The following is a 52,317-nucleotide window of genomic DNA, read 5'->3' as shown; positions in this document are numbered from 1 at the left end:
GCGGGGGAGATGGCCGGCAGGCCAGAGGGGGGTGCGAAGGAATTCGGCCTTTGTCGGAAGGCCGCCTCATGACCACCTTCCTGTTCGACGGCCACGACACCGCCCCCATCACCATCCTGCTCGCGCATGGCGCGGGCGCGTCGATGGATTCGCCGTCGATGACCGCCACCGCCAAAGCGCTGGCTGCAGTCGGCTTCCAGGTTGCGCGCTTCGAGTTCCACTACATGGCCGCGCGCCGCTATGGGCATCGCAAACCGCCGCCGCGGGCCGAGACTGTGAATCCGGAATATATCAAGGCGATCGCCGACCTCAGGGCCAAGGGCGTGGCCGGTCCGCTGATCATCGGCGGCAAGTCGATGGGCGGGCGCGTCGCCTCGATGGTCGCGGACGAGATGTTTGCAAAGGGTGAGATCTCGGGCCTGCTGTGTCTCGGCTATCCCTTCCACCCGCCTGGTAAGCCAACGCAGCTGCGAACAAAACACCTCGCCGATCTGAAGGCACCAACGCTGATCTTCCAGGGCACGCGCGACGAGTTCGGCACACAGGATGAGGTTGCGACTTACGACCTTTCCGACCGCATCGAGGTCAACTGGTTGGAGGATGGCGACCACGACCTGAAGCCGCGCAAGAGCATCTCGGGTTTCTCCGCCGCCGATCACCTGAAGACGCTGGCCGAGGCGGTGAAGGCGTGGTCGGGCCGGATCGTTTCCTGAAGCGATGAAGGTCGCCTCGTTCAACATCAACAACATCAACAGCCGGCTGGACAACTTGCTGGCGTGGCTGGCGGCGGCAAAGCCCGACGTCGTCTGCCTGCAGGAGTTGAAGGCGCGCGACACGCAGTTTCCGCGCTCTGCTCTTGCCGCTGCCGGCTATGGCGCGGTGTGGAAGGGCGAGGCGACCTGGAACGGCGTCGCGATCCTGGCGCGGGGGTCGGAACCGGTGCTGACTCGCGATGCCCTGCCCGGTGATGATGCCGACAGACAGAGCCGCTACGTCGAGGCGGCGGTGAATGGCATCATCATCGCTTGCCTCTATGCGCCGAACGGCAATCCGCAGCCGGGACCGAAATTCGCCTACAAGCTGGCCTGGCACGCGCGACTGGAGGCGCATGCCGAACAGTTGCTCGACACCGGCCTGCCAGTGGTGCTGGCCGGCGATTACAACATCGTGCCCGAACCGCGCGACATCTATGCCACCCACTCCTATGACGACAACGCGCTGGTGCAGCCGGAGAGCCGGGCTTCGTTCGCCGCGTTGCTCGAGCAGGGCTGGACCGACGCCCTGCGCAAGAAACACCCGACGGAGACGCTCTACACCTTCTGGGACTATCGCCGGAACCGCTGGCCGCGCGATGCGGGCTTGAGGCTTGACCACATCCTGCTGTCGAAGAAACTGGCGCGGCGCCTGACGGCTGCCGGCATCGACCGCGACGTGCGCGGCGAGGATGGCGCCAGCGACCACGCGCCGGTGTGGGTGGAATTGAAGTAGGCGATTGGGTCCAAGCCTGTTGCGGCGGCGTCCCTCTTACCGGAGGCGGAGTCCAATCTGGTGACGACGAAGGCGCTGGCCGGCGGCTGAGGCGGCAACGAATGTCTCGTGAGACCTGTCGCGCAACTGTGTTGCCCCGGCACCGCCGGCGCAAGACTTCGCGGATCGGACGAGAGCGCCAAGCGCCTGCCGTGGTCGACGCGGACGGGGGGGGCGCATTGTTGGGATGCTGGGGGCGCCCGCGTCAACCAGGGCGGCTCGTACCGCCGCATTAGCAGCATTGCATATCGCACGGCGGCCGAAACTTCCGCGAAAGCGGAATAGGCGGAGCTAAAGCGCGGATTCAGTGCCCAAATCCAGGCGCGCCTGAAGACAGTTTTTCTTTCTTGCCGGCGCAGCATGTGCTCGAGGCAGTGGTGGCGGTGCCGAAAGAGCGAACAGTCCGGCGTCGAGGCAGGGCGGTTGCGAGGGGCGGGAAGGTGCTCGCACTGCCGTGTGCCGCCTGGAGGCAAAATGACAAGCAGAAGAAAAAGTGGCCCGGCGGCCAGGTGCAAAGGAAGGCACGCCGGGCCCAGCCGACTTCTGGCGGTCGCCGGCCGACCTCTATATTCGCTGTCTCTAATATTAATGCAAGCCATGTCAGACCGGTGGAAAAGGCGGTCGAGCGTCAGAAGTCAATTGCGCCGCCTGCGATAGACACCAGTGTGACGGCCAGTGGGCTCCAGGCCGCCGTTGCCAAGGTTCTTCCTGCGATGCGCCCTGGGTGTGCAAGCGGCGCCCGATGTTCCCTTGTCCGGGCTTGAAACGGTCACATCAGGCTTCTGCGTTTTCCTGTAGGACGAAGGTCTTAGCTGCCGGACGCAAAGGTCCAAGGGGGCCTGTTCGGTTCCGGCAATGTGCATTGGACGTTCTATTATTTTAGTCAAAACTGATATGATGGCCGGGCTAAAAACTTAGCCGGACAAGGGTCTTTCGCCAATAATTCGGGCATGGAAAGTGTGGTTTTGGCAAGATGCCTCTCATGAGGCTGGAAGACGCCGTTGAGCTATCTCCGAGGCATCGGGATGCGCTTGTGGAGCCCGACCGATCGACTATTTGATCGCGCTTTTGGGCAGCCTCAGTTCACGTTCACCGAGGGTGAGTGGCTGCGCGGCTCGCCCTTCTGCAAGTGCCCGACTCGTGTCCTGTCGATCCGGCCTTCGCGGGTCGGGTGCCGCCTGATCGGGGCCCAATCCCGCTGCTCGATGGTCGGGCATCGGCCTGCGGTGCATCATCTTCGATGGCGGTGCGTCGTTTGCCGCGCAGTCCGGCCCTTGAAATGACTGGAGGCGAAACTCGGGGTGCCGACAAACAACAAGCTGTATCGCATTAATATCCGCCTCGGACACGCAATTTACATACCAAGATTGAGAGCTATTCTGAGCCAACTACGAGCATCGTTCCAACAGCCATTGAATATTCTGGCCAACGCCATGATGCCTTCAATTCTGGAATTTGGAATGGAACCCCTGGCCCGCGGTGGAGTTTCCATCCAGGGCGGAGTTTCAGTTACCAATAGGAGATGGTCATGAGACTTTATCTTTCGAGCGCAGCGGCCGCAGTCGTCCTGATGGGCGGCATCGGTGCGGCGCTGGCGGAAAATGTCGTCGTCGTCCAGCCACAGCAGGAGACGGTCGTTCGCGAATACATCAAGAGGGAGCCGCTTGCGTCGGTGAACCTTCTGGGCGTCGAACTGAAGCTCGGCTCGTCGGTGCCGGACACGGTCGAACTGCGTGAGGTACCCGACGTCAGATATCGCGTCGCCGTGATCAACCACCAGACGGTTCTGGTCGATCCCGAGACCCGTCAAATCGTCGAGGTCCTGCGCTGAATGATGGTGCCGACAAAAGGTTGCCCGAGTCGCCTTACCTTGGGAAAAGTCCGCCGCGACCTGGCAGTCGTGGCGGGCTCTGTTTTTGAGGCCGGCCTCGCCTGTTTGACGGCCAATCTGTCCAGAGGTGGGTTAAAGCTGCCATCCTCCCCCATTGGGGTCCCATTGGGGGAGGGAGATCGGACCGTTGTCCGCCCAGCTTATTCCGCCGCCAGCCTGTCCTGCGTCTTCGTCTCGAAGTCGCTGGCGTCGTGGCGCTCGTGCAACTGCAGGGCCGGCTCGCCGAAGGCGCGGTTGACCATGCGGCCGCGCTTGACCGCCGGGCGTGTGTCGATCGCCTGGGCCCAGCGCTGCACATGCTTGTACTCGTGCACGGACAGGAACTCGGCGGAATCGTTGTACATGCGGCCAAGCGCCAACCCGCCATACCAGGGCCACACCGCCATGTCGGCGATAGAGTAGTCCTTGCCGCCGAGATATTCCGTCTCTGCCAGCCGGCGGTCGAGCACATCCATCTGGCGCTTCACCTCCATCGAGAAGCGGTCGATGGCGTATTCGAACTTTTCCGGTGCATAGGCATAGAAATGGCCGAAGCCGCCGCCCAGATACGGCGCCGAGCCCATCTGCCAGAACAGCCAGGACAGCACCTCGGCGCGGGCCGCCTGCTCGCTGGGAAGGAATTCGCCGAATTTTTCGGCGAGATAGACCAGGATCGAACCGGATTCGAAGACGCGCACCGGCGTCTTGCCGCTGCGGTCCATCAAGGCGGGAATCTTGGAGTTGGGGTTGATCTCGACGAAGCCGCTGCCGAACTGGTCGCCGTCGTTGATCCTGATCAGCCAGGCGTCATATTCAGCGCCCTTGTGGCCGCGCGCCAGAAGCTCCTCCAGCATGACCGTCACCTTGACGCCGTTCGGCGTCGCCAGCGAATAGAGCTGCAGCGGATGCCTGCCGACGGGCAGTTCCTTGTCATGCGTGGGGCCGGCGATCGGCCGGTTGATGCTGGCAAAGGCGCCGCCGCTGGGCTTGTTCCAGGTCCATACTTTCGGCGGGGTGTATTCGGTCATCTCGTGGCCTCGTGTTCGGGTGGCGTGTGGAAAGATTGCAGGTCCATGTAAAGCTAGGGCTGCGGATGGGGAAGTTCAACTTGCGTTGAACTATTGTTTTATGACGCCGCACCGAGCTTCTCCTGCGTAAGGGATGAGGTCAGCACTACACCCCTTGCACCGTCTCCCGTGCGGCATAGGTATAGGGAATAACGCCACGCCAGAGCATTGCATCGCAGGACAAAAGCATGACCATCAATCCCAATCCGCGCTCGGTCGTTGCCCTGCGGGCCACCGTTCCCGAAGACGCCTTTACGGCCGGGGCCCTCGGCACGCTCAGGGAAGGCAGCGGCGTCGTCATTCGCAATGACGGGCTCGTGTTGACCATCGGCTATCTCATCACCGAGGCGGACGAAGTCTGGCTGACCACCCATGACGGCCGCGTCGTTCCCGCGCATGCGCTGGCCTATGACCAGGAATCTGGGTTCGGCCTGGTGCAGGCACTGGCACCACTCAGCCTGCCGGCGGTGGCGCTGGGCGATGCCGGCAAGGCGAAGGTCGGAGACGCCGTCGTGCTGACGGACGGCATCGGTCAGTCGGTGCAGGCAAGGATCGTCACCAAGCAGGAATTCGCCGGCTATTGGGAGTATCTGCTTGACGAGGCGATCTTTATTGCGCCGGCGCACCCGTCCTGGGGAGGGGCAGGGCTGTTCGGCTCCGACGGTTCGCTGCTCGGCATCGGTTCGCTGCGCCTGCAGATGAGCCGCAACGGCGAGGTCGCCGACATCAACATGGTCGTGCCGATCGATCTGTTGCCGCCGATTCTCGACGATCTGCTGACGCGCGGCCAGGTGGCCAAGCCGCCGCGCCCGTGGCTCGGCGCGTTGTCGGCCGAAAGCGACGGCAGAGTGGTGGTGATGAGCGTGACCGAAGGCGGACCGGCGGCCAAGGCCGGCCTGCGCGAGGGCGACATCATCTCCGACATTCGCGACGGCGCGGTCGACGGGCTGGCCGATTTCTACCGCAAACTGTGGGAGAGCGGCTCGGCGGGCGCCGAGATCCCGATGCGGGTGCTGCGTGACGGCCGCGAAACCTGGCTGCGCGTCAAGTCGGCAGACCGCGGCAGTTTTCTGAAAAAGCCGCAGTTGCAGTAGGCGCTTCGCAAAGATGTTCAGGGACACAGGGGGACGCGAAGGAACGCCGTACGCGCCCCGACAAGTTTGCTGACGGAAACTGACAGCAATTCATGCCACGATGCTGGCCAATGACGATAGGCGCGATGCTGGAGGCCGGACCACAGTGAAAGCGATGGCGCGGACGGCACCGAACGGGCAGGCTGGCTGATGGCGCCGGTGAAGGTCGATCCCGACAAGGTCCGGGAGTTTCCGGATCCGGAAAGCTTCTACGCCTGGCTCGACAAGCATCATGCCACGGAAACCGAAGTGTGGATCAAGATGCACAAGGTGGGATCGGGATTGAAGTCGATCACGCCCAAGGAAGCCATCGACGTCGTTTTGTGCTTCGGCTGGATCGACGCGGTGCGAAAGGGGCTGGACGACAAGAGTTTTCTGCAGCGCTACACGCCGCGCGGCAAGAGGAGCATCTGGAGCAAGATCAACATCGACAATGTCGCGCGGCTGGTCGCGGAGGGCCGCATGACCGAGCATGGGCTGAGGGAGGTCGAGGCGGCTAAGGCCGACGGGCGCTGGGCGCGCGCCTATGGCAGCGGCAAGCAGATGAAAATCCCCGATGATCTGCAAGCGGCGATCAACGCCGAACCGGCAGCAAAGGAGATGCTTGAAAAACTCAGTGCGCAGAACCGCTTCGCGCTCGCCTTCCGCACCCACAACATGAAGACCGAGGCCGGCCGCAAGAAGAAGATCGAGACGTTTGTGGCGATGCTGAAGCGCGGCGAGACGATCTATCCGCAGCGGAAGTGAGCCCCTCAGGCGCCCGAGTGCGGATCGATGCCGTATGGATGCACGGGATAGCCAGGACCGATGGCGTCGCGCACGCGGCGGGTCCATGCGACGAAGGCCGGATAGTATCACCAAGTTCGTTAGTATCGCGATAGGTGTAAACGCTTCGGCGTAGATCGATGGATTGAGACGCCGGCGGGACAGCGCCCCCCTCTGGCCTGCCGGCCATCTCCCCCACGAGGGGGGAGATCGGCTGTATGCGGCGCTAGCGCCTCTTCCTTTGCGGCCATCATTCGCGTAAGGCGCCGGGCAAATCCTTTCATCGCAGGCATAGTCCGGAAACCGCATGATCAGACTTGAAAGCATCAGCAAGCAGAACGGCCGTCAGCTCGTCTTCATCGAGGCGTCGGCGGCCCTGCAGAAGGGCGAGAAGGTCGGCCTGGTCGGCCCCAACGGCGCCGGCAAGACGACGCTGTTTCGCATGATCACCGGGCAGGAGCAGCCCGACGAGGGCCAGGTGCAGGTCGATCGCGGCGTCACCATCGGCTATTTCAGCCAGGATGTCGGCGACATGGAAGGCCACAGCGCTGTCGCCGAAGTGATGAACGGTGCCGGGCCGGTGAGCGAAGTCGCAGCTGAAATGGCAGCGCTCGAGGCAGCCATGGCCGATCCCGACCAGGCCGACCAGATGGACGAGATCATCGAGAAATATGGCGAGGCGCAGCACCGCTTCGAGGAACTCGACGGCTATGCGCTGGATGGCCGCGCCCGCGAAGTGCTCGATGGTCTCGGCTTCTCCCAGGAGATGATGGATGGCGATGTCGGCAAGCTGTCGGGCGGCTGGAAGATGCGCGTGGCGTTGGCCCGTATTCTTCTGATGCGGCCCGATGCGATGCTGCTCGACGAGCCGAGCAACCATCTCGACCTGGAAAGCCTGATCTGGCTCGAATCCTTCCTGAAGAACTACGACGGCGGCCTCTTGATGACCTCGCACGATCGCGAGTTCATGAACCGCATCGTCAACAAGGTGGTGGAGATCGACGGCGGCTCGCTGACCGCCTATTCCGGCAATTACGAATTCTACCAGCAGCAGCGGGCGATCGCCGACAAGCAGCAGCAGGCGCAGTTCGAGCGCCAGCAGGCGATGCTGGCCAAGGAGATCGCCTTCATCGAGCGCTTCAAGGCGCGCGCCTCGCATGCCGCGCAAGTGCAAAGCCGGGTGAAGAAGCTGGACAAGATCGACCGCGTCGAGCCGCCCAAACGCCGCCAGACCGTGTCCTTCGATTTCCTGCCGGCGCCGCGCTGCGGCGAGGACGTCGTTACGCTGAAGAACGTCCACAAGGGCTATGGCAGCCGCTCCATCTATGAGGGCCTCGACTTCCAGGTCCGCCGCCGAGAGCGCTGGTGCATCATGGGCGTCAACGGCGCCGGCAAGTCGACGCTGCTGAAACTGGTCGCCGGTGCTTCCGAGCCCGACAACGGTACGGTCGCGCGGGGGCCCAGCGTGAAAATGGGCTATTTCGCCCAGCACGCCATGGAAGTGCTGGAAGGCGAGCGCACCGTGTTCCAGACGCTGGAGGACGCGTTCCCGCAGGCCGGCCAGGCGCCGCTGCGGGCGCTCGCCGGCTGTTTCGGCTTTCCCGGCGACGAGATCGAGAAGAAGTGCCGCGTGCTGTCAGGTGGCGAGAAGGCACGGCTGGTGATGGCGCTGATGCTGTTCGATCCGCCCAACCTTCTGGTGCTGGACGAGCCGACCAACCATCTCGACATCGCCACCAAGGAGATGCTGATCACGGCGCTCTCGCAATACGAAGGAACGATGCTGTTCGTCTCGCACGACCGGCACTTTCTGGCAGCACTTTCCAACCGCGTGCTGGAGCTGACGCCTGAAGGCATCCACACCTATGGCGGCGGCTATACGGAATATGTCGAGAGGACAGGGCAGGAGGCTCCTGGGCTGCGAGGCTAGGGCGACAGCGGCGATTTGTGGAAAGAAATGCTTAGGAAAGGCTGCGGCATGAGAATTGCAATGTCCGTCGCATTGGCCGCGACCATGGCGGGATGCGCGACCTCGCCGGTCGACTATGAAGCGACGCTTTCGCAGCACGACCAGAAATGGGCATCGCCCGAATGCCAACAAGCCCGCGTGGCGGCTTCGGACTATGAGGTTCGCGAGAAAGAGCATCCGGGATGGGGTTTCGGCGTCTTGCTTGGCCCGTACTCAATGGGGCTCGTTGCAGCCATCAAGGAGCATGAGCAGAAGCAACGAAAGCTGTTTGCCCGCGACGTGCACCTGCAATGTTCAAGCCTCCCGCTGCCGAAGGAGTTGCAGGGCGATCTGAACCCCGCGAGTGCCCAGACAAAATATCCATAGCTACGACCGACAAGCCAGGCCCTGGTCGCCGATGACCGCGAGGCGATTGTCCGATTATCCCCCGGCCAGCCTCGGCAGCAGGAAAATTTCGGAGCCTTTCGGCAATTCCTTCGACCAGGTATCGCGATAGATCGTCCCGTCGATGGCGACGGCGATGCCTTTGTCGATCAAGGGCTCGAGGCCGGGATACTGTTCAGCCAGCTTCCTGAACAGCTCCCTTATGTCCTTGGCCTCGATCTCGACCTTGTTCTTGCCTCCGGCGACAGCACCTAGCGATCCCCAGAGCGTTACTTCGACCATCAGCCTGCCCGTTCCTCCAGCGCCGCCAGAATGCGCGGCGGCGACATCGGGATATGCGTCATCCGCACCCCGACCGCATTCGACACCGCATTGGCGATCGCAGCCAGGGGCGGCACGATCGATGTCTCGCCGACACCGCGCACCCCGTAAGGGTGGTTGGGGTTGGGGATTTCGAGGATTTGCGTGTCGATCATTGGCAGGTCCGAGCAGACCGGGATGCGATAGTCGAGGAAGCCGGGATTCTGGAGCCGCCCGTCCTTGCCGTAGATATACTCCTCGTTGAGCGCCCAGCCGATGCCTTGCGCGGCACCGCCCTGATACTGTCCCTCGACATAGGTCGGGTGCACCGCCTTGCCGGCATCTTGCACGACCGTGTAGCGCAGAACCCGTGTGGCGCCGGTCTCTGGATCGACCTCGATATCGCAGATATGGGTGGCGAAGGAAACGCCCGCGCCATCGGCGACGAGCTCGCTGTGGCCGGCGATCGGTCCGCCGGTCTTGCCCGACTCGACCGCGATCTCCTTCAGCGACAGCTTGCCGAGATTGCCATGCTTCTCGCCCTTGGCAACCGCGTGGCCCTTTTCCCAGACCACGTCGTCGACGGAAATGTCCCACATCTGCGCGGCGCGTTCCCGCAGGATCTTGATTGCATTGCGGGCGGCCGAAATCGTCGCCATGGACGACGAGAAGGTGCCCCGGCTGCCATCGGTCATGTCGTTATAACCGAGGCTGGACGTATCGGCGACGATCGCCTTGACTTGACTATAGTCGATGCCGAGCTCTTCCGCCGCGACCAGCGACAGCGACGCACGGGAACCACCCACATCGACCGTTCCGACGGCGAGCGATACCGAGCCGTCCATGCCGATGTTGAGGTCCGTGCAGGTCTGGCCGCCGAAGTTGAACCAGAAGCCGCAAGCCATGCCGCGGCCCTGGTTCCTGCCCAGCGGCGCCTTCATGTGCGGGTGGCTCTTCACCGCCTCGAGCGTCGGGCCGATGCCGATCGGGCCGTAGACCGGGCCGTAGGACGACCTCGTGCCTTCCTGTGCGGCGTTCCTGATCCGGAACGCGACTGGGTCCATGCCGACCTCCTTGGCCAGCTCGTCGATCGCGCTTTCCACCGCGAACGCCGCCATCGGCGCCGACGGCGCGCGGTAGGCGGCGGTCTTCGGCCGGTTGACCAGCACCTCGTAGCCGACCGTGTTGACGTTCTCCAGCTTGTAGCAAGCAAACGCGGTCATGGCACCGATCTCGGCCCACATGCCCGAATAGGGTCCGCAGGAATAGCGCAGTGTCGCCTCGGCGGCAGTGATCGTGCCATCCTTGCGGGCGCCGATCTTGACGTCGATCGAGGTGGCGCTGGTCGGACCCGAGGCGCGGAACACCTCGTCGCGGGTCATCACCAGCTTGACCGGGCGGCCGGCCTTGCGCGACAGCGCCAGCGCGACCGGCTCGGCCCAGACATGGGTCTTGCCGCCGAAGCCGCCGCCGATCTCCGAGGAGGTGACGCGCAGCTTGGAAGCTTCCATGCCAAGGAGTTGCGCGCAGTGCTGGCGGTAGACGAAATGGCCTTGCGTGCAAACCCAAAGATCTGCAGTGCCGTCGGAGCTGACGCTCGCCACACAGGCATGCGGCTCGATATAGCCCTGGTGCGTCTGCTCGGTCTTGAACGAGCGCTCGACGATGAAATCGGCGTGGCCGAACCCTTGATGGACATCGCCGTGGCCAAACTGGCTTCGCTTGGCGACGTTGGACGGCTTTACCGGCTTTTCCTCCAGGCCCTCGGTGAAGATGGCGTCGTTGATGAGGGGAGCGGAGTGCTTCATCGCCTCGTCGACATCGGTGACATGCGGCAAAAGCTCGTAGTCGATCTCGATCAGCTTCAGCGCCTGCCTGGCAGTACGGGCGTCCACGGCCGCGACCGCGGCCACCGCATGGCCGTCATAGAGGGCCTTCTTGCGCGCCATGCAGTTGTCGAGGATGTCGTACATGGCGGCATCGCCATTGGTGAGGTCGGGTAGGTCGGCCGCGGTGATCACCGCTTTCACGCCGGGAAGCTTCTCTGCCTTGGACGTGTCGATCTTCCTGATCGTGGCGTGCGCATGCGGGCTCCTGAGGACACGCCCGACCAACTGGCCGGCCATGTTGAAGTCGGCGCCGTAGCGGGCGCGACCCGTCACCTTGTCGACGCCATCAGGACGGATGGGGCGTGTGCCGACAGAGGTAAAATTGCGACCGGAGTAACGCGGATCGAAATTCATGGTCAGGCTCCCTTCATGACGCTGGCGGCGTCCTGGACGGCGCGCACGATCTTGTCGTAGCCGGTGCAGCGGCACAGGTTCCCGGCGAGGCCGAAGCGGATTTCCTCCTCGGTCGGGTCGGGATTCTTGGCCAGAAGGTCCTTCGCCGCAATCAGGAAACCGGGCGTGCAGATGCCGCATTGCAGAGCCGCGTGCTCGAGGAACTTCTGCTGCAGCGGATGCAGTTTGTCGCCATGCGCCATCCCCTCGATGGTCTCGACGCGCCGGCCTTCAGCCTCCGCGCCGAGCACCAGGCATGAACACACCAGCCTGTTGTCGAGGATGATGCTGCAGGCGCCGCAGTCGCCGGTGCCGCAGCCTTCCTTGGCGCCCGTCAGCCCAAGGCGATCGCGGAGGACGTCGAGCAGCGTCTCGTCCGGTTGGCAAAGGTACTCGACGCTGTCGCCGTTGATTGTCGTTGAGACTGCAACTCCAGCCATCATTTGCCTCCTGCACGTGCGTAGGCGGTCGTGGCGGCCCGCTTGGCCAGCACGCCCGCAACTTTTCTTCTGAATTCGATGGTGCCGCGCTTGTCGTCGATCGGACGGCAGGCGCCCGAGCAGACCTTGGCGAGCCGCTCCAGCGTCGCTTCGTCCAGCTTGGAGCCGATGAGGACCTCTGCGGCCTCATCGACCAGAAGCACCGTCGCCGCCACGGCGCCCAGCGCAACGCGCGCCGATTTCACGACACCGTGCTCATCGAGCGTCAGGTTCACGCCGGCGCTGACCACCGCGATATCCATCTCGGTGCGTGGAATGAAACGCAGATAGGCATCGCCCGAATGCGGCGCGCGTTTGTCGAGCAGGATCGCCTCGATGATCTCGCCTTTGGCCAGGGACGTCTTGCCCGGCCCGGTCGGCACGCTCTGCACGGGAATCGTACGCCTGCCCGCCGGCCCGACGACCGATGCCCTGGCGCCGGCCGCCACGAGAGCCGGCACACTGTCGGCAGCCGGCGAGGCGTTGCAGAGGTTGCCGGTGATCGTGCAGCGTCCCTGTACCTGTTTCGAGCCGATCAGCTTGGCCGCTTCGACGACGCCAGGCCATGCCTTCTTAAGGGCAGCGCTCTCTCCCAGGACGGCGCATGGGACCGCGGCACCGATGCTGAAGCCTTCAGCCGTTTCGCGGATCTCGCTCAGGCCGTCGATCGCCTTGATGTCGACGATCAGGTCGGGTTCGACAAAACCGCCCTTCATCCTGACCAGGAGGTCGCTGCCTCCCGCGAGGATGGCGGCCGTGCCAGCCGAACCGGCCAATTGGCCAACGGCATCTTCGATTGAAAGCGGACGTATGTAGCGCATCGTCTCCCCTTGGTTATCGCAATCTCAGCGACCGTTATAAACGGTCTCCTCATAATGGCTATCCGGTTCCTCATCTGCGGCGATTGGGCCAGAGGGCGCAAATAGACCGAACTGGCGTGCGGCCTGGGTGGCCGGAACCGGCTTTGAGGTGATTTTCGGGAAACTTCGGCTATGGATCAAGTGCGCTCTTTGGACCCGGAACGGCCTGTATCAGCCGGTCGATGCGGCAGTGTTAACCGCCAATTGCGCGTCAAAGGCACGTTTGTAGGTCGGACGATCGGTTTAACCTGCGCAGTCCCGTCAGAGGGTCGCCGGCGCTGAATGTGCCATCGTCGGCACCGCACGGAATTTCGAAGTTCGAACTGGCTGAATGCGTCCTTTGGATTCTAGCGCAGCAGCCCTTCCGCTTCGAACGTGTCCCAGCCTTCCAGCTTTGGCCGTGAAGCATCATCCTTTCCCGAGTTTCTGGTACCGCGGGCCTTGCCCTTCCGTTTTCCTGCTCGCGTCAGAGCGGCCTTGCCGGCCCCGCGCCGCCTGTTCTCGGAGGCTTCTCGCGCATCGTCCTCCCTCCAGGCCGCCGCCAGGTCACGATCGAGAATGTCCTCGATGTGCCGTAAATCGAAGACATGGAAGGTGACGGCGTTGGATCGCCCGCGCATCTTGACGGTGCGCGTGCCGACGCTTTTCAGGCGGCCATCCCTAAGCCACTTGTGACGTTCGCGGGAGGAGATTGTGAGAATGTCTTCAGCCTCCCGCGGAAGCACGGGCAGTGCTTCTATCCCTTCCAGGGTCCTGGAGATGATTGCCGAGGCGGCATCGAACGCATCCGTGTCGGTTTGCACCATACGCAACACAATGCGGCCCGTCTCAGCCTTGACAAACGTCCTCACCACCCACGGCAGACGGGCTCGAGTTTCACGTTCGATCCCTTTCAAGCGTAGGGATGAGCCAAGCGTTGCCGATGGCGGCAGCGTCCACTCGGCAACCAATGACGGGCCGGTACCTCGCTCGGATGTCCGATCAGGGGCGGTGAAGATTGCCGTGACGATGCCAGTCATCAACCTTCGAAAGGAACCGTGCTGCTTGTCTGCAGAGTCCATGTCTCATTTTCGCTCACCAAGGGTTCGTGGAACGACTGTTCGCACAGAAAACAACCGAAATCATGGTCAACAGTTCCCTGAGATCGCGGAGTCGAAGGCCGGTTCGGTTTCGTCGGCAGATTCAACCGCTGTACGGGTTCGATCGCGAGGCGGCTTGGACAGCGTTGTCGAGGATGCGCCATCGCTGACCCATGCCACCGGGTAGTGGCCGTCACCCTGCGGCCAGCCATTTGCGAGACTGGGCGAAGGTCTTGAACGCCTTGGCCTCCATCGGGCGGCCGAAAAAATAGCCCTGCAGGATATCGCAGCCGAGCTCTTTCAGGATGCGCGCGTGCTCCATCGTCTCGACGCCTTCGGCAACCACTTCGATGCCGAGCGATTTGCCGATCTCGATGATCGACGCCACCAGGTGCCGCTGCGCCGTCGAGCCGGTGATGGGTGTGATCAGCTGGCGATCGATCTTGAGGCGGCGCGGCTGCAACTTGAGCAGCGATACGATCGAGGCATGGCCGGTGCCGAAATCGTCGATCTCGATGTCGATGCCGAGATCCTTGATGTGTTCGATGTTCCAGGTGACCAGATCATCGTTCTCGTCGAGGAAGATGGATTCCACCAACTCGAACGATACGGTTCCCGGCTTGATGGCGAGCGTGCGCAGGCCCTCGATCAGGTCCTTGTCCTCCAGGCGCGTGGCCGAGACGTTGACCGACACACGCGGGATATTGAGATGGCTGCGCGACCAACGCTCGAAATTCTCCAGTGCGTGCTTCAGGACGATGCGGTCGATCAGCGCCACGACATTGAGCTCTTCAGCCACCTTCAGATAGGCGTCGGGGGCCAGGATGCCGCGTCGCGGGTGTTTCCAGCGCGACAACGCCTCGACGCCGACGATCTCAAGCGACTTGGCGTCGAACTGCGGCTGGTAGTAGGCGATGAATTCGTTCCGCTCCAGTCCGCTCAGGATCTCATCGGCGGTCTGCTTGGTCCGCACGATTTCGCTCTGCAGCTCCTCGTTGAAGAACTCATGGCGGTTGCGGCCACGGCTTTTCGCCCGGTAAAGCGCGAGATCGGCGTTGACGAGCAACTGCTTCGTGTCGACGCCGCTGTCGGCGGCAATGCCGATGCTGACCCCGAAGCGGCAAGGATGGCCCTGATAATCGACGGGCTGGCGCATCTCCTCGATGATGCGGTCGGCGAGCGCCGAGAGTTCGTCGTCGTCGCGCCCATAGGTCACGACGACGAACTCGTCGCCGCCGATGCGCGCAACGAAATCGCCGGAGCCGGCATTTGCCTTGATGACCTTCGAGGCCTGCACCAGCATGGCATCGCCGGCCGCGTGGCCGAGTGTGTCGTTGATCTGCTTGAAGCGGTCGAGGTCCAGATGCAGCATCGCTGTGCGGCGGTCGGATTCGCCGGTATCGGCCAGCATCTCGTCGAGATAGCGGCGATTGGGTAGGCCGGTGAGCGAATCGTGCAGCGCCACATGCTCGATGCGTGCCTTGGCCAGCTTCAGTTCGTCGTTCTTGGATTCCGACAGCTGGCGCTCGCGAATGAGGGTCTCGGTGAGCAGCACGTCGCTGGTCACGTCCCATTCGGCGCCGATCATCTTGGGCGTGCCGCCAACGCCTTGGGAGTAGCTTGCGCGCGTGCGCACATGGCGGACGCTGCCATCGGGGCGCAGCAGCCGGTATTGCGAGGAGTAGAGGCCTTTTTTCGCCGCAGCCGAATCGAAATCCCGCTTTGCCCGCTCGATATCTTCGGGATGGATGGCCTGTGCCCAGTCTCTATAGCCGCGCGACCCTCCGTCGGCGGACTTGCCATAGATCTCGTTCACGCGATCGTCCCACACCAGCTCGTTGGTGGTGAGGTCGTGCTCCCACACGCCGATGCCCGAGGCTTCCAGCGCCAGTTCCAGGCGACCGGACAGGCGCCTCAGCTCGGCGTCGTTTTTCTGCCTTTCGCCGAACAGCCGCCCGGCAATGAGGATCGGCAGCACCACCAGCGCGCCGGCGAGCAACATCAGCGACCGCAAGGTCCACTCGTTCTTCGGAGCTGCCGGCCAGCCACCCTTGGGGATAGCCGAAATTCGCCACGAACCTGAAGGCAGTTGCACATCGGCAGACACGGGGTTGCCGGCGACGACATTGTCGCCACCGAAGAATCGTTCGCCGCCGCCGCCCAGCGCATCCTTGCCGATGAGCGCGACGTCGATGTCGAGATCCGCGTCGGTCAGCCCGCTCGCCGCGTAGAGCCGGTCGACATCGACCACTGCCGACACGATGCCCCAGAAGCGGGTGCCGCCGCCCGCAGTCGGCACAAAGACCGGGATGCGGCCGATGAAGGCGTTCCCGCCCTGCGCAAGTCTGACCGGGCCGGCGAGCACCAGCACGCGCTGGTCGCGCGCCCGCAGCGCCGCCATGCGTTGCGCCTCGTTCTTGCGGTAATCGAGGCCGATCGCCTTCTCGTTGCCTTCCATCGGATACATCAGCGAGATGACGAGGTCGGGCGCGCCGGCGATGTTATGCAACTGCGATTTCTGCTCGAACAGGTTGCGCGCAAGCGAGGCGAATCTCTGCTGGCCCATATAGGGCTCCGTAACGATGGTCGAGACGAGCCCCTGAACAAGCTGAAGATTGCCGTTTATGTTGCCTTCGAGCTTGGCGCGGATGATGCTGACCTTGGCCAATACATCGGCGCGCGCCAGCTGATCGGAAACCCTTCTGTTCTGCTGGTCGGCAACGACGGCGCAGACCAGGAGCACGACAAAAGCGATCGCCGCCGGCAGGTTGGCGGACGAAAAAATGGCCCGTCTTACGTGGCCTAGACTGAATGCCGTTGTGGCCAATCGACCCGAACACCCTTCCTGAACAACAGCCCCCGAACTGATCCTAGTAGCAAACGCTTAAATTTGCCCTTCCAGGCTGGCGGCAAATTTCAGCATCAACAGCGTGCGCCGGCATTGGGGTCGCTGGCTGAACCTGTGCTTATGGTGGCGCGATTACATGTCGCCGCTGGCGGGGCTTTCGAGACTGGATTGGTCGCGAAAGCCGCTCGCAACAGCCAGCCCGATCTGGTCGGCGGCCAGCTGCAAAAGCTGCACGCGTGAGGCAACCTCCAATTTGCGATAGATGTTGTTCATATGGATTTTCAGTGTGCCTTTGGAGATACCGATATCGATCGCGATGCGTTCGTACGGCTTGTCCGCGGCAACCAGTCGGGTGATCTCCATCTCCCGCCTGGTCAGCCGCGACGACAGTTTCTGCCATTTGACCCGACGGGATGCTTCGTTGTGCAGGGCCTTGCCGACAATCTCGGCCGGCAACCAGCGGCCGCCCCCGGCAACCTCGTGGATACATCTGAGCAGCGCCTCGACGGCGGTCTCCTTGAACACGATTCCGGCAACGCCAACCGCAACCGCGTCGTAGAGCTGCGCTTGCGAGGCACCGACCGTCAAAAGCACGCAAAGCGTGGCAAGGCCCTGCCTGCCGATTTCGGCGGCGATGTCGAGACCGCTCAGTCCCGGCATGCTGATGTCCAGCACGGCGATATCAGGCACGTCGCGCCGGATCATGGCCATGGCGACGGTGCCGTCCTGCGCCGAACCGACCACCCGGAAACCGGGATCGCGGGCAATCAGGTCGGTCAGGCCGTGCAGCAGCAGCGGGTGGTCGTCCGCGATGAAAACCGTGGTGACCATGTTCAGCTCGCCAGCAGCCGGCCTTTGGTGTGACGGCCCCATGCCGCAACGCTGCCACCGATGGATGGCGGCCAAAGCGCTTGTTCGGTCATGCTTCTTCCCCCTTTGCGTGTCGTTACGACTCGCGAGTGACTGCTTCTTGACGGAAGCGAACACCGACACGGCTCGCATCCCCCAAAGCGTGAGGCCATGCTGACAGAAGCGGCGCGACTGTGCAAAACATTAGCAACTGCTTAGTTAATTCTGACGCGGCACTTTCAGCAAGATGTGCAACGGCGGACTGAAAGAAGACGCTACTCCGGGATGCCGATGTTGGTCTTAATCTTAAAAATACCCATCGGCATCGTCAGGAAATTTTTATAATTCCTACTACGAAACCCAAATATGGAAAATAGTTCAACCGTAACCGCGACGTTATTGTTGGAATCGTGAAGCACTTTTCCGTAATTAACTTTACCATCCGCCTATAACCCGGGTTATATAGACGAACGCATTGCGACCTGCGAGATATGGTTTAGGGAATATTAACGTCCAGGTGATCGCTAGGATCGTTTGGGGGTTTTGGGGTTTTGGGGTGAGTGTAGCTGTCAGTCCGACGGTGGGCCAGTTCCGCCATACGGGAATAGCTGTGTCTGGCGAACGGGAGTTGGTCTCCCCGCCGGTCCTTTTCCTATTCACAGCTTTTGTCACGAAACGATTGCTCGCCGGCCTGGCCGCGTTTTGCGGACAGCCGAACGCCCTGCGCCGGCATCGCAATCAGGTTGAGGTAGACGGTGGCGGCCCGGCTGCCAACCGTACAGCAAAGTGGAGGAAGTAACATGGCGATCGAAATCGGCGATGACGCACTTCTCGAGGCAACGACCATAGGATCGGGAACCGGCAACTACGATTCCTTCCTGCGGCTGCAGGCGACAACTGTCGAAGAGGGCTTCAACACCGATCAGAACGGCAATGTGCTCGACAACAAAGCCTCCTTCACGCACAGCCTGCAATATGGCGACCTGGTTCCGATCTATGTCGACTTGACCGACAATAACACCGACGACGGAGCTTACTATATCGAATTCCGATTGGACCTCAACGAAAGCAACAATGCGACGAACGGCCAGATCACACTGTCCGATCTGAAGATCTATATTTCCGGTTCCGCGGCGACCCTTGCCGACTACAATGCCGGGTTTGCGGGTTTCGACCCCATCGTCACCCTCGACGGCCCGCAGCCGCTGATTGATGCCAATCATGGATCGGGAACGGACGATTACCGGGTGCTCGTCCCGGTCAGCGCCTTCGCGGGCGCCACCCCTGACTCGTATGTGACGCTGTTTTCCAGTTTCTCAGGCTCCAACGGCGGCTTCGAGGAGTGGCGCACCACGACGACGCCTGGCGCCGGCACTGACACCCCTGGAATCGCCATCGACAAGATCACGATCGACGGGGCAGCAGCCGGCGACGGCCTGACCGTGCTCGCCGGCGATGCGATCAGCTGGCAATACACGGTGAGCAACACCGGCAACGTCGCCTTGTCGGACGTCTTGGTCACCGACAATCAGGGCGTGGTTGTAACGGCGGTGCTCGGGGCCGACAACCAGCACAACGTCGGCGACATCAACCACAACGATCTGCTCGACACCACGGAGACCTGGAGCTTCACTGGCAGCGGCATCGCTATCGTCGGCAATTACGCCAACATCGGTTCGGTGTCCGGCGCGGCCGGTGCGGTCACGGTCTCCGACACCGACGGCTCCAGCTATTTCGGCGCCAATCCGCAGATCGCCATCAACAAGGTGACGGTTGACGGTACGACCAAGGGCGACGGCCTGACGATCCTGTCCGGCGAGGCGATCTCGTGGGAATACACCGTGACCAATGCCGGCAACGTCGCTCTGTCCGATGTGACAGTCAGCGACAACATCGCCGGGGTGACGCCGGTAGCAGTCGTTGGCAACGGCCACACCTTCAACATCGGCGACGTCAACGACGACCACAAGCTTGATATCAACGAGACCTGGCTGTTCACGGCTAGCGGCACTTCCGTGCCAGGCAGTTATAGCAACACCGGCACCGCTTCCGGTTCCTTCACCGATGGGGCCGGCCACACCGGCACCGACGCGGCTACCGACGGCTCCAGCTATTTCGGCGCCGATCCACATATCACGCTCGACAAGAAGACCAACGGCGTCGATCACGGCCTCAACATCTTCCAGGGCCAGGCCGTGACCTGGACCTATGATGTCACGAACGACGGCAATGTTGCGCTCACCAACCCGGTCGTCACCGACGACAAGGGCGTCACGATCTCGTCAATTCTCGGGGTCGACCTCAGTCATAACATCGGCGACGTCGACTTCGACGGCGTGTTCGACATCGACGAAACTTGGCACTACAAGGCGACGGGCGTCGCGGTGCTGGGCGACTACACAAACACTGCCACTGCCACCACCGATGCATATGTCGACACGGCCGGACATCCACGTGCGCCGAGTGCCACCGACAGCAGCGATTACGAAGGCTTCTCGAATAAGGCGCTGACACAAGGGTTCTGGGGCAGCCACGCGGACGCCTGGGACAATGTCGCCAACAACGAGGGCAATCCGACCAAGAGCGCGGTCGCCAGCGGAGTCCTGTCCAGCCTGGACATCAATCCGCGCACCGACAGCTATCTGATGCTCGGCGACAGCAATGGCAACGGCATTGCCGATTCCGGCGAACACACCCTGCTGATTTCGATCTCGCTGGCCAAAGCCATCGAATCGAGTTCGACGGGTGGTGACGCACGCGTCATCATGCTGCAGCAGGCGATCGCCGCACAGCTCAACATCGACAACCATATTGCGCAACCCAACGATCTGATCGGCGAGGCAGTGATGTGGCTGAAGGGCGAGGGCGCCTGGGCGGGGCTCGGTTTCAGTGTTGACTCTATCGGTGGTAGCAACGGCATCGTCGATCAGAACGGCGCCGGCACTGCTCTGGCGGGCAGTGCCGTCAAGACGAGTTCGATCGCGTGGACCAAATATGTCGATGTCACCGACGCGGGCTCCGGCATCACCGACTGGAACGGTGGCAAGGAGGCCGATGGCGAAGGCCTGAAGAACGCGCTGATGTGGTTCAACCAGGATCAACTGGTGACATCCGGGCCGGGTGGCCATGTCGCCTGGTTCGATGGAACCACCATCAGCCACGAGCACATCAACACGCTCGATCAATTCTGGCTCACGCTGCATGAAGTGGGGGGCCTGACGGGCATCGCCTGAGACAGGCTTCCGGCCTTCAGGCCGGATGCCCTGCCGCGGCGTCGCCAGGTGAATTAACATGGGAAGGGGCTCTTCTATCTTCAGCTTGGCGCAGGCTAGGACTAGGCCCTTGGGCCTGGTCTTGATCGCCTGCGCGCTTTTTCTTGGGCTCAGCGGCGTGCTGCCGGTCTCACGGGGTGTCTGGCTGGTCTGCCTGGCGCTGGCCGGTTTAGGCGCTCTTCTGTTGTTTCGTGCACGCGGTCCCGATACGGCCGAAACCAGCCCGGGTATCGCCGCTGGGGTCGCGGCGACCGGACGGCGAACTGGCAGCCCCAAGACCCGGCAGCAAGGATCGGAACTCGCGGCGGCGATCAAGTCCTGCCGCTCGGCGTTCATCGCCATCGCGCTGTTCAGCGGCGTGCTCAACGTGCTGATGCTCGCCGGCTCGCTCTACATGCTCGAGGTCTACGATCGCGTGCTGCCGAGCCGCAGCGTGCCGACGCTCATCGGCCTCAGCTTGCTCGTCGCCATTCTTTATGCCGGCCAGGGCGTGCTCGATTTCATCCGCGGCCGCATCCTGGTGCGCATCGGCGGGGCTCTCGACGAGGCGCTTGGCGCCCGTGTCTATTCCAGCGTCCTCAAGCTGCCGCTCAAGGTCGGGCGCAACGGCGACAGCATGCAGCCGGTGCGCGACCTCGACAGCGTGCGCGCCTTCCTGTCGGGCACCGGCCCGACCGCGCTGTTCGATCTGCCGTGGCTGCCGCTCTATCTGGCCATCATCTTCATGTTCCATGTGCTTCTCGGGCTGACCGCCCTGGTCGGGGCGATCGTGCTGGTGCTGTTGACCGTCTATGCCGAGCGGCTGACGCGCAAGCCGGTCACCTCCGGCACCCAGGCCGGCATCGTCCGCAACGGCCTGACCACGACCGGCAACCGCAACGCCGAAGTCATCGCGGCTCTTGGCATGGGCGGCAGGATGGCCAGGCGATGGGAAGAGGCCAACCGTGACTATCTCGCCGAGCAGCGCAGCGTCAGCGATATCGCCGGCGGCTTCGGCGCCGTGTCCAAGGTGCTGCGCATGCTGCTGCAATCGGCCATGCTCGGCGTCGGCGCCTGGCTGGTGATCGAGCAGCAGGCGACCGCAGGCATCATCATCACCGCGTCGATCCTGAGTGGCCGCGCGTTGGCCCCCGTCGATCTGGTTATAGCCAACTGGAAGGGTTTCCTGACCGCCCGGCAGGGCTGGCAGCGCCTGACCAAGGTTCTCACCGCGGTACCCGCCGACGCCGAGCCGATGGCGATGCCGGCGCCGAGCCGCCACATTTTCATGCAGGGTGTCAGCATCGCGGCGCCCGGAACGCAGCGGCTCGTGGTGCACGACGCCAGCTTTGCGCTTGAAGCGGGACATGCCGTAGGCATCATCGGCCAGAGCGGTTCGGGCAAGTCGACGCTGGTCAGGGCGCTTGTCGGGGCCTGGCTGCCCGCCGCCGGCAGGGTCCGGCTCGACGGCGCCGATCTCGACCAGTGGTCGCCGGAGGATCGCGGCCGCTTTGTCGGTTATCTGCCGCAGGACGTCGAGCTGTTTGCCGGCACGGTCGCCGAAAACATCGCCCGTTTCGAGCCCGACGCCGATCCCGCATTGGTGATTGCCGCCGCCAAGACGGCCGGCGCGCATGATCTCATCGTCGGTTTCCGCGACGGTTACGAGACACAGATCGGCGAACTCGGCGAGGCTGTTTCGGCCGGCCAGCGCCAGCGCATCGCGCTGGCCCGCGCGCTTTATCGCGATCCGTTCCTGGTGGTGCTCGACGAACCGAATTCCAACCTCGACGCCGAAGGCGAACAGGCGCTGTTCCAGGCGATCGTTTCGGTGCGGCAGCGCGGCGGCATCGTCGCGCTCGTGGCGCATCGGCCAAGCGCGCTCGGCACGGTTGATTTCATCCTTGCCATGAATCAGGGCCGCGTTCAGGCGTTCGGCCTCAAGGACGAGGTTTTGGCCAAGCTGTTTCCACGGCCGCAACCGGCGGTAGCCGCCGTGCCGAGGCTCAGGCTCGCCACTGAAGAGCCGGCGCCGCCGCTTGGCGCGGCGGCGGCAGGCGAATGAGGGGAGGAACGATGCTCAGCCCCTCCCAGCACTCCATTCGGCGCTACATGCGTTTTGGCCTCATCGCGGTCGCGCTGCTGGTCGGCGGCGTCGGCGGGTGGGCTTCGCTGACCCGGATTTCGGGAGCGGTCATCGCGTCGGGGGTTCTCGTCGTCGATTCCCACGTCAAGGACGTGCAGCATTCGACAGGCGGCATCGTTGGCGAGATCGCCGCGCATGACGGCGACCGCGTCAAGCGCGGCGCGCTGCTTGTGCGCCTCGATCCCACCATGCCGGCGGCCAATCTCGCCGTTGTCACCAAGGCGCTTGATCAGTTGTCGGCGCGCGAGGCGCGCCTCGAAGCCGAACGCAAGGGCGCCGACACTATCGCGTTTCCGCAGGATCTTCTCAATCGCGGCAATGATCCGGTAATCGCCGAGATCATTGCCGGCGAGGAACAGGTCTTCGAGACGCGGCGGGCGGCCCGTTCCGGCCAGAAGAGCCAGTTGCAGGAGCGGGTCCTCCAATTGCAGAAGGAGATTGGTGGGGACACCGCCCAGGCGGATGCCAAATCGCAAGAAATCGCGCTCGTCGAGGAGGAACTGGCCAGCATACGCGCGCTGTGGAAAAAGCGGCTGATTTCGATCGATCGCCTGACCGCCATGGAGCGCGAGTCGGCGCGGCTCGACGGCGAGCGCGGCCAATTGACGGCCGCCCTGGCGCAGGCCCAGGGCAAGATCGCCGAGATCAATCTGCAGATCATCCAGATCGATCTCGAGCTCAGCACCGACGTCAACAAGGATTTGCGCGAGATCGACGGCAAGGTCGGCGAACTGACGGAGCGCAAGATCGCCGCCGAGGACCAGCTCAGGCGCATCGACATCCGCGCGCCGCAGGACGGTGTCGTGCAGCAGTCCATCGCCCATACGATCGGCGGCGTCATTACCCCTGGGCAGACGATCATGCAGATCGTGCCCGACAGCGACAGCCTGACTGTCGAGGCAAAGATCGCGCCGAGCGACATCGACCAGCTCTGGGTCGGCCAGCCGGCGGCGCTGCGCTTCTCGGCCTTCAACCAGCGCACCACGCCGCAAATCAACGGCACGGTCGAACGAACCTCGCCGGATACGACCACCGACCAGCGCAGCGGCATCAGCTACTACACCGTTCGCATCGCGACCACGAGCTCCGAAGTCGCGCGGCTCGGCGAGGTCAAGCTCGTCCCGGGCATGCCGGTCGAATCCTTCATCAAGACTGCAGACCGGACGGTGATCTCCTACCTCGTCAAGCCGCTGCAGGACCAGATCAGCCGCGCCTTCAGGGAATGAGCGGACGCTCGGCAACACCAACCCTTTGATCTTACCCCTACAGATCCGCCTCGGCGAAGATGCGCGAGGCCCAGTCGAGGAAGACGCGAAGGCATGGCGAGAGTTGCCTGTTCTGTGGGTAAAGCGCCGACAGCGGCGTCGGCGAAGGCGGGTAGTCGGCCAGCACTTCGACGAGCGTTCCGTCGGCGAGATCCTTCTCGAAGCGATAGCGCGGCGCCTGGATGAGGCCGAACCCAAGCCGCGCCAGATCGGCGGCGGTGTCGGAATTGTTGGCGGCGACGCGGCCCGGCAGCCGAACCTCAAGGGTCTTGCCGCCGACGGTGAATTCGAACGGAAGGGTCTCTCCGGTGCGCGACGAGACGAAGCCCACCGCCTGGTGACCGTCGAGCGCGTCGGGGGAGGCGGGTGTGCCGTGGCGTTCGAGATAGGCGGGACTGGCGCAGGTGATCTCGCGTATGACAGCAAGGCGCCGCATGATCATGCCGCTGTCGGGCGGCTCGCCGACGCGTATCACGCAATCCACCCCCTCGCGCACGAGATCGACCAGCCGGTCGCTCTGGCCGATCTGCAGGTCGATCCTGACATAGCGGGCAAGGAACTCCGGCAGGCGCGGCAACAGGAATGTGCGGGTGAGCAGTGTGCTGGCGTCGATGCGCAGCAGCCCGAAGGGCTCGGCATTGCGGAAGGCGGCCTCGGCATCCTCGATCTCGGCCAGGATCGACAGGCAGCGTCGATAGTAGGCCTCGCCATCCTGCGTGGCGTTCACCTGCCGCGTCGTTCGCTCCAGCAGGCGTGCGCCGAGATGCTCTTCCAGCCGCCTGATCGCTTCCGTCGCGGTTGAACGCGGCAGGCCGAGATCGGCCGCGGCAGCGGTGAAGCTGCGCCTCTCCAGAACGCGAATGAAGAGCCGCATCGTGTCCAGCCGATCCATGGGCTTTTGTTCGCAGTTTCCGAATAGTGATGTCAATAGGCGGGCGATTATCCGGAAGTTGGCGTGGCCTATGTCTGTGTCACCAACAACGCGGAGACACTTCCATGGCATCTGATCAACCCAGAACGGCGATCGTGACGGGCGGCTCCAAGGGCATCGGTGCCGCGATCGCACAGCGGCTCGCCCGCGACGGCATCGCCGTCGTCATCAACTATTCACGGGGCCGCGCGGAGGCTGAAGAGCTTGTCCGCACCATCAAGGCTGGCGACGGCAAGGCGATCGCCGTTCAGGCCGATATCGCCGATCCGAACGGCATCGCAGCGCTGTTCGACGCCGGCGAGAAGGCGTTCGGCGGCATCGACATCCTCGTCAACAATGCCGGCATCATGAAGACGTCGCCGATCGCGCAGACCGACGATGCTTCGTTCGACACGCAGATCGCGATCAATCTCGGCGGCGTGTTCCGCGGCATGCGGGAAGGTGCGCGCCGGCTTCGCGACGGCGGCGGCATCGTCAATTTCTCAAGCAGCGTCGTCGGCTTCTCAAGCAGCGTCGTCGGCCTCTACCAGCCGGGCTACGGCGTCTACGCGGCCACCAAGGCGGGCGTCGAGGCGATGACTCACATCCTGGCCAAGGAACTTGGCGCGCGTCGTGTCACGGTCAACGCGGTGGCGCCCGGACCGATCGAAACCGCCCTGTTCACGGACGGCAAGAGCAAGGCGCAGATAGAGGCCATCGGCAAGACGATCCCGCTCGGCCGGCTTGGCCAGCCCGACGACATTGCCGGGCTGGTCTCATTCCTGGCCGGGCCGGACAGCGGCTGGGTCAACGGGCAAATCATCCGCGCCAATGGCGGCGTGGTCTGAGGCGGCAATCTCTATCCAACAGCTTGAATTCACCCTCGAAAGACCAAGGAAAACGATCATGCCATTCGCCAACTTCAAGATGCCGCAAGCGGCCCTGTCCAAGGCGCAGAAGGAAGACCTCATCCATCGAACCACCCAGATGTTCGTCGACATTTTCGGCGATGGCGTTCGCCCCTACACGATGGTGCTGGTGGAGGAGGTCGCCGACGGCGGCTATGGCCGGGCCGACGAAGTGTTCACCGTGCCGGACGCCTATCGCGTCAAGGAGTAGCGCGGGGGCAAGCGACGGCTTCAATTCTCGCAAAACGGGGACGAGGAACCAGATTCTTCAAGATCTGCGCCAGCACCCCCACCCGGACCTTCGGTCCCCACCTCCCCATAAGGGGGAGGTGGGGAGCCCAGCTTTTCCGCATCGTCGTAAGGCCTGACCCACTGGCGTATACGCGCTTCCTCACCCTCCCCCTTGTGGGGAGGGTCGCTGCGAAGCAGCGGGGTGGGGGTCAGCGCGGCGCTGCTTGGGTCTCGCAGGCGCAAGCCTTGCCTCAATCGCTCTTGGTCATCCCAATCCAGTCGGCCGCCACTTCGGCGAACAGCCAGTCGCGAAACGCCCTGATCTTCTTCTGGCGCAGCGCGACATCGGGATAAACGACGTAATAGCGTGAGGCGGATCTCAGCGCCAGGTCGAAAGGTCGGACCAGCCGCCCCGCCGCCAGATCGGCCGAGACCAGGGCGCTTCGGCCGAGCAGCACGCCTTCGCCCAGCACCGCGGCCTCGACGGCGAAGGTGGCGGAATCGAAGCGCACGCCACGCTTGGGGTCGACATCGCCGACGCCTGCGTGTTCGAGCCATGTCGCCCAGTCGATGCGAAAAGCGTCATGAATCAATTTGTGATGCCTGAGATCCCCGGGCAGGCGCAGCGGATGTTCGCCTTGCAGCAGTTCGGGGCTGCAGACCGGGAAGACCTCTTCATCAGCGAGGAATTCTTCGGTCACTCCGGTATAGCCGCCCTTGCCATAGCGGATGGCGATGTCGATGCCGTCGCTGACGAAATCGGAAAGCAAGCCAGACGTGGAGAGCCGCACGTCGATGTCGGCATTGGCGCGGTGGAAGCGATGCAGCCTCGGCACCAGCCAGCGGCCCGCAAAACCGTCCGATGTGCTGACATTCAGGACGCCCGCGGTACGGTCGGGCGTGGCGGCGATGGTGGCGGCGGCGATCTGGTCCAGCGCTTTGCGGACTTCCGATGCGTAGGCCGCGCCGACGGGGGTCAGGCGCACGGATCGCGTCCCGCGATCGAAAAGGTGGATGCCCAGCCGGTCCTCGATGTTGCGGACGGCGCGGCTGACCGCGCCGTGGGTGACTTTGAGCTCGCCCGCCGCCTTCGAGAAACTCAGATGCCTCGCGGCGGCCTCGAAGGCTGGCAAGGCGGTGAGGGGCGGCAGTCTGCGCGGCATGATCCACCTGTGAGCGTTGCTCACAAATCCTGCACAAAGAGTCGTTTGTCGTCCAGCCCGGAAATGTCCAATCTATAGGCGTAGCAGCGCATCCAGATCGGGTTTTCCATCTCGCCGCTGCGCTGAACGACCAGAAACAATGTGAGCGATCGTCATGCTCGTCCCCCGCGGACGGCGCCGGCACGCTTGCGCCCAGGCAAACACAGGAGACGGACAATGAACCCGACCTTCAACTCCATCAGCGCCGCGATGAGCGGTCTTGCCATCAGAATCTCGGCGGCCGTCGAGCGCCGCGGTTCGCTGCGCCGGGTGGCGCGCTTCTCGGACCATCGCCTGCACGATATCGGCTTCGAACGCGACTGGAATGGTTCCATCCTGCGCAATGGGAGGGCGATATGACCAGCACCCTTATCATCGGCGCGACGGGGCCGCTCGGCAGCGAGATGGCGAAGGCCAGTGCGCGCAATGGCGATCGCCTGCACGTTCTGGTTCGTCCGGCAACAGCCGGCAATGAAGAGCGGATGCGCCCGTTCAAGGCATTGGGTGCCACGGTCCATGTCGGCGATCTTGACGACCACGGCAGCCTTGTCCGGGCCGCCGGCAAGGTGGATCGCGTCATCTCCTCGGTGCATGTCAGCTCGGCCAGCGAGATGACGCTGGTGCGCGCGCTCCGGGAAGCAGGCGTCTCCCGCTATGTGCCTTCCGCCGGCTTCGGCCTCGACTTTGCCGCCGCCGCCCCGGGTTCGATCCCGCCACTGGACATCAAGCGAGACGTCTTTTCGGCAATCAAAGAAGCGGATCTGCCCTATACGGTTATCTACACCAACGGCTTCTTTTCAACCTGGGTGGCGACGCTGGGCGACCTCACTCGCTTCGGCTCGTCGCCCCTGCCTCCCGAAGAGCTGACGCTTTACGGCAACGGCAATGTGCCGGCGACATTCGTCAGCGAGAAGGACATTGCCGCCGTCACCTTGCGCGCGTTGAATGACCCCGGTGCCATCCGCAGCGAAATCCGGATCGCCCAGAACAAGATCACCCAGAACGAGATGATCGATCTGTGGCGCCGCGTGAGCGGACGATCGCCGCGCATCTTGCGGCAGAGCGCCGACGAACTGGAGGCGATGATCGCGGTAGCTCCCGGCCTCGGCTTGCTGCGGGCGTTCTGGATACGCGGCGAGACCGCGCTTGAAACGGCCACGCCGGAAGCCGGGGCGCTCTATCCGGAGCTGACTTTCGAGACGATCGAGAGCGCGTATGTGGCGATGGCGGGCGCAAAGGGCCAACAGCGGCAGGGCTGAGCAGGCTCGGCGCCGACGCGCCGGGAAGTGGCCTACTTGCCGGCCATGTGATCGGCAAGCTCCTGTGCCTGGGCGAGAAGTGCGGGGAAGACCGGCTCGCTCGGCAGGTGCTCGCCCAGGCAGGCGCGATAGTCGGCGTCCCCCTTTTCCCAGGCGACATTGGCGGCATCGTACGCCGTTTCGTCCTTGAGGTCCGAGGCCTGGTAAGCCTCCTGGAATTTCTGGGCGGCGGCGTCCGCCGACGTCCACACGGCGTCGCAGGCCGCGATCTTGGGTATAGGCGCTGCCGCGGGCGCCGAGGCGATCATGACGCTATTGCCCTTGACGAGCGTGACGATGACCTGCTGGTCGGGGTTCGGTCCTATGTCCTGCGCCCAGCCGCCGAGCCGCGCGAACGCGATGTCTGCGCCTTCTGGCTTCTTCAGGGACAAGTCGAGAGTCCCCGTGAACGCAGCGTCGCTGTTGATCGCCTGGGTGTAGAAAGCATCGAGCTTCAGCGCCGCATCGATGCTGGCGGGCAGTCTGAAGCTTTCGTCCAACTCGGCCGCCCTGGACTGGAGCCAGCGCTCGAGCAGCCCCCGCGTCGTTGCCACGAGGCTCGGGCCGTCATCGCTTTTGGCGTATCGCAAACCATCGAGCATGCCGAATCCGATATCGGCATCGCTCAGGCTTCCGAGATTGATCGTGCCGTTTGCCGGGAAATCGGCAACCGCCAAGGGGCCGAGGATGGTGGACAGACGCCCTTCGAGATCGGCCAACGCCTTCGTTCCGGCGGCATCGAGCGTTTCAACGGATTCGTTCGCGCTTGCCAGTGCCGCGATGGTGGAAATCGCCTTGTCACGTGCGGCGATATAGTCGTCCTCCGGCGAGGCCGCGAGAACCGTGCCGGTTGCGAGCGCAAAGATGATAGTCCAGACCAGCCGCATGACATAACCCCCCATAGGCGATCCACAGGCCGGGAGCCATCGAGCAGCTTTGCGGCAATTGCGCGGCAGCGACCGTCGAAGCCAAATATCCTGGTCCATCGGGGATGCAATCGGCCCATTAACCATCGATTAACTATCCGGTCGCCTTTGAATCAAATTTGGCGGATACTGTTTTTGGGCCGAACGAGGCTGCCCGAGGGACCTGGAAAGACAGCAACTATCAGCGTGGCGTGCCGCTTTCGGCCGCGCGGTGTACTCAAAAAAGAAGCGACGGACCACCGTCGCCTTGCGGGGAGGCGTCAGCATCATTTTTGATGAGGAGCGCCAGAATGAAGATCGAAGACGCAGTGATGGCGGTGACAGCCGAGGCCAACGCGCTGCTATCTTGCCTCGGCCAGCCCGTTGTCGCCTACCACGTCACGGCAATCATGCGAGAGGCAGACCTGGAACACGCCAGGCAGATGCAGCTTGTCTTGATGCGGCGAAGCATCGAGGCGCTCGTCGATGACGGCCTCGAGACTATGGCCGCCGAACATTTTGTTTCACAGTTCCATGGTCGCGTTGGTTTGACCTGGAGGCTGCTCCACGCTTCGGATGGCGTGGCGCATTGAAGGGATGGCTTGAGGACCGATCAGGATGGTGGCACCTCCCTTGTCGGCCGAATATGCTGGAACAAGAGACTGCCGTGCCCGCGCCGTCAAGATTTTGGTGCTCGACCGATCCAGAGCCACCCGTGCCCCTGCAGCGCCGGTGTTGTTTGGCCCATGGCAGTCCTCCTCCCGAGGCGTCGCATCTCCCCTCGCGGCGCTGTCGCCTGTGAGCTTGCCTGAAATTGCAGGCGTGATCGATGCAGCGAAAGTTGGGGATGGGTAGGTTGGCGCTTGAACACCCCCCTCTGCCCTGCCGGGCATCTCCCCCGCAAGGAGGGAGATCGGCGCTTCAATCACGGCGCTTGTCTTGCGACGTTGACGGTTGGCGAAAGTGATGGCGACATCCAATCTCCCCCCTTGCGGGGGAGATGTCCGGCAGGACAGAGGGGGGTGTGAAGGATCGCGGCCGCAGCAAATGGGGCTGTTGACCTCACCAGCCATCCGCCCGATAGGTCCGCCCCAAGCATACCACCCGAGAAACCCGATGACCTCAGACACCAAACTCCACCCCGCACCCGCCGTCGCCCCCGACGCTGCCTGGCAGGCAGAAATCCGCGCCGGTGTTCGCCACGTCCGCGATCTCGCCTCCCTGCCGCTGTCGCCAGCCGAGCGTGCGGCTGCTCAAGCGGCTGCGGCAAATCACAAGGTGCGCGTTCCCAAAGCCTATCTCGACCTGATCGACTGGAACGACCCCGCCGATCCGATCCGGGCGCAGGTCATTCCGTCGCCTGATGAACTGGAGGAAGCGGAAGGCGAGCTCGACGATCCGATCGCCGACCATGAGTTCAGCCCGGTGCCGCGGCTGACGCATCGCCATGCCGACCGGGTGCTGCTGTTCCCGACCTATCAATGCGCGGTCTATTGCCGGTTCTGCTTCCGTAAGGAGTCGCTGACCGCGATCGGCCGCGGCTATACGCGCGAGGCGCTGGAGCCGGCGCTGGGCTATATCGCCGATCACCCCGAAATCCGTGAGGTGATCCTGACCGGCGGCGATCCCCTGTCTTTGCCCGACAAGGCCCTGGCCGAAATCTTCGCGCGCATCGAGGCGATCCCGCATGTGCGGCTCTTGCGCATCCACACGCGCGTGCCGGTGGCGCTGCCCGCGCGCATCACGCCGGGGCTGGTCGCGGCCTTGCAAGGACGGCTCATGGTCACAATCGTCACCCATTTCAATCACGCGCGGGAGATCACGCCCGCGACCGAGACGGCCTGCCGGACGATGCGGCAAGCCGGTTTCGTGTTGCTCAACCAGAGCGTTCTGCTCAAGGGCGTCAACGACAGCGTCGAGGTGCTGGAGGAACTCTGCCGTGAGCTGATGTACCGCCTTGGCGTCAAACCCTACTACCTCCACCATGGCGACCTCGCGCGCGGCATGGCGCATCGGCGCACGACGATCGAGCAGGGACAGGCGCTGGCCGCGGCATTGCGCGCCCGGCTGTCGGGCATCTGCAACCCCGTCTACGTGCTCGACCTGCCGGAAGGTGGCGGCAAGGTGCCGGTCGGGCCTTGTTATGTCGAGGGACGGGACGGGGAGAACTGGCGGTTGCGTGGGCTCGATGGCGAGGTGAGGGGGTATACGGAGATCGTTGGCGAATAGGGCTGCGCTCTAACGCGCCTCGACAAACGCCAGCACGACCACACGCGGGGCATCGCAGTATGCGAGGCGGACCTTGCGGCCTGTCTTCGTCTTCGCCTGGCCCGAGTTCAGGTCGACGGTGATATCCTCATAGCCTAGCACCTCGCGATCGAGCGGATAGACGGCCTTGTAGACCGCTTCCTTGGCTGCGAAGAGGATGCGACCGGCAAGATGCCGGTCGGCTGCGTCTGTCCTATCAGCAGGGATTGCAACAAGTGCGAAGATGTCGTCCGGGAGCGGTTGCGCGGGCTCGACGTCGATACCCAGCGAGCTGATATGGCCGATGGGTGCAACCGCCGCCACTGCCATGTCATCGTCATGGGCCAGCGAGCCGGTGATCCCGTCGGGCCAGACCGGCGCGCCGACGGGCGCGCGCGGGATGGCGACGCCGTTGGCGCCAAGCTCCGTCAGCAGTCCATGCGCAATCCAGCGCGCCGCGCCGCTGGCCCGCCGCATGGCTGGCTGGCGCGCCGGGATAGAGCGCGCCTCTTCAGGCAGCAGATGGCCCTCGTCGCCGTCGCGTATCACTCGGCATCCGACCCGGACGCCGGTGGGCGCAATGGCGATCATTGCCCGCAGCAGGGATGTCTGCGCCGGCGCGATTTCAGGGGAGCACGTCACGATCGTCCGTCTGTGCCCGACAGGACCAGATCGGCGATCATTTCGCCGTCCTCGTCGAGCCCTTCTTCTACGAAGCCGGCGGCGCGATAAAGGTTTCGTGCAGCTTCATTTTCCGGTTCGTAGCAGATTGAGACGTGGCTGATGTGGCCGAGCCCAATGATTTCGTCCAGCACTTCGCGCAACGCGGCCTTGCCATAGCCTCTGCCCTGAGAGGCGCGGTCGATCATGAAGCGGTAGATGCGCGCCTCGTCGTCATTCCGCGGTGCATCGTACATGAGGAAACCGACGACACGATCGCCGGCCATTATGACGCGTGGCCGCGCGTCTTCGTCCGTTTCGGCTTCGTCGAGCGACTCCGCGTTGCTGGCGACGAAATCCATCTGCTCCGGAGCGAGCTCCAGGGCCGCGACCAGGGCCCGGTTGGCCCCGGTCACGGCAACGAGACGGATGTCTGCGCTCTTCAAGTCGATACCGTTCTTCAGGTCGATGTCCGGGAGCCATCGTCGGTGACCGGTTCCACGAACCGGTACAGCTTGGCCGGGTTGCCCCGCCATATGGAATTGGGCTCCAGCTCTTCGCCCTTCATCACGAAGGAATCGACATCGACCACCGATCCTTCGCCCATCACAACGCCATAGTGGACAAAAGCGGAAGGACCGAGCGTGCAGCCCTTGCCGATGCGGATGAAGTCGGACTTGAACGCGCCTTCTTCCAGCGAATGGGCCTGGATGACGCAGCCCTCGTTGAGCGTGACGTCGTCGCCGATCTCCACCAGCGAGCGTTCGGTCAAATTGCTGCCGCCGTCATAGACACGGCTGCCGACCTTGACGCCCAGCAGGCGCAGGATGACCGGCCGGAACGGCGTGCCGGCGAACAGGCGCACGATCGGCGAATCCGCGAGCTTCCAGTGGCGTTCGTGGCGCCAGAACGCGACGTCGTAGATCGTCGTCATCTGCGGCTTCAGCCTGCCAAAACCAAGGCTTGCCCGCTCGACCAGGATGTAGAACGGAATGGTGATCGCCGAGGTCAAAAGCACGGCGGCGAAGAGCGCGACCTCCGCCCATTCAGTGTAGTAGTTCAGGGCTCGATCCCAGATCGCCAGCGTGGCGAACAGCATGACCCACTGCGTTGCCACGAATAGAAGGATCGTCACCAGATTGTGGCGGTTCTTCAGCGGGATGCGCTGGCGCCGGTCGGCCTCGTCGACGCCGGCGATGAGTTCCTTGTCGCGGTTCACCATGCGCGGGATCTCAAACGCAGGCGAGCCCAAGAGCCCGACATTCTCACGCAGCGGCCCGTCGATGGGGATCATCACCTTGGTGCCGAGCAGCACATTGTCGCCCGTGCGTCCGTCCGGCGGGTAGTAGATGTTGTTGCCGAGGTAGTTGCGTTCGCCGATCCGCGTCTGCTCGAGCCGGAAAGCCGAGGCGGACTTGTGCATGTTGATCATGAACAGCCCGTCCGACACCATGGTCTCGGTGCCGATCTCGCACAGAAGCGGGTTTTCGTGCTGCTGGTTGCTGCCGAAGTTGGAGCCGGTCTGCACCACCTTGTTGAGGTTCCAGCCGATGGCCCTGATATAGTGCACGATTGCCGAACTGTCGCCAAACAGCAGGCCGAGCACGCGGGAATTGCTCGAGAATTCGGCGACGGTCTGCAGCCAGTAGCGGAAGCCGTAAAGCGTGTAGGTGCGGCCTGGCTTCAGGATCAGGTTTGTCAGGCGCGGCACCAGCGTCGCCGCCAGAAAGGCCACGGCGATGTAGCCGAACAGCGTGACCGTGGTGCCGATCGCGACGATGCCGATCGTCTCCTGATAGTCGTCGCCGACATTTTCCCAGTAGCTGTGGAACAGCAGCGGCAAAGGGGTGACGATGGCAAACAGGCCGATCAGCTGAACCGCTTCGAAGAGGAAGCGCCGGATGTTGGAAGGATCGACATTGCGCACCTTGCAATAGTCCGCCGTGGTCGGCACGGCCGGCGATCCATGCCAGCGTTCGCCGTCCGGTATGCTCTGCCCGCGGTGCAGCGAGGACGAATGGCCGAGCTGGGCGCCGTCGCCGATCCTGGTGTCGATGTCGAGCGTGGAGCCGACGCCGACGAAAGCATCGCGACCGATGGTCAGCGGCCCGGTATGGATATAGCCGGACTGGGCTCGATAGCCGAGGACCATGGATTCCTTGCGCAGGATGGTGTTGGCGCCGATGGAAATGAGATCGGTGCAGACGGGCACCGATTTCGATTCGATGACGGCGTTTTTCCCGAGTTTGGTGCCGAGAAGCTGCAGATAGAAGCTGTAGAGCGGGCTGCCCCGGAACAGCACGACGGGCGCGGTGCGGATCAATGTCTTGACGACCCAGAAGCGGAAGTAGCGCACGCCCCAGATGGGAAACGCCTCGGCCTTCCAACGGCCGATGAGCACCCATTTGGCTATGACGGCAAAGCCCGACATGCCGAAGAACACACCGGCCGAGAGCGCGACGCAGCGCAGGTACAGCTGCAGCGGATCGTCGAGCGCCTCATACATCCAGTTGAGGCCGTCATTGATCGCCCACAGGGCAACATAGCTGTAGAGCCCGTAGAACAGCAGCTGTGCGGCGCCGCAGGTCCAGTAGGCAAAATTCGATGCCCGGCGGGTGAGGACCGGCTCATTGGTGGCCGTGGTCATTTCCTCCGCAACGCGGAGATGCCGCGCCAGGCGCGCCACGGTCGGATAGAGATAGATGTCGCGCATCGAGGCCGTCGCCCATTCCTTCCTGGTGCGCACCCGCGCGCAGAAATGGGCCATCAGCAGGGAGTTGGCGCCAAGATCGTCGAAGAAATTGTCCTCGACGGACACCTCGTCGAATTTCAGCACGGTCGCCAGCGCCTCGGCCAGAAAACGCTCGTCATCATTGCCAGGCGCCACCATCGCCCGATCGGCCGAAAGCCGGATGCTTGTCGGTTTTGGCAGCTGGCGCAGGTCCACCTTGTTGGAGACCGTCATCGGGATGGCAGGCAGTTCCTCAAGGTAGGAGGGCACCATGTAATCCGGCAGCCGCCGCTTCATCGTCTGGGCGAGATCCGAGCGGGAAATCGCCGCTACGCCGGCCTTTGGCGCGTAATAGGCGACGAGTTCGACGCGGCCGGGCTCGATCTCCCAGGTGGTGACGGCGGCCTGCGCGATCTCGGGCTGGTCGAGCAGCACCGCCTCGATCTCGCCAAGCTCGATGCGGTAGCCACGGATCTTCACCTGGGTGTCGATGCGCCCGGCATATTCGATTTCGCCGCTATCGTTGATCCGGCCAAGATCGCCCGTCCGGTAGATGCGCTTCGACGGGTTGTTCGGCAGGCCGACGAAATCGGCGATGAATTTTTGTTCGGTAAGGTCCGGCCTGTTGAGATAGCCGACCGCGAGCCCGATGCCGGCGATCCCGATCTCGCCCAGTTCGCCGGGCTCGGCGAGCTGCGGCAGCGAAGCGTCAAGAATGACGATCGAATAGGTCGGCAGCGGCGCGCCTATGGTGACGGGGCTGTCCGGCGTCAGCGCACCCATGGTTGCGGTGACGGTCGCCTCGGTGGGGCCATAGGTGTTGAGGATCTGCCGTCCCGGCTTCGACCAGCGCACCACCAGATTGTGCGGGCAGGCCTCGCCGCCGACCAGCAGCGTGCGCAGGCTGGGCACGTCCGATGTCATCGACGACAGAAGCGTCGGGCTGCAGGCCATGCAGGTGATGTCGTGGTGGCGCAGGAAATCGGCCAGTTCCTCGCCCACCAGGGGCATCTGGCCCGGTGCCGGCACGACTGTCGCGCCGGCGACGAACGGCACCCAGATCTCTTCGGAGGAAAAGTCGAAGGCGATGGTCATGCCCTGATAGATGCGATCGCCCGGCCGGTAGCCGTAGGAAGCGGCGGCGACCCGGATGAAATTGACGAAGCTCTGGTGCTTGATAACGACGCCCTTGGGCCGGCCTGTCGTGCCGGACGTGTAGAGGATGTAGCAGGTGTCGTCCGAGGTCTTGGCATGCGGCTTCAGCGGCGCGTCGGACTGTTTGGAGATTTCGGCAGCCGCGCTGTCGATCAGCAGATGCGGGACCGGCAGTTGGCCGGCGCGCGAGGCATAGGCGGCGATGGTGACGATCAGGCTCACGCCGGCGTCTTCGATGATGAGCGTCATGCGCTCTTCGGGAAATGCCGTGGCCAGCGGCACGAAGGCGGCACCCGCCTTCACCACCGCGAGAAGTGCGACATAGGTCTCCGCCGAGCGGTCAAGGATGAGCCCGACCCGGTCGCCCGGCCGTACGCCGCGTTTGACCAGCAGGCGGGCGAACTGGTTGGCCCGCCTGTCCAGTTCCTGATAGGTCCAGGCCCGCCCGTCGGAAATCACCGCCGGCAAGGCGGCGAATGTCTGCGCGAGCTGTTCAAAGACCGTGTCGAGCCGCTCACCGGGCAGGCCCTGCCGGTCAAAGTCGGCGCCCGTCAGGATCTGCCCGTGCGTGACCGTTGCTGGGGTTGTTTTTGCGAGTGCATCGACGCTTGCCAGTTCAGCTTCGGGCGGGCTGCCCGGTCTTGCCGCGTCCAGTCCGGCGATATCGGCACCGTAATCCATGTCCATGCTTTCTCGTCCTGGTCGGCAAACGCCCGGCGCGGCCATTTTCCGGCCGCCGCGGCAGGCTTATGCCATCCGATTTTTTCGCCAGTTTTTCCGAACTGTTGAAATTTGTTTCTGGAGTGTGTCTGCGCTTGCTGGGGACTATCGGCCGCTGCGCGATCTTGTCCGTCGGGCGCCGGCGTCGCCCGAGCGTTTTTCTGGAACCAGCCTTGAGGCGCTGCATTTTATTAGCAGCGGCTCAAGGAGCGTGACGTGAAAGCGGTGTTGGGACTGGTCTGCGGTTTCGTGTTGACGCTTGCGGTCTTCGGCAGCGGGCTGGGGTTCGCAGCCTGGCTGCTAGCCGCGAAGTCGCCGCGCCAGGCATCGGCCACCGTCAGCGTGGCGGAACTGTGGACCAAAAAAGCGCGGCCGGTGAACAAGGCGGACCAGAGCCTCGAGCGTCTGCCGGCCGAACAGTCCGCGCCGGCCGACATCCCCGCCAAGCCGCAGCCGCAGGAAGCAAAACCCGATCCGACCATGACTGGCGCCGTCGCGCCCGTCGCGCCCGACGCGGCCGAACTGTCGCCTCCGCATCTCGCCTGGTGCGCCAGCCGCTACCGTTCCTACCGGGCCGACGACAACAGCTACATGTCCTATAGCGGACAGCAACGCCCCTGCATCTCGCCCTATCTCGTCGTGGCCGATCGCACCGCCCAGCCAGGCGAGGGCTATGGCGGCGAAAACGGCACAGGATTGGGCGTCTACGCAACCGATGACGGCGGCGCCGAGCTTTCCGCCGACCATGTCGACTATTGCTTCAGCCGCTACCGCTCCTACCGGCCGGAAGACAACAGCTACCAGCCATACTCCGGCGGACCGAGGCGGCAATGCCAGTAGGCGTGGCTAGTGGGATCGCGGGCCCGCACGCCAAAGGCCATTTCGCGATGCCGTTATGCAATTTTCGGATCGTTCGGATCGGCACAACGTTTATCCCTGACCCAAGGAGGACCTGAGACATGGACCACGACCGGAACGACAGGATACGTGAGCGCGCATACCAGATCTGGGAACGCGAAGGCAGGATGCAGGGTGATCCCGAGCGACACTGGCTCCAGGCCGAGGCCGAGATCGACAGGGAGGCAGCGCTGCCGCCGACGGCAGGCGATGCTGCACCCGGCGAGATCGCCAGCTCCGACGTGCTGGAAGTCGAGGCGCTGGCGGTGCGCACCGGCATATCGGGCGACGAAGCACAGGAGTTGATCGACAGGCTGGGCCACGACCGCGCCGCCGTCGAACAAGCCGCGCGCAGCCTGAGCGCCAAAAGGCGGCGAAGCCTTGGTGAGGGGCAGGCGAAATGATCCGGAAGCTCAAAGACGGAAAATACCGCCTCTATTCACGCAAGAAGGACGAAAAAACCGGGAAAAGGCGGAACCTGGGCACGTTCGATACGCGCGAGGCGGCGGAGAAGCATGAGAAGGAGGTGCAGTATTTCAAGCGGCATTGAGGGCGCCGCTGTTCGCAGGACAGGCAAGCGGCGGGCCTGGTGGCAACCCTCTACTGCAGCGTCCGTGCACTCTGCCAAAGCCAGATTGTGAGCGAGCCGGATCGCCCACGGATCTGTGTTTCCACAGGTCCTTTCAGGGTACCTGATTTGAACAACACGCACTCGCGGCCGGCGACATTAAGCATTATGTCACTCACCGCGACTTCAGCATTCTGGTCGGCCGCGATCTCCATCAAGCGACTGGCAACGTTGACTGTGTCACCTATGGCTGCGATGTGCTGACGGCCTTCGCTACCGAGCCGAGAGGCTACGATTGTTCCGTGGTGGGCTCCAATCTTGAAGCCGAGTCGGGATGCAGTCGATGCAGGCAACGAGGCGAGCCAATCGTTGGTGCGCTTGGAGAGCCCCACACAACAGCGGGCGGCATTGAAGGCGTCATTCGGCGCTGGTTCCGGCAGACCGAACAGGATCATGGCTCCATCACCCATGAAATTCGTGACGACGCCACCGCAGCTCGTCACTTCTTCGCCGACCAACGCATGAAAACCGTTCAGGAGCTCGCGTGTGGCGACCGGTCCCAATGTTTCACTTAGTCCCGTGAAGCCGGACAGATCAATGAACAGGATGGCGGCGTCTCGCCGGACGGGCTCCGAGAGGAAGTCGCCATGCTTGGCCAGCCACTCCCCCATGCCTGGGGCTTCAACGCGTTGAAGCAATTGGCTCTGCGTTGCGAAAAATTGGGCCCGGCGCCTGCCCAGCCAAAGCTGCGCGGCCCCGAACAGGATGACCGGCGGAACGGCGGCGGTTATCGGCAACGCGGCGCTCAGCCAGATGTGGTGCGAGAAAGCGGCCATGTTGACCACCAACCAGATCAGGACCACGCCGGCGATCGCCGCGAGGCCGGCGGCGTTTCGCCGCCATGCCAACAGCCCGACAAGAATCATTGGCAGCACCACTGCAAAGCCGGCATCCGCAAGCCGAACATGCTGGTCTCGCACTATTCCGTCGCCGGCCATCAGATGGGCAATCGCCGTCGATATGACTTCGACGCCCGGGAGTACGGAATCGAACGGTGTCGGGAAAACATCGCCGGTGCCGGTTGCGGTTGCTCCGATCACAACAATTCGATCCCGGATCGTGCCGGGATCGAATTGGCCGTCCAGCACGATCGCCGCGCTGATCGTGCGGATCGTGCCGCGGGGACCATAGAATATCAGGGGCAGGATGTGACCAATGTCCGTCCGAATAGACCGTCCGCTTAGGGATAGATGATCGGCTGCGATTTCTGGATCCTCTCCTGCTGCCATGGCGGCAACACGCAATGGGAAAGACACTTCCAGCCGATCTCCGGCCCGAAACAGCAACGGCACGAACCGGGGCGTTCCCGTCTTGTCGGTGGCCACGTTCACGACGCCGACGGCCGCGACATCCGAGAACGCTTTCAGGGGCCACAGGAACCGCTCGGCATTCGGCACGCCGGCGATGGGTCCTTCGCCCACCGTCCATTGTTTGCCTCCGGGGTAGACCGCCGCGGCTGCGATTACGCTTGCACCCCCGCTCAGCGAACGCGCGAGCGCGTCATCATTGTCTTTTGCCGCGGGATCGACCAGCAGCAGGTCGATCCCAATGGCTTTCGGTCCAAGCCGCGCTATCGTATCGACAAGCCGGGCAAGCGTGGCGCGGTTGAGGGGATATGTACCCTCGTGCCGCACCGCGTCGTCGTCTATCGCGACAATGGTCATCAGCTCCGGTGGCTTTGCCGTTCCTCGAACAAGCGTTCGAAGATCGGTCATCGTTGCTTCGACGCGATCGAGAAACCACAAATTGCCGCGCCAGTGCGCGAAGCCCAGGCCGGCGCCCCAAAGACCCGCCAGGATGAGCGCGATCAGCGTCGGAAGCGCTCGCCTGCTCACAGCAGTTCACTGGCCGAAACGGGCCAGCAATGCGGAAACGCGCTTGGCGGGCCAGCGCTTGACGGTCAGTGGTCCTGTTCCGGCCGCGACGTCGACGCCTTCGCCCGGCGCCAGCACCACGCCGGCACTGGACGCCGGCCGGTTTACGGCGACGCGACCCCTGAGGACGAAAACAGACGTCTTGCCCTGGCCAACGTCGACCGCCCATTTGGTGCCGCGCGCTGCGGCGATCGCCTGCGGGGTGACAACCGCGAAGCCACCCGGGACCGAGCCGGCCGGAGCATCGAGCAGCAGCGCCTTGCGCCGCAACCTGACCGCATCGGCCCTGCCGTTTCGATCGCGGTCCACCAGCGTAAAACGAGCGCCACCTTCGACAATGATGGTAATGCCTTCCCGACATTTCAGAATCTGTCGGGATGTGCCGGCCACCGGCTTGAACGTACACGCTGCGTCCTGCGCCAGGGCGGCATCCATCCAGAAGACACCGGTAAACAGGCCAGCCACAAGGCCACGAAAAAATCGACCTCTTGCGCTCATCAACGCCTCCTTGCTCTTGCGAAAATATGCGGCAAGAAAATCTTCCGCCGCCAGCCTGACAGCATGCTTGCGAACCGGCACTTGCAACCGCGATGCGCTGAGGGATGCCGACCGGCGATCCTAGCACGACAAACCTGCTCCGACACCAAGCAAGGCCCCGGCCGCGGTGCGAATGTCGAGGAATATCAGGCGGCCACCTTTCTGGTAGCCTTTCGATAGGAATTTATTCTTGACGCCGTGAGGGCAGCTATGCTACATATTCGTCCATGGTATCGATCTGCGCCCGCTCGCCAGGACGGGTTTTTGCGTTTTTGCTTCGTCAATCAACGCGGCGGCACCCTGACCCCTAGCCCGGATTCTTGCGCTGCTCTCCCCTTGTTGGCCTTTGCGGGGAGTCCCTTGAGGCAGGGTGATCGCAAACGGAAAGCCAAGTTTTTCTTGCCCTACGAATACCCGCACCCCTGACCCTCCCGACAAGGAGCCGATCGACGGGGGAGAGGAAAGGCGCGAGATTTGCCAATCTTGGCGCCCCTTCTCTCCCTCCGGAGGGGGGAGAGGTGGCGCCGCGAAGCGGCGACGGAGTGGGGGAAGGCGTTAGCGAAACGCGCAGCCGCAAGACAGGCACAACCGGGCGAGCAGGAAAGCTCAGGCATGCGGCATTCAGGCGGAAGCATTGCTTCGATGAAAGGTCGACCCCCACTCCGTCGAGCTTCGCTCGCCACCTCTCCCCCGATCGACGGGGGAGAGGAAAGGCGCGAGATTTTCCCACCGATCACGCACGGCCGGCTCGGCATGACGATTTTCGCCACTTCGCTGGCCTCCTGCAGGCCTCCCGACTCTCCTCAAACGATCTTGACGCGCCGCGTGACCTGGCCATTGCTCTCCCAGTATGTGTGCTTCTTGGCAATCAAGGGATCGTCCATTGCTGGTTGAATTTGTCCCGTGGTGCTGATCGCGCGCGAGGTCACCGTGTGTTCTCCCTGCGAGGGGTTTGCCCAGGGCAGGGACCAGATTTTCCAGGCGTGTTCGGCCTCCTCGCTGTGGTCGATAGTCGCCTGCGCCCAAGGCGCTTGATCGATTTGCACTTCGACCCGGTCGATCGGTGCCCCCCAGGCTGCGCCGACGATGGCGTAGTCCGCGCCTTTCTTGGTGACTTTCGCTGGTGCCGACTTTAACAGCGCTCGGCCCACCGAGGTCTCGGCCCATACGGTCTCGCCATTGTGGTCTTCCTCCCGGATGGTGACATAGTCGCGGGCCATCAGAAGGCTCATGAACCTTGTGTCGCGAACCTCGATGCGCTTCAGCCACTTGACGTTGGCGATTCCGTACCAGCCCGGAGCAATGAGCCGCAGCGGGGAACCGTTGGGCGCCGGCAAGGCGGCGCCGTTCATTTCGTAGCAGAGCAGATTGTCCGGGCTCATCGCGTCGGCGAGCGACATGCTGCGCGCGAAATTCTGCTTCATCTTCACGTCGCGTATTGCGACCTCGCTTTCGTCAGTACCGAAAAAGACGACTTCGATGCCCTTCTCCAGCACGCCGGCTTCCTCGAGGATCGGCGCTAGCGGCGTCCCTGCCCAGCGGGCATTGCCGATGCCGCCGGTGAAAAAGGGAAACCCGTGGTTGCCCGAGCATTCCACAGTGAAAACCACCTCCTTGCGCGGCCGCGCCTTGATGTCGGCGAGCGACAGCTTCAGAGGCTTCTTGACCAGGCCCTCGATCTCCATGGACCATGTCTTCTCGTCGATCGTCGGTCGATTGAAATGCGAGATGCTGAAGAACTTGTCGTTTGGCGTTATCCAGCTATCCAGATCCTCCCAGACAAGCTGCGTCTTGATACCTTCCGGATTGGGGTTTTCGGTCGGCTGATCCAGCCACGGAACAATTTCCTCGCCCGCCCGTGTTGGAAAAGCGTAGGCGCGACGCGAGAGAGCAGCGATCGCGACAAGAGTCGCGCTTCCTTGAATAAGAAGTTCTCTGCGTTGAATGCTATGCATGTTGTTTACCTCCCAGTTGATCCGGAACAGGCTGCAACGTGCGATAGGCCGTAGCCTGATCACGGATAGGCGGCACAATGAAAGTCATGCCCAGCCGGAAGTATCCGGATAGGTCAGACAATCACCGACGCACCTCAAGCATGTGTTGGGCGAAAACGCTGGCATGCGTTTCGCAATCCAAGAGTGCGCCTTTGAAAAGGACGTGTCCACAACCTGGACGGGACATGACAATTATGTGGCAGACCGATTTCCTGTCGTGCCAGGATCATTGCTGCGAAGATCGCAACAAACCGGCCGGGGCCTTCGGTGGGGCGCAAGGGCGGAGGCGCTGAAGTTGCGCCGCCGCGATCGCCTGGTGGCGAGTTCCGACGTGCTGGAGGTCGAGGTGCGCACCGGCATATCGGACGACGAGGCGCAGGCGCAGATCGACAGGCTGGGCAGCCGCGGCACCGTCGAGCAAGCCGCGCGCAGCCTCAAGGCCACGCGGAAATCCTGATCGCCAGGCAGAGCGAGATGATCCGGAAACTGAAAGGCGGAAAATACCGGCTTTATTCGCGGAAGAAGGACGAAAAAGGGAAAAAGGCGGAACCTGGGCGCGTTCGATACGCGCGAGGCGGCGGAGAAGCATGAGCGGGAGGTGCAGTATTTCAAGCGGCATTGAGGGGGCGAGTCGGGAACCAGAACTTCAGGCGCAACAGGTTGTCGTGTGTCCTGAAAGCACAACATGCGGATATTCAGGGGGCTATGGTGTGACCGGGTTGACGCTTTCGCTTTCGCGAGCGTCGTGCCGCCAATTCATTTTGATAGGCGGCCTCGTCTCGACGAAGTTTCCTGTCAGCCCGCATAAATGCCTTGGGAATTGCATCCCTTATTTTGATGAAGGTCTGTATCTCTAGGATACGATCGAGGTTCTTGAGGCTGCCAGTTAGCAATGTCGTAATTTGCAGCAAAGAATAGGCGGTATGCTGTGCTGGCTCAACCAAACCTGCGTTGGTGCGACCCGCCACAAGGACGTTATCCCGCCCGAAACTCGACAGGCGGAAAAACATAGTTCGCGCGCCGGCGTGAACGTTGAAGCTTGCCATTTTGTAATATGCGTTCATACCGGCGCGGCCAGCTTCTTCCTGAAGATCTTTGAAAGTAGGTTTTCTTTTGTTCAATCGTTTTGCCGCCCATCCGTATGGCGAGGCGAATTCCGTGCCATAGCTTGCGATAGATTCAGAAAATTCCATGTCGATGCTACGTTGTTCCCTTTTTCCAATTGGTGCATACCCCAGAGGAACTTGCGTCTGATTGTAATCATCTGCTTGTCGCTTCACTTCAACGGCGTCGTGGTTAATGTAGCGTTCCGCCAGAGTTTCGTCGCCGTCGGCGATAAGGGTCGCCACAACCGAAAGCTCATGCAGGGTGCGCCAGCGGGCCATCGCGCCATCGGCAAACCCGTTGGACATGAGGGTGATGACCTCATCGGCAACTTGGCATGATCGAGCGTGCAGATTGGTGAGAACGAATTCACGATTGGAATGCTTTTTTGATTTCGATCTCTGGCGCCGTTTGAGATTTTCGCTGCCAAACTCCCGGCAGCAAGTTAAGAGCATGCGCAGAAGGTCCAAGCCCTCGCCCCAGCGCTCTTCAATCCGCTCACAAAATTCATCGGTCTCGAAACGCTGAATAGCCCCCTCTGTAGGCCAGCGGTCTTTCAGATTCTTAAAATAATGACTTCCGGCTCTGTCGAAAACTTCCTGGGTGATGTGGGGTAGCCGCTCAGTAATTTTCAAAGTTAGTGCTTTAAGCTCGAGGGCATCTGTCTTATCAAGCTTGAGTGTCAGATTCCGAAGTTCGTGCGGCTCCTCGCCGGTCTCTTTGTCGATCCAGATGAAGGGTTGGTCGCGTCTAGATGCGATGTGATCTGCTAAGGCATCGATCGCCGCTTGGGGAATTTCAATACCGTCACGCGCCAGCTTTTTCTCCAAGAGCTGACGCATTACCGTCTTTGAAATATTTCCGATCTGAGCTCGGAAGATTTTATGCATCGAGTCCATCGTTTGGCGGCAGCTTTTCCTAGATCGAGGGAGAATTGGGAAAAATCGCTCTTGAACATTCGCGACTAGGCGGGCGGCTCAAGGATGTTATAGCGAGAGCCAAGCGCCACCCACCAGGTGAGGCAAGAGTCCGATTGGCTAGGCCCTAACCTTCTGCGCACCCTACCTTTGTCAATCACACGTTGGCTCGTCCGAATAATACGTGTCCGACAACTTGTATTCGGTCAGGATGAAGTGACGAGCAAGGGCGTGGATCACCTCAGCTGCAGAATAGAGGCGTTGAATCTCCGGCGAAGCATCGGCATCGGAGGGAAAGCATTCCGATGCGTGTGCCGTCGCCACTCGGCAGTTGTCAAAAACATACTTTTCAATATCCTTACCCTTGCGATCAGAATCGAACCGCACAAGGACTTCTCGGCGGAGCGAGGCAGAGACCTTCGTGAACACATCTTTGATCCAGAGCTTTGTTAGGTTCTGCTCGCCACGCTTTGAGCTCGATCTTTTTTCGAAGACCTTGAAGAAGCTCAGCACCTCGAAGGTGACCAGTCCCGCTTGACGGGCGTTGAGGCCCTCCCTGTAATATGCCAGCCGCTGAAGCAATTCTAGATTTTCAGGGAGGGATCGGTTGAACACCCAATCTGGCGTCGTTGAGAACCCGCCCTCAGAACGTCGAACAGGAACCGGCACTGGGTTGCCCGACCAACCATCCCCCAGCGCTGCGTAGCGGTCGTCGCACCAGCTTAGCAAGCTAAGGAAACGATTGAGAAGGGTCCTTGCGGCTTCTGCGGAAAGTCGCTCGTTTGCCAGGTCGATGCTGATCGAATGCGAATTTTCCTTTGTCCTAGGAAACATTACGAAATGGTGGCCCGCAAACTGCGTGCGAGTCGGTTCCTTCGGCCATGTAACCTGTGTGTCGATGCCGAGATTCATGAATCGCGAATTGCGGCGTGCACCTAGGCGGTGGTGAAAGTCATCACGCTCCTCTTCAGTTTCATATTCTTGCCAATCGGTCTTCAGTGGCAGGTCGAGATGCCGCGAAATAGCGACGTCTCTACGGAGTCGGTTGAAGAATTCGCGCCCCAATACTAGCTGCCGCGCGGATGGAGCGTGAATACGGTCGTGGTCGTAGCCCTGTTCCGCTCCCTCACGGAGCAGAGTGACGGCCATATCGGAGACATAGGAAATGGTCCTTCTTTCCCCACCCTCTTCGACCACGGCTTTCGCATAGTGCTCGTCACCGTTTTGCTTGCGTGCGATCGAGAACGAAAAGGTGATGACCGATCCGCAAGCCTCATCGCTGGCTAATACGGCCGCGATAGACGCCAACAAGGTCTTCGTCCCTCGAACGGATGCAGCCGGACCACCGACGGCGCAGAGACCGCCGAGGACGAGCGAAACGTGTCCGGCCCAACTAGGCAATGTTGGAACAAATCCCAACACCGCACTGGCGGCCTGTTCATCCGAGAGGCGGACGCCTGCGCGTTCTCGACCGCGTGGCAGTAGACCATAACCACGCAATGTCTCGAAGCGCTTGAGGGTATCCTCAAACTTTCCCGGCTCGGCGAGTTCACGGTGTAGAATGTCAGCGAGATGACGAGCGTACATGTCCAATTTGATACACTGTGCCCACGGTGGGTGCCAGGGGGCCTAATGAGGTTCGAATGTCTGCTTCTGGCGCTTAGACTTTCGAGCCCCCGACAATGCCTGTCAGGAACCTTAATTCCAGCTGTCCTCTGCCCCCTCGCATTAACCATTCGTTAACCATTCCCTCGCTAGCGTTTACCTCTCAGTAAGGATTCGCCAGCCGTGACTTTTGCCGCTCCCCTCGAGGCCAAATCCATTCGCTTTCGTGCCCGTTCCTTCGTCGCTTTCACGCTGACTCCGGAAGATCCCTTGGCGGCCTGGCTGGAGGGGCTGGATCACTGGATCGGCAACTCGCCGGGCTATTTTTCCGGGCGGCCGGTGCTGCTGGATTTGAACACGCTGAAGCCGGGCCCAAGCGAGATCGCGGCGCTGGTGGCGGAGCTTGGTACGCGCGGCATCCGCATCTATGCCATCGAGCTCGAAGGGGCTTCGCTGGGCGCCGAATTGCCGCCGGTGCTGGTCGGCGCCAAGGAGGCGACGACGGATGGCCTGCTGCCTGGCCGCAAGCCGCGGGAGGATGTTTCCGGTATGTCAGATGGCAAGGCCGAGGGCAGGGCGCCTGAAGCCGGCCCGGGCGGCAAGGCTGGCGCAAGCAAGGTGGACGAAAGCGAGCCTCAGCTTGCGCAGGAGGTTTCGGGCACGTTGATGATAAAGGCGCCGATCCGCTCCGGCCAGGCGATCGTGCATCCGCATGGCGATGTCATCGTGCTGGGATCGGTCGCGTCCGGCTCGGAGATCATCGCGGCGGGCTCGATCCATGTCTACGGCACGCTGCGCGGGCGCGCTTCGGCGGGTGCGCTGGGCAACAAGGGCGCGCGCATCTTCTGCCGCAAGAACGAAGCGGAGCTGCTGGCGATCGACGGCTGGTACGTCACCGCCGAGGAGATGGAAGGCATTTCGCGCGGCAAGCCGGTGCAGGCGTTTCTCGACGGAGAGGGCCTGCGCGTCGCGACACTGAGCTGACATTCGATAATGGGACGGCCGATGGCCGTGCTGACATTCGACAATGGGGCGGCCGACGGCCGCCCGGCAAGAACACAACAACAACGGAGGCTTTTTCATGGGCAAGGTAGTGGTGGTCACCTCGGGCAAGGGGGGCGTCGGCAAGACGACCTCGACGGCGGCCCTTGGTGCCGCGGTCGCCAAGACCGGCAAGAAGGTGGCGCTTGTCGATTTCGACGTCGGCCTGCGCAACCTCGACCTGATCATGGGCGCAGAGCGGCGCGTGGTGTTCGACCTCGTCAACGTCATCCAGGGCACGGCGAAACTCTCGCAGGCGCTGATCCGCGACAAGAGGGTGGATACCCTGTTCCTGCTGCCGGCCTCGCAGACGCGCGACAAGGATGCGCTGACCGAGCAGGGCGTCGGTGAAGTCATCGACAAGCTGCGCTCGGTGTTCGACTACGTGTTCTGCGACAGCCCGGCCGGTATCGAGCGCGGCGCGCAACTCGCCATGCGCTTTGCCGACGAGGCGGTCATCGTCACCAATCCGGAAGTGAGCTCGGTGCGCGATTCCGATCGCATCATCGGCCTGCTCGACGCCCGCACCATGAAGGCCGAGCAGGGCGAGCAGATCGCCAAGCACGTGCTGGTCACGCGTTACGATGCGGCCCGCGCTTCGCGCGGCGAAATGCTGTCCATCGACGACGTGCTGGAAATCCTGTCGGTGCCGCTGCTCGGCATCATCCCCGAGAGCCAGGACGTGCTGCGCGCCTCCAACCTCGGTTCGCCGGTGACGCTATCGGAGCCGCTCAACACCGCTGCCCGCGCCTATCTCGACGCCGCCAGGCGGCTCGAGGGCGAGGAATTGCCTGTTATCGTGCCCTTCGAACGCAAGGGTTTTCTCGATCGTCTTTTGGGAAGGAGGGCGGCATGAACCTGCTCGACATCTTCAAGCGGCGCTCCAGCGCGCCGGTGGCGCGCGAGCGGCTGCAAGTGCTGCTCGCCTATGAGCGCCGCAACCGCAGCCAGCCCGATCTCGTCTCCATCCTGCGCGAGGAGATCATGGCCGTCATCGCCAAGCACGTGCAGATCGACCAGGACTACATCCAGGTCTCGATGGACCGCGGCGAGACCATGTCGACGCTGGAAATCGACATCCAGATCCCCAACAAGAGCGCCGTGCCGCTGGCCATGGCGGGGTGACTTAGCAAGACTTGGGTTCCTCGCCCCCGCAAAGCGGGGGAGAGGTGCCTCGCGCAGCGAGGCGGAGAGGGGGCCGCGCGACGCTGGCAGGTTCCCTCTGAATTCATTGAAGTCGAGCCATCCCCCCGCTCCGTCTCGGGCTTCGCCCGAGCCACCTTGCCGGGGCGAGCCACGGGTCTCGCCCGTCCTTCGGACCCCCCACTCCGTGGGGGCGAGGAACCCAAGTTCTGCAAGGCCAGCGCCGACACCCGCGCATTGTCGCTCGCGGCATCTCCCCCAAAATGTCCTGCATTAACCTTCGTTGCGTCGGGGGCTTCCCCTACGCAATCGGCGGATGTAAGGATATATTAGGAATTTGTTAAGTTTCCAGTCGAGGTGTGCGTAAGGGGAGTTCGGCCATGAACTTCAGAGGCCTGATCAAACGTGCTGAAGAGGTAGATAAAGCAGTCCAGGACCTGCAGGTCGTATTGGCGGATCAGGACCTGCAGATCGAATTGGCGGACGCGCTGGACGCAAGTCTGGACGCCGAAGACCTGGCACCGCCAAACAGCCAAGATGTCCCCACCGCGGACACTGACGACCCGCCACCCGAGGCCGATGCTGCAAGCGCGGACAGTTCCGACGATACGGAGAGTTCCGAAAACGGGCCACGATTGACGCCTCATACCCAGACCCGACTTGCTGCACTGAGTGCCTTTGAAGGGCTCTTCCATGACGCCAGGGATTATCTGGAGGAGATCAACGACAAGCTGTCGGAGATCGGGACCTCACACCATCTGACGCGCGAATTCCTCAACATCCTCCACAACGACATTCTTCGCGCCAACGAGCTGGAGCTTACAAATGCCAGCCTGGCCGCCGAACAAAGAACGCTGGCGGAAAAGCTGCACGACACGGTGAGAAAGCTGCGCGAACGTGAGGGCGCCTTCGAAGTGCTGCAACAGCGCGAGACAAGCCTGGTTCAGGACAGGGAGGCGCTTCGTGCGGCGCTTGCCGCGACAAGGCTGGAACTCGTGGAGACAGCCAATGCGAACGCAAAACGCGAGGCGGAGTTCGGCGACATCGCCAAGCGGCTGACCGGCAGAACGGTCGAGGCCAACAGGCGCTTGCGCGAGAGCAAGATGCTGCGGGAAAAGCACGTCAAGCTGTCGATCGAGCTCGACAAGGCGCTGAAGCGGGAATCCCAGGCGCGCCACAGGCTCGACGAGCTCTCGACGATCCATGCCAGCGAAGCAGCGCGGCTCGCGGAACTGCTGGCCGCGCTCGGCAAGAGCGAGAAAGAGGAGATGCGGCTCCAGAAGTCGCTTGAGGCCGCCCAGGCGAAGCTGTCGGAAACCACCGAAGCGGCGCGCCTGATGGAAGGCGACAAGGAAGCCGAGCTGGCTCGCAGCCAGGCGGAAATACGCGGCTTGGGTTCGGAGATCCAGAACCTGCAGTCGCGACTGGAGCAAACCTCGAACGAGAACAGCGAGGCCGCCAGCGAGATCGCCAGGCTCAAGAGCGAATTGAACGACACCCTGGCCGAAAAGAAAATCGCCGATGAAAGGTTGTCCGCTCTCAACCATGAGAACGAAAACGACAAGCAGAGCCTTTCGAAAGTGAACGCCAATCTTTCACAGCTTGCGCTGCAACAGGCATCTGAACAGATACAGTTCGACGTCCAGAGGCAGGAATGCGAGGACCTCAAGGCCGAGATCGCCTCGCTCAATGCGCGGATCAAGGAATTGCTGCCTTACGAGCGGCTCCACAAGGCGACGAGCGCCAGGCCGCGCGAGGCCGAGGTGGTCGAGATTGGCGGCGTCGTGGCGGAGAAGGCCCGCGCAGCGGGCAGGCGGCGCATCCGCAGAAATCTCCGCGCCTCGACATAGCGCAATTCAAAGCTCGCCGGGGGCCTAAACCGCTCGGCACTTTGGGGTGACATGCATCAGTCGAGCGGTCCGTGCTGGTAAAGCTCGTCCATGCTGAGCGATGCGAGGGCGCCGAAAGGTGCCTGCTTCTTCACCCGGCCGGCGCTCAGGATCACCACGTCGTCGCAGAACGAGATGGTGCTGTGATGGTGGCTGATGACGATGGTCGTGCGGCGGCCGGCTCTCGACTTCAGGGTCTCGACGATGGCCGCTTCCGACAGTCCGTCCACCGCATTGGTGGCTTCGTCCAGGATGAGGAGATCGGGATCGCGCACCAGCGCCCTGGCGAGCGCGATCCGCTGCCTCTGCCCCGCCGAGAGGTTGATGCCCCTGTAGCCAACCAGCGTATCGTAACCCTCAGGAAGCCGTTCGATGAATTCATGCGCTTCGGCCAGTCGTGCAGCGCGCTCGGCGTCGCCGGCCGTGGCTGCCTCCTGGCCATAGATTATGTTTTCAAAAATGCTGCCATCGACCAGTTCCAGCTCCTGGCTGGCCAGGGCGATGTGCCGGCGCCACTGGCTGGCATCGATCCCGTCGAGGTGTGATCCATCGACGAGAATCCTGCCGGTGTCCGGTTCCACGAAGCGGCACAGGAGATTGACGATCGTCGTCTTGCCGGCGCCCGAGCGGCCGATCAGCGCCGTCGAGCGGCCACTGCGGATTTCGAACGTCGCCGAATGCAGCACCACTTCACGCCGGTCCGTGCCGGAATAGGTGAACGTCACATCATCGAACTTGATGCCCTGGCGCAAACCGTGGAACGGTCCGTCGCCTTGCGGCGGCCCGGGCTTGCCGGCGGGATCCAGCATCCACGTCACCTCCTCGAGCGATCCGCTCAGGCCCTGCAGCTGGCTCCACGACCCTTGCAGGGCCCGCATATGCGGCTGCAGCCTGTAGAGCAGTATGACGAACGCGATGATCAGCGGAAAACTCACCTGCGCCAGCCAGGCGCCGATCACCACCGCCAGGAACAGTATAGCGTGGAGAACCTCCGTCAGCGGCGGCAACGCTCCCTGGCGCACAAGCAGTGCGAAAGAGGCGCGGCGAACCGCATCGGACGCCGTATCGAATATCGCCTTTTCCCGGCTCTCCTGTCCGAAAATGCGGATCAGGCGTCCGGCATGCACCAGATGGAGCATCTGCGAGGCGAGATGGCTGTTGCGCGAGGCGACGCTGCGGCTGGGCTCTTTCAGATTGGCCGATAGGATGGCGTGCGCGATCTGGACGAGCGCCAGTCCGATCGTGACCAACAGCGTCATGCGCCACGAAAGCAGCAGCAGAAAAGCCAGCAGGATGATGGCGGCCGATGCGCTGACGATGGCCGACAGCATGATCTGGATCGCATCCGACGCCCGCCAGGATTCGTTCGAGATGATGTTGAGCAGCCGTCCGGGACTCTGCCGCAGGAAGAATGGATAGCCGACCCGCAAGAGCTGCTCCGACAACGCGCTGCGGATCGAATGGCTCGCCTTGCCATAGATGAAGGTCGTGAGCAGCGTGTTGGCGAAGGCGAAAACGTTCTTCAGGATGATCGAGCCGAGGATGGCGATCGAAATGACAACAAGCCGGTCGCGCTCGCTCAAGCCCGATCCGACGTGCTGGAGGACCGCGGAGAACCCAGCCATTCCCGACGCCTCTCCGTGCCCC

General features: G+C 62.8%; 45 protein-coding genes (1 of these 45 only partly in view). 25 read left to right on the top strand and 20 right to left on the bottom strand.

Features of this window, described 5'->3' with window-relative positions:
* Positions 1-68: 68 nt before the first annotated feature.
* The 3 genes from NKJ89_RS10615 (at position 69) to NKJ89_RS10605 (ending at position 3,358) form a co-directional block, all read left to right on the top strand.
* Entirely contained in the window at positions 69-713 is a 645-nt protein-coding gene (locus NKJ89_RS10615; protein ID WP_352602198.1) for an alpha/beta hydrolase family protein, read from the top strand.
* A gap of 4 nt (positions 714-717) precedes the next feature.
* Positions 718-1,488: an exodeoxyribonuclease III gene (locus tag NKJ89_RS10610; RefSeq protein WP_352602196.1), complete on the top strand. Its 771-nt coding sequence runs from the start codon at positions 718-720 to the stop codon at positions 1,486-1,488.
* Positions 1,489-3,055: 1,567 nt separating this feature from the next.
* The gene (locus tag NKJ89_RS10605) at positions 3,056-3,358 is read left to right on the top strand and encodes a DUF1236 domain-containing protein (protein ID WP_352602195.1); all 303 of its coding nucleotides are present in this window, start codon (positions 3,056-3,058) and stop codon (positions 3,356-3,358) included.
* A gap of 200 nt (positions 3,359-3,558) precedes the next feature.
* On the opposite strand, the gene yghU is transcribed toward NKJ89_RS10605, so the two are convergent.
* A complete protein-coding gene (gene yghU / locus NKJ89_RS10600) occupies positions 3,559-4,425 on the bottom strand; it encodes a glutathione-dependent disulfide-bond oxidoreductase (RefSeq protein ID WP_352602193.1) in 867 nt (288 codons plus the stop codon).
* A gap of 227 nt (positions 4,426-4,652) precedes the next feature.
* Between yghU and NKJ89_RS10595 the strand changes: the two genes are divergently transcribed.
* The 4 genes from NKJ89_RS10595 (at position 4,653) to NKJ89_RS10575 (ending at position 8,697) form a co-directional block, all read left to right on the top strand.
* Positions 4,653-5,558, top strand: coding sequence for a S1C family serine protease (locus tag NKJ89_RS10595; RefSeq protein WP_352602191.1), 906 nt, complete (start codon positions 4,653-4,655; stop codon positions 5,556-5,558).
* 189 nt (positions 5,559-5,747) lie between these two features.
* On the top strand, positions 5,748-6,344 hold the full coding sequence (locus NKJ89_RS10590) for a YdeI/OmpD-associated family protein (RefSeq protein WP_352602189.1): 597 nt from the start codon (positions 5,748-5,750) through the stop codon (positions 6,342-6,344).
* Between the two features lie 325 nt (positions 6,345-6,669).
* Positions 6,670-8,292, top strand: a complete 1,623-nt coding sequence (locus NKJ89_RS10580; RefSeq protein ID WP_352602187.1) for an ABC-F family ATP-binding cassette domain-containing protein — start codon at positions 6,670-6,672, stop codon at positions 8,290-8,292.
* 48 nt (positions 8,293-8,340) lie between these two features.
* A complete protein-coding gene (locus NKJ89_RS10575; RefSeq protein WP_352602185.1) occupies positions 8,341-8,697 on the top strand; it encodes a hypothetical protein in 357 nt (118 codons plus the stop codon).
* A gap of 54 nt (positions 8,698-8,751) precedes the next feature.
* On the opposite strand, the gene NKJ89_RS10570 is transcribed toward NKJ89_RS10575, so the two are convergent.
* The 7 genes from NKJ89_RS10570 to NKJ89_RS10540 form a co-directional block, all read right to left on the bottom strand.
* Positions 8,752-8,997, bottom strand: coding sequence for a MoaD/ThiS family protein (locus NKJ89_RS10570; protein WP_352602183.1), 246 nt, complete (start codon positions 8,995-8,997; stop codon positions 8,752-8,754).
* Positions 8,997-11,258 (bottom strand): xanthine dehydrogenase family protein molybdopterin-binding subunit, encoded by a 2,262-nt coding sequence (locus NKJ89_RS10565; RefSeq protein WP_352602181.1) that lies wholly within the window; start codon positions 11,256-11,258, stop codon positions 8,997-8,999. The genes NKJ89_RS10570 and NKJ89_RS10565 overlap by 1 nt, the downstream gene beginning before the upstream one ends.
* A 2-nt stretch (positions 11,259-11,260) precedes the next feature.
* Positions 11,261-11,737, bottom strand: coding sequence for a (2Fe-2S)-binding protein (locus NKJ89_RS10560; protein WP_031260466.1), 477 nt, complete (start codon positions 11,735-11,737; stop codon positions 11,261-11,263).
* Positions 11,737-12,597: an FAD binding domain-containing protein gene (locus NKJ89_RS10555; RefSeq protein WP_352602179.1), complete on the bottom strand. Its 861-nt coding sequence runs from the start codon at positions 12,595-12,597 to the stop codon at positions 11,737-11,739. The genes NKJ89_RS10560 and NKJ89_RS10555 overlap by 1 nt, the downstream gene beginning before the upstream one ends.
* A 386-nt stretch (positions 12,598-12,983) precedes the next feature.
* The gene (locus NKJ89_RS10550; protein ID WP_245266681.1) at positions 12,984-13,655 is read right to left on the bottom strand and encodes a hypothetical protein; all 672 of its coding nucleotides are present in this window, start codon (positions 13,653-13,655) and stop codon (positions 12,984-12,986) included.
* 253 nt (positions 13,656-13,908) lie between these two features.
* Positions 13,909-16,542: a bifunctional diguanylate cyclase/phosphodiesterase gene (locus NKJ89_RS10545; RefSeq protein ID WP_352602177.1), complete on the bottom strand. Its 2,634-nt coding sequence runs from the start codon at positions 16,540-16,542 to the stop codon at positions 13,909-13,911.
* A gap of 153 nt (positions 16,543-16,695) precedes the next feature.
* The gene (locus tag NKJ89_RS10540; RefSeq protein ID WP_352602176.1) at positions 16,696-17,394 is read right to left on the bottom strand and encodes a response regulator; all 699 of its coding nucleotides are present in this window, start codon (positions 17,392-17,394) and stop codon (positions 16,696-16,698) included.
* Positions 17,395-18,212: 818 nt separating this feature from the next.
* On the opposite strand from NKJ89_RS10540, the gene NKJ89_RS10535 reads away from it, so the two are divergent.
* The 3 genes from NKJ89_RS10535 to NKJ89_RS10525 all read left to right on the top strand — a co-directional run bounded on the left by NKJ89_RS10535 (position 18,213) and on the right by NKJ89_RS10525 (position 24,035).
* Complete coding sequence (locus tag NKJ89_RS10535) at positions 18,213-20,645, top strand: CLIPPER-2 domain-containing protein (RefSeq protein WP_352602174.1); 2,433 nt, start codon at positions 18,213-18,215, stop codon at positions 20,643-20,645.
* A 349-nt stretch (positions 20,646-20,994) separates the two neighbouring features.
* On the top strand, positions 20,995-22,728 hold the full coding sequence (locus NKJ89_RS10530; RefSeq protein WP_352602216.1) for a type I secretion system permease/ATPase: 1,734 nt from the start codon (positions 20,995-20,997) through the stop codon (positions 22,726-22,728).
* A gap of 11 nt (positions 22,729-22,739) precedes the next feature.
* Positions 22,740-24,035, top strand: coding sequence for an HlyD family type I secretion periplasmic adaptor subunit (locus NKJ89_RS10525; RefSeq protein WP_050589545.1), 1,296 nt, complete (start codon positions 22,740-22,742; stop codon positions 24,033-24,035).
* Positions 24,036-24,072: 37 nt separating this feature from the next.
* Here the strand turns inward: NKJ89_RS10525 and NKJ89_RS10520 are convergent, their stop codons facing one another.
* On the bottom strand, positions 24,073-24,966 hold the full coding sequence (locus tag NKJ89_RS10520) for a LysR family transcriptional regulator (protein WP_352602172.1): 894 nt from the start codon (positions 24,964-24,966) through the stop codon (positions 24,073-24,075).
* A 104-nt stretch (positions 24,967-25,070) separates the two neighbouring features.
* Between NKJ89_RS10520 and NKJ89_RS10515 the strand changes: the two genes are divergently transcribed.
* Together NKJ89_RS10515 and NKJ89_RS10510 are read left to right on the top strand one after the other, a co-directional pair.
* Complete coding sequence (locus tag NKJ89_RS10515; RefSeq protein WP_352602170.1) at positions 25,071-25,832, top strand: SDR family oxidoreductase; 762 nt, start codon at positions 25,071-25,073, stop codon at positions 25,830-25,832.
* A gap of 58 nt (positions 25,833-25,890) precedes the next feature.
* Complete coding sequence (locus tag NKJ89_RS10510) at positions 25,891-26,103, top strand: tautomerase family protein (protein ID WP_352602168.1); 213 nt, start codon at positions 25,891-25,893, stop codon at positions 26,101-26,103.
* Positions 26,104-26,374: 271 nt separating this feature from the next.
* Here NKJ89_RS10510 and gcvA read toward each other — a convergent pair whose 3' ends face one another.
* Entirely contained in the window at positions 26,375-27,286 is a 912-nt protein-coding gene (gene gcvA, locus NKJ89_RS10505) for a transcriptional regulator GcvA (RefSeq protein ID WP_352602166.1), read from the bottom strand.
* A gap of 216 nt (positions 27,287-27,502) precedes the next feature.
* Here gcvA and NKJ89_RS10500 point away from each other — a divergent pair, with 216 nt between their 5' ends.
* Both NKJ89_RS10500 and NKJ89_RS10495 read left to right on the top strand, forming a co-directional pair.
* Positions 27,503-27,685, top strand: coding sequence for a YjiS-like domain-containing protein (locus NKJ89_RS10500; RefSeq protein WP_352602164.1), 183 nt, complete (start codon positions 27,503-27,505; stop codon positions 27,683-27,685).
* The gene (locus NKJ89_RS10495; protein WP_352602162.1) at positions 27,682-28,584 is read left to right on the top strand and encodes an NmrA family NAD(P)-binding protein; all 903 of its coding nucleotides are present in this window, start codon (positions 27,682-27,684) and stop codon (positions 28,582-28,584) included. The genes NKJ89_RS10500 and NKJ89_RS10495 overlap by 4 nt, the downstream gene beginning before the upstream one ends.
* A 32-nt stretch (positions 28,585-28,616) precedes the next feature.
* Here the strand turns inward: NKJ89_RS10495 and NKJ89_RS10490 are convergent, their stop codons facing one another.
* Positions 28,617-29,525 (bottom strand): hypothetical protein, encoded by a 909-nt coding sequence (locus NKJ89_RS10490; protein WP_352602160.1) that lies wholly within the window; start codon positions 29,523-29,525, stop codon positions 28,617-28,619.
* Positions 29,526-29,839: 314 nt separating this feature from the next.
* On the opposite strand from NKJ89_RS10490, the gene NKJ89_RS10485 reads away from it, so the two are divergent.
* A complete protein-coding gene (locus NKJ89_RS10485) occupies positions 29,840-30,121 on the top strand; it encodes a hypothetical protein (protein WP_352602158.1) in 282 nt (93 codons plus the stop codon).
* A 523-nt stretch (positions 30,122-30,644) separates the two neighbouring features.
* On the top strand, positions 30,645-31,757 hold the full coding sequence (locus tag NKJ89_RS10480) for a KamA family radical SAM protein (RefSeq protein ID WP_352602156.1): 1,113 nt from the start codon (positions 30,645-30,647) through the stop codon (positions 31,755-31,757).
* 9 nt (positions 31,758-31,766) lie between these two features.
* On the opposite strand, the gene NKJ89_RS10475 is transcribed toward NKJ89_RS10480, so the two are convergent.
* The 3 genes from NKJ89_RS10475 to NKJ89_RS10465 are packed head-to-tail and all read right to left on the bottom strand — an operon-like array spanning position 31,767 to position 37,008.
* Positions 31,767-32,366 (bottom strand): 4'-phosphopantetheinyl transferase family protein, encoded by a 600-nt coding sequence (locus tag NKJ89_RS10475; protein ID WP_352602214.1) that lies wholly within the window; start codon positions 32,364-32,366, stop codon positions 31,767-31,769.
* A gap of 47 nt (positions 32,367-32,413) precedes the next feature.
* A complete protein-coding gene (locus NKJ89_RS10470) occupies positions 32,414-32,881 on the bottom strand; it encodes a GNAT family N-acetyltransferase (protein ID WP_352602154.1) in 468 nt (155 codons plus the stop codon).
* A gap of 14 nt (positions 32,882-32,895) precedes the next feature.
* Entirely contained in the window at positions 32,896-37,008 is a 4,113-nt protein-coding gene (locus NKJ89_RS10465) for a Pls/PosA family non-ribosomal peptide synthetase (protein ID WP_352602152.1), read from the bottom strand.
* Here NKJ89_RS10465 and NKJ89_RS10460 point away from each other — a divergent pair.
* The 4 genes from NKJ89_RS10460 to NKJ89_RS10445 all read left to right on the top strand — a co-directional run bounded on the left by NKJ89_RS10460 (position 37,001) and on the right by NKJ89_RS10445 (position 38,488).
* Positions 37,001-37,261 carry a hypothetical protein gene (locus tag NKJ89_RS10460; protein WP_352602150.1) on the top strand — a complete coding sequence of 87 codons (261 nt, stop codon included), beginning with the start codon at positions 37,001-37,003 and terminating at the stop codon, positions 37,259-37,261. The genes NKJ89_RS10465 and NKJ89_RS10460 overlap by 8 nt on opposite strands.
* The gene (locus NKJ89_RS10455) at positions 37,258-37,881 is read left to right on the top strand and encodes a BA14K family protein (protein ID WP_352602148.1); all 624 of its coding nucleotides are present in this window, start codon (positions 37,258-37,260) and stop codon (positions 37,879-37,881) included. Before NKJ89_RS10460 ends, NKJ89_RS10455 begins: the two co-directional genes overlap by 4 nt.
* A gap of 119 nt (positions 37,882-38,000) precedes the next feature.
* Positions 38,001-38,342, top strand: coding sequence for a DUF2934 domain-containing protein (locus NKJ89_RS10450; RefSeq protein WP_352602146.1), 342 nt, complete (start codon positions 38,001-38,003; stop codon positions 38,340-38,342).
* Positions 38,339-38,488: a hypothetical protein gene (locus NKJ89_RS10445; protein ID WP_010910556.1), complete on the top strand. Its 150-nt coding sequence runs from the start codon at positions 38,339-38,341 to the stop codon at positions 38,486-38,488. Before NKJ89_RS10450 ends, NKJ89_RS10445 begins: the two co-directional genes overlap by 4 nt.
* 50 nt (positions 38,489-38,538) lie before the next feature.
* Here NKJ89_RS10445 and NKJ89_RS10440 read toward each other — a convergent pair whose 3' ends face one another.
* From NKJ89_RS10440 to NKJ89_RS10430, 3 genes are all read right to left on the bottom strand, one after another.
* Positions 38,539-40,401 (bottom strand): CHASE2 domain-containing protein, encoded by a 1,863-nt coding sequence (locus tag NKJ89_RS10440; RefSeq protein WP_352602144.1) that lies wholly within the window; start codon positions 40,399-40,401, stop codon positions 38,539-38,541.
* Between the two features lie 6 nt (positions 40,402-40,407).
* Positions 40,408-40,938, bottom strand: coding sequence for a FecR domain-containing protein (locus tag NKJ89_RS10435; protein ID WP_502904121.1), 531 nt, complete (start codon positions 40,936-40,938; stop codon positions 40,408-40,410).
* An 842-nt stretch (positions 40,939-41,780) separates the two neighbouring features.
* Complete coding sequence (locus tag NKJ89_RS10430) at positions 41,781-42,932, bottom strand: sulfite oxidase (protein WP_352602142.1); 1,152 nt, start codon at positions 42,930-42,932, stop codon at positions 41,781-41,783.
* Between the two features lie 334 nt (positions 42,933-43,266).
* On the opposite strand from NKJ89_RS10430, the gene NKJ89_RS10425 reads away from it, so the two are divergent.
* The gene (locus NKJ89_RS10425) at positions 43,267-43,428 is read left to right on the top strand and encodes a hypothetical protein (RefSeq protein WP_352602140.1); all 162 of its coding nucleotides are present in this window, start codon (positions 43,267-43,269) and stop codon (positions 43,426-43,428) included.
* Between the two features lie 238 nt (positions 43,429-43,666).
* Here NKJ89_RS10425 and NKJ89_RS10420 read toward each other — a convergent pair whose 3' ends face one another.
* Complete coding sequence (locus NKJ89_RS10420) at positions 43,667-44,965, bottom strand: DUF5677 domain-containing protein (protein WP_352602138.1); 1,299 nt, start codon at positions 44,963-44,965, stop codon at positions 43,667-43,669.
* Between the two features lie 180 nt (positions 44,966-45,145).
* A complete protein-coding gene (gene mauJ, locus NKJ89_RS10415; protein WP_352602210.1) occupies positions 45,146-46,579 on the bottom strand; it encodes a methylamine utilization protein MauJ in 1,434 nt (477 codons plus the stop codon).
* Positions 46,580-46,780: 201 nt separating this feature from the next.
* Between mauJ and minC the strand changes: the two genes are divergently transcribed.
* The 4 genes from minC (at position 46,781) to NKJ89_RS10395 (ending at position 50,631) form a co-directional block, all read left to right on the top strand.
* Positions 46,781-47,581 (top strand): septum site-determining protein MinC, encoded by an 801-nt coding sequence (gene minC, locus NKJ89_RS10410; RefSeq protein ID WP_352602136.1) that lies wholly within the window; start codon positions 46,781-46,783, stop codon positions 47,579-47,581.
* A gap of 97 nt (positions 47,582-47,678) precedes the next feature.
* Positions 47,679-48,494, top strand: a complete 816-nt coding sequence (gene minD, locus NKJ89_RS10405; protein ID WP_031260481.1) for a septum site-determining protein MinD — start codon at positions 47,679-47,681, stop codon at positions 48,492-48,494.
* Positions 48,491-48,763: a cell division topological specificity factor MinE gene (minE, locus tag NKJ89_RS10400; protein WP_352486085.1), complete on the top strand. Its 273-nt coding sequence runs from the start codon at positions 48,491-48,493 to the stop codon at positions 48,761-48,763. The genes minD and minE overlap by 4 nt, the downstream gene beginning before the upstream one ends.
* A 398-nt stretch (positions 48,764-49,161) precedes the next feature.
* A complete protein-coding gene (locus NKJ89_RS10395) occupies positions 49,162-50,631 on the top strand; it encodes a coiled-coil domain-containing protein (RefSeq protein ID WP_352602134.1) in 1,470 nt (489 codons plus the stop codon).
* Positions 50,632-50,687: 56 nt separating this feature from the next.
* Here NKJ89_RS10395 and NKJ89_RS10390 read toward each other — a convergent pair whose 3' ends face one another.
* A protein-coding gene (locus NKJ89_RS10390; protein WP_352602132.1) for an ABC transporter ATP-binding protein crosses the window boundary here: on the bottom strand, positions 50,688-52,317 show its 3' portion. The gene runs 155 nt beyond the window's last position; the window shows 1,630 of its 1,785 coding nt (coding positions 156-1,785); the start codon falls outside the window, past its right edge; it ends in the stop codon at positions 50,688-50,690.

Origin of the sequence: Mesorhizobium sp. M0047 (assembly GCF_040323315.1) — a bacterium.
Lineage (GTDB): Bacteria > Pseudomonadota > Alphaproteobacteria > Rhizobiales > Rhizobiaceae > Mesorhizobium.
Note: the sequence above shows the minus strand (reverse complement) of the source record. Positions and strands in the feature narration are given on the sequence as shown.

What these genes read in the sequence shown, in the direction of transcription:
- NKJ89_RS10615 (WP_352602198.1), top strand. Translation starts at nt 69, where the DNA reads ATGACCACCTTCCTGTTCGACGGCCACGACACCGCCCCCATCACCATC.
- NKJ89_RS10610 (WP_352602196.1), top strand. Translation starts at nt 718, where the DNA reads ATGAAGGTCGCCTCGTTCAACATCAACAACATCAACAGCCGGCTGGAC.
- NKJ89_RS10605 (WP_352602195.1), top strand. Translation starts at nt 3,056, where the DNA reads ATGAGACTTTATCTTTCGAGCGCAGCGGCCGCAGTCGTCCTGATGGGC.
- yghU (WP_352602193.1), bottom strand. Translation starts at nt 4,425, where the DNA reads ATGACCGAATACACCCCGCCGAAAGTATGGACCTGGAACAAGCCCAGC.
- NKJ89_RS10595 (WP_352602191.1), top strand. Translation starts at nt 4,653, where the DNA reads ATGACCATCAATCCCAATCCGCGCTCGGTCGTTGCCCTGCGGGCCACC.
- NKJ89_RS10590 (WP_352602189.1), top strand. Translation starts at nt 5,748, where the DNA reads ATGGCGCCGGTGAAGGTCGATCCCGACAAGGTCCGGGAGTTTCCGGAT.
- NKJ89_RS10580 (WP_352602187.1), top strand. Translation starts at nt 6,670, where the DNA reads ATGATCAGACTTGAAAGCATCAGCAAGCAGAACGGCCGTCAGCTCGTC.
- NKJ89_RS10575 (WP_352602185.1), top strand. Translation starts at nt 8,341, where the DNA reads ATGAGAATTGCAATGTCCGTCGCATTGGCCGCGACCATGGCGGGATGC.
- NKJ89_RS10570 (WP_352602183.1), bottom strand. Translation starts at nt 8,997, where the DNA reads ATGGTCGAAGTAACGCTCTGGGGATCGCTAGGTGCTGTCGCCGGAGGC.
- NKJ89_RS10565 (WP_352602181.1), bottom strand. Translation starts at nt 11,258, where the DNA reads ATGAATTTCGATCCGCGTTACTCCGGTCGCAATTTTACCTCTGTCGGC.
- NKJ89_RS10560 (WP_031260466.1), bottom strand. Translation starts at nt 11,737, where the DNA reads ATGGCTGGAGTTGCAGTCTCAACGACAATCAACGGCGACAGCGTCGAG.
- NKJ89_RS10555 (WP_352602179.1), bottom strand. Translation starts at nt 12,597, where the DNA reads ATGCGCTACATACGTCCGCTTTCAATCGAAGATGCCGTTGGCCAATTG.
- NKJ89_RS10550 (WP_245266681.1), bottom strand. Translation starts at nt 13,655, where the DNA reads ATGACTGGCATCGTCACGGCAATCTTCACCGCCCCTGATCGGACATCC.
- NKJ89_RS10540 (WP_352602176.1), bottom strand. Translation starts at nt 17,394, where the DNA reads ATGGTCACCACGGTTTTCATCGCGGACGACCACCCGCTGCTGCTGCAC.
- NKJ89_RS10535 (WP_352602174.1), top strand. Translation starts at nt 18,213, where the DNA reads ATGGCGATCGAAATCGGCGATGACGCACTTCTCGAGGCAACGACCATA.
- NKJ89_RS10525 (WP_050589545.1), top strand. Translation starts at nt 22,740, where the DNA reads ATGCTCAGCCCCTCCCAGCACTCCATTCGGCGCTACATGCGTTTTGGC.
- NKJ89_RS10520 (WP_352602172.1), bottom strand. Translation starts at nt 24,966, where the DNA reads ATGGATCGGCTGGACACGATGCGGCTCTTCATTCGCGTTCTGGAGAGG.
- NKJ89_RS10515 (WP_352602170.1), top strand. Translation starts at nt 25,071, where the DNA reads ATGGCATCTGATCAACCCAGAACGGCGATCGTGACGGGCGGCTCCAAG.
- NKJ89_RS10510 (WP_352602168.1), top strand. Translation starts at nt 25,891, where the DNA reads ATGCCATTCGCCAACTTCAAGATGCCGCAAGCGGCCCTGTCCAAGGCG.
- gcvA (WP_352602166.1), bottom strand. Translation starts at nt 27,286, where the DNA reads ATGCCGCGCAGACTGCCGCCCCTCACCGCCTTGCCAGCCTTCGAGGCC.
- NKJ89_RS10500 (WP_352602164.1), top strand. Translation starts at nt 27,503, where the DNA reads ATGAACCCGACCTTCAACTCCATCAGCGCCGCGATGAGCGGTCTTGCC.
- NKJ89_RS10495 (WP_352602162.1), top strand. Translation starts at nt 27,682, where the DNA reads ATGACCAGCACCCTTATCATCGGCGCGACGGGGCCGCTCGGCAGCGAG.
- NKJ89_RS10490 (WP_352602160.1), bottom strand. Translation starts at nt 29,525, where the DNA reads ATGGGGGGTTATGTCATGCGGCTGGTCTGGACTATCATCTTTGCGCTC.
- NKJ89_RS10485 (WP_352602158.1), top strand. Translation starts at nt 29,840, where the DNA reads ATGAAGATCGAAGACGCAGTGATGGCGGTGACAGCCGAGGCCAACGCG.
- NKJ89_RS10480 (WP_352602156.1), top strand. Translation starts at nt 30,645, where the DNA reads ATGACCTCAGACACCAAACTCCACCCCGCACCCGCCGTCGCCCCCGAC.
- NKJ89_RS10475 (WP_352602214.1), bottom strand. Translation starts at nt 32,366, where the DNA reads ATGATCGCCATTGCGCCCACCGGCGTCCGGGTCGGATGCCGAGTGATA.
- NKJ89_RS10460 (WP_352602150.1), top strand. Translation starts at nt 37,001, where the DNA reads ATGTCCATGCTTTCTCGTCCTGGTCGGCAAACGCCCGGCGCGGCCATT.
- NKJ89_RS10465 (WP_352602152.1), bottom strand. Translation starts at nt 37,008, where the DNA reads ATGGACATGGATTACGGTGCCGATATCGCCGGACTGGACGCGGCAAGA.
- NKJ89_RS10450 (WP_352602146.1), top strand. Translation starts at nt 38,001, where the DNA reads ATGGACCACGACCGGAACGACAGGATACGTGAGCGCGCATACCAGATC.
- NKJ89_RS10445 (WP_010910556.1), top strand. Translation starts at nt 38,339, where the DNA reads ATGATCCGGAAGCTCAAAGACGGAAAATACCGCCTCTATTCACGCAAG.
- NKJ89_RS10435 (WP_502904121.1), bottom strand. Translation starts at nt 40,938, where the DNA reads ATGAGCGCAAGAGGTCGATTTTTTCGTGGCCTTGTGGCTGGCCTGTTT.
- NKJ89_RS10430 (WP_352602142.1), bottom strand. Translation starts at nt 42,932, where the DNA reads ATGCATAGCATTCAACGCAGAGAACTTCTTATTCAAGGAAGCGCGACT.
- NKJ89_RS10420 (WP_352602138.1), bottom strand. Translation starts at nt 44,965, where the DNA reads ATGCATAAAATCTTCCGAGCTCAGATCGGAAATATTTCAAAGACGGTA.
- mauJ (WP_352602210.1), bottom strand. Translation starts at nt 46,579, where the DNA reads ATGTACGCTCGTCATCTCGCTGACATTCTACACCGTGAACTCGCCGAG.
- minD (WP_031260481.1), top strand. Translation starts at nt 47,679, where the DNA reads ATGGGCAAGGTAGTGGTGGTCACCTCGGGCAAGGGGGGCGTCGGCAAG.
- minE (WP_352486085.1), top strand. Translation starts at nt 48,491, where the DNA reads ATGAACCTGCTCGACATCTTCAAGCGGCGCTCCAGCGCGCCGGTGGCG.
- NKJ89_RS10395 (WP_352602134.1), top strand. Translation starts at nt 49,162, where the DNA reads ATGAACTTCAGAGGCCTGATCAAACGTGCTGAAGAGGTAGATAAAGCA.